The organism is Vibrio sp. M60_M70, assembly GCF_037162085.1.
GTDB classification, from domain to species: domain Bacteria; phylum Pseudomonadota; class Gammaproteobacteria; order Enterobacterales; family Vibrionaceae; genus Vibrio; species Vibrio diabolicus.
Genome location: NZ_JARLUL010000002.1, coordinates 1,672,473 through 1,730,143 on the forward strand (window position 1 = coordinate 1,672,473; position 57,671 = coordinate 1,730,143).

At 45.0% G+C, this 57,671-nt stretch carries 45 protein-coding genes and 3 pseudogenes (2 of these 48 cut by a window edge); 31 read left to right on the plus strand and 17 right to left on the minus strand.

What is annotated here, in order from left to right:
- Positions 1–1,263: the 5' portion of a maltose ABC transporter permease MalF gene (malF, locus tag P4S59_RS23155; RefSeq protein ID WP_031780258.1), read on the minus strand. 312 nt of this gene lie to the left of the window's left edge; 1,263 of the gene's 1,575 nt are visible here — the first part of the coding sequence; it begins with the start codon at positions 1,261–1,263; its stop codon lies off the left edge, out of view.
- Between the two features lie 79 nt (positions 1,264–1,342).
- A complete protein-coding gene (gene malE, locus P4S59_RS23160) occupies positions 1,343–2,521 on the minus strand; it encodes a maltose/maltodextrin ABC transporter substrate-binding protein MalE (protein ID WP_005375272.1) in 1,179 nt (392 codons plus the stop codon).
- Positions 2,522–3,193: 672 nt separating this feature from the next.
- Between malE and malK the strand changes: the two genes are divergently transcribed.
- The 17 genes and pseudogenes from malK (at position 3,194) to P4S59_RS23245 (ending at position 21,327) form a co-directional block, all read left to right on the plus strand.
- A complete protein-coding gene (malK, locus tag P4S59_RS23165; protein WP_005375271.1) occupies positions 3,194–4,312 on the plus strand; it encodes a maltose/maltodextrin ABC transporter ATP-binding protein MalK in 1,119 nt (372 codons plus the stop codon).
- Positions 4,313–4,735: 423 nt separating this feature from the next.
- Positions 4,736–6,135: pseudogene (locus tag P4S59_RS23170) on the plus strand (undecaprenyl-phosphate glucose phosphotransferase).
- 10 nt (positions 6,136–6,145) lie between these two features.
- Entirely contained in the window at positions 6,146–7,351 is a 1,206-nt protein-coding gene (locus P4S59_RS23175) for an outer membrane beta-barrel protein (protein WP_337169137.1), read from the plus strand.
- Between the two features lie 12 nt (positions 7,352–7,363).
- A complete protein-coding gene (locus P4S59_RS23180; protein WP_005392485.1) occupies positions 7,364–7,897 on the plus strand; it encodes a polysaccharide biosynthesis/export family protein in 534 nt (177 codons plus the stop codon).
- A gap of 15 nt (positions 7,898–7,912) precedes the next feature.
- Positions 7,913–10,093 (plus strand): GumC family protein, encoded by a 2,181-nt coding sequence (locus tag P4S59_RS23185; RefSeq protein WP_317341744.1) that lies wholly within the window; start codon positions 7,913–7,915, stop codon positions 10,091–10,093.
- Positions 10,071–10,879: pseudogene (locus P4S59_RS23190) on the plus strand (putative capsular polysaccharide synthesis family protein). The gene P4S59_RS23185 and the pseudogene P4S59_RS23190 overlap by 23 nt, the downstream one beginning before the upstream one ends.
- Before the next feature lie 2 nt (positions 10,880–10,881).
- Positions 10,882–11,933: pseudogene (locus P4S59_RS23195) on the plus strand (glycosyltransferase).
- The gene (locus P4S59_RS23200; RefSeq protein ID WP_237309034.1) at positions 11,899–13,152 is read left to right on the plus strand and encodes an O-antigen ligase family protein; all 1,254 of its coding nucleotides are present in this window, start codon (positions 11,899–11,901) and stop codon (positions 13,150–13,152) included. The pseudogene P4S59_RS23195 and the gene P4S59_RS23200 overlap by 35 nt, the downstream one beginning before the upstream one ends.
- A 15-nt stretch (positions 13,153–13,167) precedes the next feature.
- Positions 13,168–14,001: a putative capsular polysaccharide synthesis family protein gene (locus P4S59_RS23205; protein WP_337169138.1), complete on the plus strand. Its 834-nt coding sequence runs from the start codon at positions 13,168–13,170 to the stop codon at positions 13,999–14,001.
- Positions 13,998–15,029 carry a glycosyltransferase family 4 protein gene (locus P4S59_RS23210; RefSeq protein ID WP_337169139.1) on the plus strand — a complete coding sequence of 344 codons (1,032 nt, stop codon included), beginning with the start codon at positions 13,998–14,000 and terminating at the stop codon, positions 15,027–15,029. The genes P4S59_RS23205 and P4S59_RS23210 overlap by 4 nt, the downstream gene beginning before the upstream one ends.
- A gap of 8 nt (positions 15,030–15,037) precedes the next feature.
- The gene (locus tag P4S59_RS23215) at positions 15,038–16,345 is read left to right on the plus strand and encodes an oligosaccharide flippase family protein (protein WP_337169140.1); all 1,308 of its coding nucleotides are present in this window, start codon (positions 15,038–15,040) and stop codon (positions 16,343–16,345) included.
- Positions 16,346–16,347: 2 nt separating this feature from the next.
- Positions 16,348–16,746 carry a VanZ family protein gene (locus P4S59_RS23220; RefSeq protein ID WP_337169141.1) on the plus strand — a complete coding sequence of 133 codons (399 nt, stop codon included), beginning with the start codon at positions 16,348–16,350 and terminating at the stop codon, positions 16,744–16,746.
- 64 nt (positions 16,747–16,810) lie between these two features.
- Positions 16,811–17,131 (plus strand): N(4)-acetylcytidine aminohydrolase, encoded by a 321-nt coding sequence (gene yqfB, locus P4S59_RS23225; protein ID WP_005392475.1) that lies wholly within the window; start codon positions 16,811–16,813, stop codon positions 17,129–17,131.
- A gap of 50 nt (positions 17,132–17,181) precedes the next feature.
- On the plus strand, positions 17,182–17,781 hold the full coding sequence (locus P4S59_RS23230; RefSeq protein ID WP_046873784.1) for a TetR/AcrR family transcriptional regulator: 600 nt from the start codon (positions 17,182–17,184) through the stop codon (positions 17,779–17,781).
- Positions 17,782–17,930: 149 nt separating this feature from the next.
- The gene (locus P4S59_RS23235; RefSeq protein WP_065645713.1) at positions 17,931–18,965 is read left to right on the plus strand and encodes an NADP-dependent oxidoreductase; all 1,035 of its coding nucleotides are present in this window, start codon (positions 17,931–17,933) and stop codon (positions 18,963–18,965) included.
- 15 nt (positions 18,966–18,980) lie between these two features.
- Positions 18,981–19,598 carry a glutathione S-transferase family protein gene (locus P4S59_RS23240; RefSeq protein WP_006742223.1) on the plus strand — a complete coding sequence of 206 codons (618 nt, stop codon included), beginning with the start codon at positions 18,981–18,983 and terminating at the stop codon, positions 19,596–19,598.
- 289 nt (positions 19,599–19,887) lie between these two features.
- Positions 19,888–21,327, plus strand: a complete 1,440-nt coding sequence (locus P4S59_RS23245) for a catalase (RefSeq protein ID WP_337169142.1) — start codon at positions 19,888–19,890, stop codon at positions 21,325–21,327.
- A 166-nt stretch (positions 21,328–21,493) separates the two neighbouring features.
- On the opposite strand, the gene P4S59_RS23250 is transcribed toward P4S59_RS23245, so the two are convergent.
- Positions 21,494–22,372: an NAD(P)-dependent oxidoreductase gene (locus P4S59_RS23250; protein ID WP_085344112.1), complete on the minus strand. Its 879-nt coding sequence runs from the start codon at positions 22,370–22,372 to the stop codon at positions 21,494–21,496.
- Between the two features lie 180 nt (positions 22,373–22,552).
- A complete protein-coding gene (locus P4S59_RS23255; RefSeq protein WP_337169143.1) occupies positions 22,553–24,424 on the minus strand; it encodes a fructose-specific PTS transporter subunit EIIC in 1,872 nt (623 codons plus the stop codon).
- A gap of 267 nt (positions 24,425–24,691) precedes the next feature.
- Here P4S59_RS23255 and P4S59_RS23260 point away from each other — a divergent pair, with 267 nt between their 5' ends.
- Positions 24,692–24,994, plus strand: a complete 303-nt coding sequence (locus P4S59_RS23260) for a PTS fructose transporter subunit IIB (protein ID WP_005463048.1) — start codon at positions 24,692–24,694, stop codon at positions 24,992–24,994.
- 8 nt (positions 24,995–25,002) lie between these two features.
- Positions 25,003–25,779: a PTS sugar transporter subunit IIA gene (locus P4S59_RS23265; RefSeq protein ID WP_005392466.1), complete on the plus strand. Its 777-nt coding sequence runs from the start codon at positions 25,003–25,005 to the stop codon at positions 25,777–25,779.
- A gap of 34 nt (positions 25,780–25,813) precedes the next feature.
- On the opposite strand, the gene P4S59_RS23270 is transcribed toward P4S59_RS23265, so the two are convergent.
- Positions 25,814–26,656, minus strand: coding sequence for a helix-turn-helix transcriptional regulator (locus P4S59_RS23270; protein ID WP_337169144.1), 843 nt, complete (start codon positions 26,654–26,656; stop codon positions 25,814–25,816).
- 385 nt (positions 26,657–27,041) lie between these two features.
- Between P4S59_RS23270 and P4S59_RS23275 the strand changes: the two genes are divergently transcribed.
- A complete protein-coding gene (locus P4S59_RS23275; RefSeq protein WP_170903421.1) occupies positions 27,042–28,949 on the plus strand; it encodes a PTS fructose transporter subunit IIABC in 1,908 nt (635 codons plus the stop codon).
- A gap of 78 nt (positions 28,950–29,027) precedes the next feature.
- Positions 29,028–30,260 (plus strand): mannose-6-phosphate isomerase, class I, encoded by a 1,233-nt coding sequence (gene manA / locus P4S59_RS23280; RefSeq protein WP_170903422.1) that lies wholly within the window; start codon positions 29,028–29,030, stop codon positions 30,258–30,260.
- A 129-nt stretch (positions 30,261–30,389) separates the two neighbouring features.
- Here manA and P4S59_RS23285 read toward each other — a convergent pair whose 3' ends face one another.
- From P4S59_RS23285 to norV, 3 genes are read right to left on the minus strand one after another with little or no spacing between them, the layout of a single operon-like run.
- Entirely contained in the window at positions 30,390–30,728 is a 339-nt protein-coding gene (locus tag P4S59_RS23285; RefSeq protein WP_114322822.1) for a DUF1971 domain-containing protein, read from the minus strand.
- Between the two features lie 44 nt (positions 30,729–30,772).
- Positions 30,773–31,921, minus strand: a complete 1,149-nt coding sequence (gene norW, locus P4S59_RS23290) for an NADH:flavorubredoxin reductase NorW (RefSeq protein ID WP_337169145.1) — start codon at positions 31,919–31,921, stop codon at positions 30,773–30,775.
- 9 nt (positions 31,922–31,930) lie between these two features.
- Entirely contained in the window at positions 31,931–33,433 is a 1,503-nt protein-coding gene (gene norV, locus P4S59_RS23295; RefSeq protein WP_337169146.1) for an anaerobic nitric oxide reductase flavorubredoxin, read from the minus strand.
- A gap of 190 nt (positions 33,434–33,623) precedes the next feature.
- Here norV and norR point away from each other — a divergent pair, with 190 nt between their 5' ends.
- The 3 genes from norR to azu all read left to right on the plus strand — a co-directional run bounded on the left by norR (position 33,624) and on the right by azu (position 36,709).
- Positions 33,624–35,156, plus strand: a complete 1,533-nt coding sequence (gene norR, locus P4S59_RS23300; protein ID WP_139059215.1) for a nitric oxide reductase transcriptional regulator NorR — start codon at positions 33,624–33,626, stop codon at positions 35,154–35,156.
- 88 nt (positions 35,157–35,244) lie between these two features.
- Positions 35,245–35,895: an HAD family hydrolase gene (locus P4S59_RS23305; protein ID WP_054867498.1), complete on the plus strand. Its 651-nt coding sequence runs from the start codon at positions 35,245–35,247 to the stop codon at positions 35,893–35,895.
- 361 nt (positions 35,896–36,256) lie between these two features.
- Complete coding sequence (gene azu / locus P4S59_RS23310; RefSeq protein WP_005392455.1) at positions 36,257–36,709, plus strand: azurin; 453 nt, start codon at positions 36,257–36,259, stop codon at positions 36,707–36,709.
- Positions 36,710–36,776: 67 nt separating this feature from the next.
- Here azu and P4S59_RS23315 read toward each other — a convergent pair whose 3' ends face one another.
- The 6 genes from P4S59_RS23315 to P4S59_RS23345 all read right to left on the minus strand — a co-directional run bounded on the left by P4S59_RS23315 (position 36,777) and on the right by P4S59_RS23345 (position 45,102).
- Complete coding sequence (locus tag P4S59_RS23315) at positions 36,777–38,822, minus strand: EAL domain-containing protein (RefSeq protein ID WP_258666170.1); 2,046 nt, start codon at positions 38,820–38,822, stop codon at positions 36,777–36,779.
- Between the two features lie 402 nt (positions 38,823–39,224).
- A complete protein-coding gene (locus P4S59_RS23320; RefSeq protein WP_025768531.1) occupies positions 39,225–39,575 on the minus strand; it encodes an ethanolamine utilization protein EutQ in 351 nt (116 codons plus the stop codon).
- Entirely contained in the window at positions 39,572–40,888 is a 1,317-nt protein-coding gene (locus P4S59_RS23325) for an NAD(P)/FAD-dependent oxidoreductase (protein WP_104970221.1), read from the minus strand. The genes P4S59_RS23320 and P4S59_RS23325 overlap by 4 nt, the downstream gene beginning before the upstream one ends.
- 12 nt (positions 40,889–40,900) lie before the next feature.
- The gene (locus P4S59_RS23330) at positions 40,901–42,334 is read right to left on the minus strand and encodes an FAD-dependent oxidoreductase (RefSeq protein WP_443089050.1); all 1,434 of its coding nucleotides are present in this window, start codon (positions 42,332–42,334) and stop codon (positions 40,901–40,903) included.
- Positions 42,335–42,476: 142 nt separating this feature from the next.
- Complete coding sequence (locus P4S59_RS23340) at positions 42,477–43,913, minus strand: aldehyde dehydrogenase family protein (RefSeq protein WP_337169147.1); 1,437 nt, start codon at positions 43,911–43,913, stop codon at positions 42,477–42,479.
- A gap of 1 nt (position 43,914) precedes the next feature.
- On the minus strand, positions 43,915–45,102 hold the full coding sequence (locus P4S59_RS23345) for an aromatic ring-hydroxylating oxygenase subunit alpha (protein ID WP_005392447.1): 1,188 nt from the start codon (positions 45,100–45,102) through the stop codon (positions 43,915–43,917).
- A 319-nt stretch (positions 45,103–45,421) separates the two neighbouring features.
- Here P4S59_RS23345 and P4S59_RS23350 point away from each other — a divergent pair, with 319 nt between their 5' ends.
- Positions 45,422–47,158: a BCCT family transporter gene (locus P4S59_RS23350; RefSeq protein WP_337169148.1), complete on the plus strand. Its 1,737-nt coding sequence runs from the start codon at positions 45,422–45,424 to the stop codon at positions 47,156–47,158.
- Positions 47,159–47,250: 92 nt separating this feature from the next.
- Here the strand turns inward: P4S59_RS23350 and gcvA are convergent, their stop codons facing one another.
- Together gcvA and P4S59_RS23360 are read right to left on the minus strand one after the other, a co-directional pair.
- Positions 47,251–48,177, minus strand: a complete 927-nt coding sequence (gene gcvA, locus P4S59_RS23355) for a transcriptional regulator GcvA (protein WP_337169149.1) — start codon at positions 48,175–48,177, stop codon at positions 47,251–47,253.
- Positions 48,178–48,419: 242 nt separating this feature from the next.
- Positions 48,420–50,828 (minus strand): beta-mannosidase, encoded by a 2,409-nt coding sequence (locus tag P4S59_RS23360; RefSeq protein ID WP_337169150.1) that lies wholly within the window; start codon positions 50,826–50,828, stop codon positions 48,420–48,422.
- Between the two features lie 304 nt (positions 50,829–51,132).
- Between P4S59_RS23360 and P4S59_RS23365 the strand changes: the two genes are divergently transcribed.
- Complete coding sequence (locus P4S59_RS23365; RefSeq protein WP_005392697.1) at positions 51,133–52,719, plus strand: BCCT family transporter; 1,587 nt, start codon at positions 51,133–51,135, stop codon at positions 52,717–52,719.
- A 62-nt stretch (positions 52,720–52,781) separates the two neighbouring features.
- Here the strand turns inward: P4S59_RS23365 and P4S59_RS23370 are convergent, their stop codons facing one another.
- Positions 52,782–53,510 (minus strand): UTRA domain-containing protein, encoded by a 729-nt coding sequence (locus P4S59_RS23370; RefSeq protein WP_337169151.1) that lies wholly within the window; start codon positions 53,508–53,510, stop codon positions 52,782–52,784.
- 210 nt (positions 53,511–53,720) lie between these two features.
- Between P4S59_RS23370 and P4S59_RS23375 the strand changes: the two genes are divergently transcribed.
- The 5 genes in view from P4S59_RS23375 to P4S59_RS23395 are tightly spaced (at most 12 nt apart) and all read left to right on the plus strand, a layout consistent with a single transcriptional unit that may run on beyond the window.
- The gene (locus P4S59_RS23375; protein WP_074189835.1) at positions 53,721–54,788 is read left to right on the plus strand and encodes an ABC transporter substrate-binding protein; all 1,068 of its coding nucleotides are present in this window, start codon (positions 53,721–53,723) and stop codon (positions 54,786–54,788) included.
- 12 nt (positions 54,789–54,800) lie between these two features.
- Complete coding sequence (locus P4S59_RS23380) at positions 54,801–55,625, plus strand: alkaline phosphatase family protein (RefSeq protein WP_031817525.1); 825 nt, start codon at positions 54,801–54,803, stop codon at positions 55,623–55,625.
- Positions 55,622–56,512: an ABC transporter permease gene (locus P4S59_RS23385; protein ID WP_017633568.1), complete on the plus strand. Its 891-nt coding sequence runs from the start codon at positions 55,622–55,624 to the stop codon at positions 56,510–56,512. The genes P4S59_RS23380 and P4S59_RS23385 overlap by 4 nt, the downstream gene beginning before the upstream one ends.
- 2 nt (positions 56,513–56,514) lie before the next feature.
- Positions 56,515–57,303, plus strand: a complete 789-nt coding sequence (locus P4S59_RS23390) for an ABC transporter permease (protein WP_337169152.1) — start codon at positions 56,515–56,517, stop codon at positions 57,301–57,303.
- On the plus strand, positions 57,300–57,671 hold the 5' portion of the coding sequence (locus tag P4S59_RS23395; protein WP_337169153.1) for an ABC transporter ATP-binding protein. Its footprint extends 648 nt past the window's final position; 372 of the gene's 1,020 nt are visible here — the first part of the coding sequence; it begins with the start codon at positions 57,300–57,302; the stop codon falls past the right edge of the window. The genes P4S59_RS23390 and P4S59_RS23395 overlap by 4 nt, the downstream gene beginning before the upstream one ends.

Below are 57,671 nucleotides of genomic sequence, written 5' to 3' on the forward strand. Positions count from 1 at the left end.
AATAAAGTTCGCACCATCAATTGCTGACGCTTCATATAAATCATCAGGAATCGCTTTTAGTAGACCCATACATAGAATCATCATGTAAGGGAAACCAAGCCACGTGTTCACAATCAGGATCATGGTTTTCGCCATGAACGGGTCTGAGAACCAAGCAGGGCTAATACCGAACAAACCTTCCAGAAGCATGTTGATCTCACCAAAGCTTTGGTTAAACAAACCTTTAAAGATCAAGATAGAAATAAACGCCGGTACCGCATAAGGCAGAATCAGTAAGAGTCGGTAAACCGAACGGCCTTTTAATGCTTCCCACTGAACAACACTTGCTAGAACAAGACCAATTACAAGCGTAAATAGTACGGTGAGTGCTGAGAACACAATCGTCCAGATAAAGATACTGATAAACGGCTCTTTGATACCATCATCTTTCCACACACGCTCAAAGTTGTGTGTGCCAATGTTCACCACAAAGCCAGGAGACACTGTGCTACCAACAAACTGACCGTTTTCATCGACAGGTTGGTAGTAACCTACTTCCATATTTGGACGTAACGTCTCTTCAGTACGATTGTTGTAAAGCGTTTCGCCGTCTTCTTGCAGCGTGTACAAAGGCACAACTGCCGCAAACTTACGTAACCCGCTCATGCGGATGTCTTCGCCGCTCGGCAGATGCAAATCAACACTGCTCAACGTATTACGGCTCTTAACAATCGTCTTGATTGATTCTTTCTCGCCCGTAGCTTCTTCAATTGGCGATAGGTCAAGATCCGATGCTGAAAGGCTATCTAGCTGAAAAGTGGGCGTAGCAAGTAGCTCACCATCTTTTTCAACCACAAGCTGATGTCCTTGATCCGTTTTATATAAAGTGAACGGGTAGCTATCACCACTTTGATAAGTTCTGTCCAAAAGTACGCTCTGCGCACGATCAAAAGAGAGTTGGTTTTTCGCGCTGTAGTTGGTAAACGCCAAACCTATGGTGTACGCCAGAGGGAAAAGAATGAAAAGGATCATCCCTGCGATACCAGGGTAGATGTAACGGTGTGCGTACGTCTTTTTACTACCAAAGATGAACAACGCTAAAGCGGTAAGAATGATCGTAAGTAGTGCAAACGCAATCTCACCGCGTGAATACATAAGGATTGTTGCGTAGCCATTGATAATGCCGACTGTGCCTAAAAGTGACCATTTCATGAACACTTTTTTGCTGCTCGGAAGGCTGGCTTCTGGTGCTGTCATAGCATTTGTACCTTGAACTGACTGCATAGGGAACCTGCTAGCGAATATAGAATAAATATAGAAAAGTAAGGAGGAGTTGCCCCCTCCTTAAAAAGGTCTTACTTAATTATTTAGTCATTTGTTTTTCTGCGTCTGCCAATGCTGCATCGACAGTTTGACGACCATCAACTACGTTGATGATTGCGTTCTTAGCCGCGCCCCAGAATGCGTTCATTTGAGGAATGTTTGGCATAATTTCGCCATTCATCGCGTTGTCCATTGTCGCAGCGATACGAGTATCTGAATCTAGTTCACGTTGGAACGAGTTAAGCGCTACCGCACCTAGAGGCTTATCGTTGTTAACCATACGTAGGCCGTCGTTTGTTAGTAGGTAGTTCTCAATGAATTCAACCGCTAGGTCTTTGTTTGGAGACGCAGTGCTGATACCAGCCGTTAAAACACCAACGAATGGCTTAGAAGATTGACCTTGGAACTTAGGTAGCGTAGTCACGCCGTAGTTAACGCCAGACTTCTCGATGTTGCCCCAAGACCATGGACCGTTGATCGTCATCGCTGTTTTGCCTTGGTTGAATGCAGACTCAGATACTGAGTAGTCCATATCTGCAGAGATTACGCCTTTGTCTACCAAGCCTTTGACGAAGCTCATTGCGTCTTTAACGCCTTCTTTCGCGATACCAGCGTCTTTAACATCGTAACCTTCAGAAGTGTATTTGAACGCGTAGCCGCCATCAGCAGCCATTAGTGGCCAAGTGAAGTACGGTTCTTTTAGGTTCCACATGATTGCAGACTTGCCGTCTTTTTTAAGTTTTGCATCTAGCGCTGCAACTTCTTCCCAAGACTTTGGTGGGTTTGGAACTAGGTCTTTGTTGTAGATTAGAGATAGAGACTCAACCGCAACTGGGTAGCCGATCAATTTGCCGTCGTAACGTACTGCATCCCAAGCGAAATCAACAATACCTTCTTGAATGTTCTTAGAAGGTTTAATTTCTGCTAGCAGGCCAGCTTCTGCGTAACCACCGAAACGGTCGTGAGCCCAGAATACGATGTCAGGACCGTCACCAGTCGCTGCAGTTTGAGGGAATTTGTCTTGAAGGCCATCTGGGTGAGCCACTGTCACTTTAATGCCAGTGTCTTCTTCGAATTTTTTACCAACTTCAGCAAGGCCGTTGTAACCTTTGTCGCCGTTGATCCAGATAGTAAGTTGTCCTTCTTCGATGGCAGCATTAGCACCAAAAGAACCCAAAGCAACAAGAGTACCTAGTGCTACAGCGCTTAACTTTTTCATGTTCGTATCCTTTTTATATTTTTGATGTAGGGCTAGTCCATTGAGGTTCAGCCGTATTTCGACATATATCATCTGAAATAATCCAATATGTCTCATCCTCCTAATCCCTACGCCCTTACAATTATGACGTATTTTCGTGATCTAAATCGCCAAGGGTAAGAGACTCAAATCACAAAACGGATACTTCCTGTGATCGGTTTCAACTTTAGGTGGTGCAATAATGTGATTTCCGACCAACTGCTTTATTCCTCCTCCTTTTTTACTCCTCCCTACCTACTCCCCCTACAATTATTTCTATTAGGAGGATGTCGCACCTCGCACAATCTTACAAACTTCAGTCATCCAAGAGTGGATGGTAAGAACCCTTTCCCAGCAGTGCCTACGTATTAGGAAAAAGATTTGCTGGTTTTGCATTGCCAGACGAGTGGAATGTCATTATTGGTGTTGTTTGTGGTAATTATTTCACGGGGGAGACAACACGAATAATGTGGGGGAGAGAAACTCGTACTTGGCTATGATGGGTAGCACTTCTATTCAGGACATTTTATTGAAGTGCTACCCTACTTTTCTTACCAACCGCAATAACTTACCGATTCCTACTGTTACTGCTCGCTAGATAATTCATATAATGATGAGCGGTGAATAATAAAAAATTGATCGAGGACGAGCTACATGGCGAGTGTCACGTTAAAAAATGTTTGTAAAGCGTATGGCGACGTACTGATTTCTAAGAACGTAGACCTAACAATCAACGAAGGTGAATTTGTTGTTTTCGTAGGTCCATCAGGTTGTGGTAAATCTACCCTTTTACGTTGTATTGCCGGTCTTGAAGACATTACTTCAGGTGATTTGTATATTGGTGACCAGCGCATGAATGACGTCGAACCATCCAAACGTGGTGTTGGTATGGTATTCCAGTCTTACGCTCTTTACCCACACCTTAACTTATATGACAACATGTCATTTGGCTTAAAATTAGCAAAAGCAGACAAAGCAGAAATCGACAAACGTGTTGAACAGGCTGCAGAAATCCTACAACTAGGCCACTTACTTGAACGCCAACCAAAAGCGCTTTCAGGTGGTCAGCGTCAACGTGTGGCTATCGGTCGAACACTGGTATCGCAACCTAATGTATTCCTTCTGGATGAACCACTATCAAACTTGGATGCCGCACTGCGTGTAAACATGCGTGCGCAAATCACTAAGCTACAACGTCAACTTGGTTGTACCATGATCTACGTAACGCACGATCAGGTAGAAGCAATGACAATGGCAGATAAAATCGTTGTACTAGACGGCGGTTATGTATCGCAAGTTGGTAAGCCGCTTGAGCTTTACCATTACCCACAAAACCGCTTTGTAGCAGGCTTTATCGGCTCTCCGAAAATGAACTTCATGAGCGTATTCATTGATGAAGTAGAAGCAGAGCGCGTCAAAGTTCAACTATCTAATGGTGTATCTTTCTGGATTCCAGTGGATGGCACGACTGTTAACCGTGGCGACCGCATGTCTTTAGGCATTCGCCCTGAGCACCTATTATCCGCTTCTGAAGCTGATGCAAGCATTCACGGTGAAGTGATGATTGTTGAGAAGCTAGGTAACGAAACTCAAGTATACCTAAACCTAGAAGGTGCGGACGCGGACGTTATTTTCCGTCAGCCTGACACGCTCGCAGTCGATACCGGCGATAAAATCGAGATTGGTATTCCAGCACACCGTTGTCACCTGTTCCACAGTGATGGTCGTGCATGCCGCCGCCTATACAAAGAAAACGGCGTAGAAGTCGAATAATTCATTCGTCCTGATTCACAATAAATCCCTCTCACTTGAGAGGGATTTTTTTATCCTAATAAATATAAGTAATTCGATACTAAATCATTAATCGTTAACGAATAAGATCACCCGTTTCTTCTACCTTTACATAAACCATTGTCTTTGTACTGATACTTCATTTTTAATACTTTTCCTCATCCCTCATGAGTAAGTACCAGCTTTTTCCTAACCCGCCAAACTTAGCCAAAGGTCTAAATTTCATTCTTATTTCCACTTACCTCAACAACGCAAATTTTTACACTTATCAACGAAATTACACGTGACAAAAAACTCAGAAGCATTCAACAGAATGCTCTGTTCACCAACTACTAATAACGCTCACGACACGGCAATTGGGGGAGACACCCAAGGGCGGTAGCGTGTAAGAAGGGAAACTGAGTCATGAAACAAAAAGGACTTATCCGCTCTCACGAGATGGAGTTCGCTTTTTTATATCGCATCTCAGATCTTGCTGTCATCGTCTCTTTTATGCTGCTTTTAGTGTTCAAAGACATGAATACTGCGATGGGGAAAGATTACGTCATACTAGCTTTTGTTGGAGGCATCTCCTTTCTATTTATGGCAGAAAGCGGCAACCTGTACCGCTCCTGGCGAACCAGTTCGTTTAAAGAGCAGATGATTATTGTCTGTGTGGCCTGGGCAGTAACTTCCGCGCTTATCTTTATTGTTCTGTATTTTTCGGAAGTCTATGACTTATTTGATAACACTATTCTGGCATTGTGGTTTGCGATTACGCCCGCTCTACTTTTGGCATGGCGAGTGACATTCCGTACCGGATTAGCCTATTTAAGAAAAAAGGATTCAACACTCGTACTGCGATCATCATCGGCCAAACTCCTCACGGCATTACCCTTGCTAACGAAATTCAAAACCACACTGAACACGGTGTACTTTTTGATGGCTTTTACGATGAGCGTTCTTCCGACAGATTGCCAAATTCTGCTTACCCTATTAAAGGGGCAGTTGACCACGCTCTTGAGCGAGCCAAAAAAGGAGAAGTGGATTACGTCTATATCGCAATGCCAATGCACGCAAAAGAACGTATTGCATCGCTTCTTAACCAATTCTCAGACACCACCGCAAATACGTATCTGATTCCCGACTTCTTTACCTATAACCTTTTGCATTCTCGTTGGGCGCAAATCGGCCAAGTTCAAACGCTCAGCGTATTTGATACGCCATTTGCTGGAATTTCTTCCTGGGTAAAACGGTTTGAAGACATCTTGTTTTCGAGCATTATTTTAGCCTTGATTTCTCCAGTCCTGCTCACAATTGCGATTGGCATTAAGCTGACCTCTAAAGGTCCGGTCATTTTTAAACAGCATCGTTACGGCCTCGATGGACGCAAGATTGAAGTCTGGAAATTCCGTTCAATGACCACTATGGATCAAGGCCCTCACGTGAAACAGGCGACAAAGAACGACCCACGCATTACGCCTTTTGGTGGTTTTCTGCGTCGTACCTCTTTGGACGAACTGCCTCAATTTATCAATGTACTGCAAGGGACCATGTCTATTGTTGGTCCACGTCCTCATGCCGTGGCACACAATGAAGAGTATCGCCAGATTGTTGACCGCTACATGCTACGTCACAAAGTAAAACCAGGCATTACTGGCTGGGCGCAAATTAATGGCTATCGCGGCGAAACAGACACCTTAGAAAAAATGGAAAAGAGAGTCGAGTTTGATTTGGATTACATCCACCACTGGTCAGTTTGGATGGACATCAAAATCATCTTCATGACCGTATTCAAAGGGTTCACTGGTGCTAACGCTTACTAAGGTTGAGATTATGAAGAAACTGACAATGGCAATAGCATTGAGTCTGTTTTCAACTGGCTTACTCGCAGAACCGATGGCTTACCAAACCAAGTCTGGCATTGAGTTTATTCCCCTTGTAAGAACTTTCTACGAGGGCGATGACAACATCAACAAAGCGGAGGAATCCGGCAATGTAGAATCGGTCAATATTTGGGGTATAGAGCCAAGCTTATTAGCACGTATAGAAAGGAATCGCTATCGCGCAGATATTTTATACAAGTTGAAAACAGGTTTTTCATCCGATGACCGCAACGACTTCGACGATCATACCTTTCAGTTTTCCAACTTTTTTGAGTTCAATCATCGTCATCGTTTAGTGGTTGATTATCGCTTTCGCGCCCAGCATGAAATTAGAGGGGAAGACATTACCGAAGGTAATGGTAGCGCAATAGACTCACCAATTGAGTTCAACCGTAACGATATCAAAACCAATTATGTTTTTGGCTCTAACGGTGCAAAAGGCAGACTCGAATTTGGTTTAGGCTACAGTGATAAAACCTATCAAAACTATCGTGACGGCTTGCCTGGGCGCCCAAACGCTAAAACAAAATACAACGATTTTCGAGCTCCCAATGCACACTTGGAATTCTATTTAAGGGCGACGCCAAGAACCTATTGGTTGGTTGGGACAAAACAAATAGTAACCGACTATCAACACAGAAATTCTGCTCTTCCTTCCAAAGATAATAGCACCAGTTTCTATTACACCGGTGCCGAATGGGAAGTCACAGGAAAAACCAAAGGCATCGCTCGACTCGGTTATCAAATCAAAGATTTTGACAGCGCTCAACGAGAGACATTTAAAGGGTTCAGTTGGGATATCGGCTTTGAATGGTTGCCTCAAGAACAAACTCTAGTCAGCGTGAAAACCACTCAAGCGGCGGTTAACCCTGATCAAGATGGCGATTACAACCTACAAACTCGTTACCGACTGAACCTCAAGCACGATTGGAGTAGTTACCTTGCAACTCGCTTAGGTGCTATTTATCAACAAGATGATTACACGGGAATCACCAGAAACGACGATCGCTACACCCTATCTTTTGGTATCGATTATCAAATTAAACGCTGGATACAGCTGCAAGCCGACTGGCAATACCAAGATAAAACCTCTAACCGACCAGGTTATAGCTTCGAACAGAACATTTGGACTTTAAGCGCACAGTTTTCTCTGTAAAAAGGATTATTAATGAAGGCATTCATCACATTCATGAGTGTAGCGTTGTTGCTATTTAGCACCTTGGTCAACGCTGACTCAAACGAGGAAGATTACTTACTCGACACGGGCGATACCATTTCCGTGCAGGTCTACGGTGAAGAAGATCTTACGATTAAAAATATTCTAATAACGTCAGATGGCTATTTTGATTACCCCTACCTTGGCCGAATCAAAGCAATCAAAAAAACACCGAAACAACTCAAGTACGAAATAGAAACGGGCTTAAAAGGCGATTATCTCATCAACCCAAAAGTGATGGTCACCATCAATAACTTTCGTCTGTTTTATGTCAATGGCGAAGTCAGGAAACCAGGTGGATTTGAATATCGACCAGGATTAACTATCGAAAAGGCGATCGCTTTAGCTGGTGGCTTGACCGACCGAGCCTCACGCAAAGGCATTAACCTCACCAAACATAAAACGGGTCAAACGATAGAGGGTGTCAGTATGCACCGCAACGTTGAGCCTGGTGACATTGTATTTATCGACCAGAGCTTCTTTTAAGTGACAGGGAATCAAATGAACGGGACTCATCCAAATAATCTCCAGATGAACAAAGTAGAACTGATTCGTTTTGGTCATCACTTTAAAGCGATTAAAAAGAATTGGCTAAGCATCGCAGCTTTCACGCTTCTGTTTTCATTAACTTGTACTTGGTATATCTACTCTAAAGCCTCGATATACCAAGCTACAGCAACGCTACTCATCCAAGAAGAGCAAAAAAGCGCCCTTTCAATCGAGGAAGTATATGGCGTCGACACGACAAAAAAAGAGTACTTTCAAACGCAAATCGCTATTTTAAAATCGAATCATATCGCAGATAAGGTCATTAGAGAGCTGAACCTAACTCAACTACCGGAGTTCACACGCTCAGGTGGATTAAATCAAAAGATCGACCAAATAAAGTCGATCCCTTTTGTTCAAGACCTACTGAATGTGGCACCAAGCCCAAAAGAAACCGCCCAGTTTTCAGAGTCCTATTATCAAGCGCTTCAAGCTTTCAGAAGTAAACTCGATATTGAGCCGGTACGTAACACCCAATTAGTCAGAATTCGCTTTCGTTCTACCGATCCTAAGCTTGCGACAACAATCGCCAACGCGGTCGGCCAAGCCTACATTGACGCAAATTTTGAAGCCAAATTGGTCGTTACACAAAATGCGGCCACTTGGTTGACAAATAACTCACAAAAATTGGAGGAGCGATTACGTAACTCTGAGCAAGCGCTGCAAGAATTCTTGTTAAAAGAAGGATTGATCGATATAAACGGTATTGATGAAATTTACGCAAATGAGCTAGAAGAACTCACTCGCAAGCTAAATGTCGCTGTTAATAAGCGCATTGAAGCGCAGACGTTAATCCAACTGTTAAGACGTAAATCCTCACAAAGTTTAGACAGCTTGCTGTCAATTGATGAATTCGCTAATCAAGCGCAGATCCGCGACCTAAAATTATCGGAAGCTCAGGCAGCCAAAAATCTCTCTGAGCTGGCACAGCGCTACGGCCCCAAGCATGACCGAATGATTCAGGCGAAAGCGCAGCTTGCTGAAATTCAATCTAGAACCCAGCAACTCATTCGTGACATTTCCTTCAGTAAGCAACAAGACCTTCTTGCTGCAAAGGCTCAAGAGGACATGCTTCGAGCAGAACTCGATCACAAAAAGTCGGACTTCCAATCGTTAGGGTCACAAAAAGCGCGTTACGAACAGTTAAAACGCGAGGTTGAATCCAATAAGGCACTCTATGAAGCGTTCTTAAATCGTGAGAAAGAGACCAACGCCACCAGCGACTACAAAAATGTCACTGCACGTTTTACTGACAAAGCCATCATCCCTCTATTTCCGGTAGCACCGCAACGAATCAAACTGGTACTGATTGCCACATTTTTTGGCTTTGCCATTGCTTGTGCGCTGGTCATCATCTTAGAAACTCTGCGAGAAGTTATCCGAAGCACAGCCGATGTGCAGGAAAAACTTGGTGTTACGTGTTTAGGCGTGATTCCGATGGTCAAAAAACGCAATTTGCGTAAAAACGGCGTCAGTTATACCGCGTATTTAGATGATGAAGAAAAGCTATTTAGTGAAGCTTGTCGCTCCGTCAGAACCTCGCTTCTGCTCAGACTAACCAACACTAAGCAAAAGATATTGCCCTTTACTTCTGCCATTCCAGAAGAAGGAAAAACATCGACCAGTATCAATATGGCGGTGTCGTTTTCAAAAATGGAAAAGGTATTGATCATCGACTGCGATTTACGCCGACCTTCCATCGCAAAACGGTTTGGTATTGCTGAATCAAGCCCAGGCTTAACGCATATCCTGACTATGGATACGCCAATCAAAGATTGTGTTACGCATATAAAAGAAGCCAACTTAGATGTATTACCGGCAGGCCTAATTCCGCCAAACCCACAGGAACTGCTAGCTTCTGATCGCTTTAAAAAGTTGCTCGAACATTTTCAAAATAAGTATGACCGGATCATTATCGATACACCGCCCCTACTGTCAGTGAGTGATGCACTTATTCTTGGTCAGTATGCCAATGGTCTGATTACCGTCATTCGCTCTGAGTCGACAAAATCATCACTGGTTAACCTTGCGTTATCTAAACAAATACAACACTCAGTTCCATCTCTTGGCGTCTTAATCACACAAGCCAAGACTAAGGAAGGAGAAACGCTTTATGTCCAGAAATACGCCTACTAACTCAAACGCATCTTGGTACCAAACGTTGAAAAGCCAAGAACAACCAGTTTTGATCTATCAAATGGGCAAAGTAGGTTCGAGTGCATTAGAACATTCCATTCCTAACTCGATTCACTTGCACGATCTTATGACTGTCGATGCGCAAAAACAGATATCCCCTGTGAGAGCGCAATTGCATAAGCCTCAGATCAATGCGTTAAAGCGACGACTAAAGCGTATAACGATGAGCCATATGTTAAAGCGCAAGAAAAAGTTCGAATTATCTCGCTGGTGCGTGAACCGATCGGACGAAATGTCTCAATGTTCTTTCAAGCACTTCCTTTTTGGATGGCGGACAAATACCTAAAAGATGATAGCGCAATCCGTACCGAACGTCCGCAGTTACTCCAAGAGGCATTTGATAAGCACATGAATCATCAATATGCGCTGCAGTGGTTTGACAACGAAATCAAACAACTAACAGGGATTGATGTGTTTAACGAACCTTTTAATCACGAAGTGGGCTATCAAACATACCATAACAACAACTTCTCACTGTTGGTCATTCGAAGTGACAAGCTAGCGAAGGCTAACTCCGCAGTTGAAGACTTTTTAGGTTACCCCGTGGATGTCGTTTATGAAAATCAGTCAGACAACAAATGGTACTCGCCACTAATGAAAGAATTCAAAACGCAATTTCAACCTACACCCGAGTACGTTGAAGAAATGCTGAATTCTAAATTGACGAAGCACTTTTTCTCAAATGCAGAAATCACCGACCTTAAACAGCAATATCTGACCAATTAATCATGAAAACCAAGATTCTACATATTATTAATGATCTTTCTCAGAACGGCGGTGCTCAGAAGTTCTTAGTCGACCTTGTTTTGGAACATAAGCCTGAATACGAAATCAAAATTTTGGTCTTGTGTGATGAAAATGATTACTTACCAACGCTATCCGCCCAAGGGATAGAGTGTTTTAACTGGCGCACTTTGTCATTGAGTGAGAAATACTGTTTGCTACGTTGGCCGCATGTCGTTCACGGGCACCTCTACCCTTCCATTTATCTAGCGCTATTGGCGGTAGGTAAAAAACGAATCCAGACTGAGCACTGCTCTTACAACCGTCGACGTGACTATCCGTTGTTTAAGTTCATGGAATATGTCTTGTATTGGGGCCACGACTTGACGGTCAGTATTAGTGAAAAAGTACAAGATGAACTGGTGAAGTTCATGCCTCGCTACCAACATAAATATCACGTGGTGCACAATGGCGTTGATTTAAAAAGGTTTCCTATGATGCCGAAGTGCTCCAGCCACCTAATCGACAAACCAATCATCAAGATTGGCATGGTGGGCCGACTTCACCAACATAAAGATCATGAAACTCTTATCCAAGCACTTGTCCATTTACCGAGACGATACGAGCTCCATCTTGCTGGAGATGGCGAAAAAAATCGTCACTGCAAGCGTTGGCAACAAAGCTCAACGTCACGCAACGTGTTCACTTTCATGGGGTAGTTTCTGATGTTCCAGCGTTTTTGAACAACATGGACATTTACGTGCAATCATCGCATGTCGAAGGCTTTGGCTTGGCGGCGGTTGAGGCCATGGCAGCAGGCTTACCCGTATTATCATCGGACGTACCCGGTTTGGATGACGTCACCGGACGTGCCGAATATTTATTTCAGGTTGGTAACTCAAATGAGCTGAGCCAGAAAGTGCTCCAGCTGTGTGAAAGTGTTGAGCGGTATGACGCTGCAAGTCAATACTCAGTCAATAGGGCCTCTCTCTACACCATCGATAAATTTCGTGAAGGTTACTATGGAATCTACCAGCAGCTTTGCACCAACAAATAGCTCCGCGCCATCGAGCCATCGAGCCTCATTGCTTGCAGCATGCCTATTAGCATTGTTCTTTATTCCTATGAAGTTTCGTGCTGGAGGAATAGCACTAGCACCATCAGACATCGCAAGCCTTTTGTCCATTGGTTTTACTGCATTAGTGGTATTGGAAGGAAAAGCTGAAAAACTCATGCATCCCTGTATGGGGTTCCTTGTACTGTTCACTGGATATGTGTTCTTAAATGGCCTGCTAAATCGCGTCCCCTTAATGCCGCTAGTTATAGAAACCGTGCAATGGCTGGCGATTCTCTGCTTGCTTAGCCTAATGTACGCCTATGGCGTGTTTGATGATGAATGGGTAATGGTTTATTTCACTTATCTGCTGTTTTTCATCTGTACGCTCGTTGCCTTATGGCACTTTGCTCAAGGCTATCAAAGCGGGTTTAAGTTACTCGGGGTAAGTAAATACGGGTTCGGTGTACTTTGCTCACTACTCTACCTTTATCGGGATAAAATTCGCGCTTTCCACCTTTTGATGCTCGTTGCTTTGGTATTACTGGTGTTGTCGCAAGAAAGAAAAGCACTACTTGGTTTTTGTCTGCTTTTCTTCTTTGACCAGCTGCTCGTAAAAAACCTGATGAGAAAATCACTTAATGAAACGTATACGTGGACCATTTTATTGGCCTTAAGCTTTATGGTGTTCACTGCCGTCGCAACTACACTCTATGTTGGGTTTGAAACGTTAGCAGATACATTGGAAATAACCCAAGAAGACGTCTTATTTGCCAACCAAAGTGAAGCTCGCTGGGTGTCGAACCTTCATAGAAAACTCTTACTTGCCAATGGGCTAGATATTTTACTTCAACACCCGGTGTTAGGTGTCGGCGCGAAAATGTTACCCAACTTTATGATCAGTTACTTTAACTATGATGAGCTGGCGATCTACACCCACAACTTTGTGTTAGATACCGCAATTGAATACGGGTTGCTCGGTATCGCCCTATTATTTGGTGGTTATTTTCTTTTTATTCGCTTTTGCTTCCGTAGTCTCAATGACAACAGGAAAAGCCTCTTACTCGCGATATACGCCCTCATCATGGTGTTCTTCGTTGCGGTAAATACCACCATCATTTTAATACTCTTATTACCCGTCATGATAAGCATGAGCCGCGAGTCAAAGGTCAACACCATTGCTCATACTTTTCCGGTAAACCATCACCACGAATTTGAATAATCAAGGATAGGATAGATGAAGTATTCAATCTCTCGACAATTTGAAAAGAACCGAGAACTCCAAGCTGACAATTTTGTTTTAGTTTACCAAATGGGCAAAGTTGGCTCATCGTCAATTGAGCACACGCTGGGAGAAAGAAATATCCCAAGCTATCACATCCACACCTTTGATGATCACGAAGAATTTCACATGTATCACAATAAAAAAGACGTGAGTAAATTTTTCGATTTCAAAAACCGTGCGCTCTATCGCTTAGTGCTCAAGCAACGAAAACGTATCTTACAAAAACGCGAACAGATCAAAATCGTCACACTGGTCCGTGATCCAATCGCAACTGTCTTTTCTCGTTTCTTTCAAGACCTCCATTTGCAATTTATCGAAGGCAAAAAGAATGATGCAATTCACCGAGATATGGCAGTCACGTATCAGCACCTCGAACATTGTTTCGATAACTATATCAATCTCAACTATTTTGCGAACTGGTTCGACAACGAGTTAAAACGTAACTTCAATATCGATGTGATGCGTCAAGAATTGGACAACACTCAACCTTTCTTCACATTCAAGAACGAGCAAGCCAACGTCATGCTAATCAAATGCGAAAAGCTCAGCTCTCTCGATAAAGAAATTGGTGAGTTTCTCGGGCTGCAAGACTTCGTGCTGAAAAACAGCAACGAAGCGAAAAACAAGTGGTACTCCAATATCCACCAGCACTTTAAGCATCACTACGACTTTTCAAAGCTGTTCTATATGTACGATCTTCCCTTATATCGCCACGTTTATTCAGAACAAGAACGTGATGCTTTCAAGCATAAATGGATGCAGACATTAGGAACAGAATCATCATGAAAAAAGTGCTCCATATTACAGAAGCCTTCGGAGGTGGCGTTCAAACCGCCCTCTATAGTTATGCTCACTCCTCTCGAGACGAACCCTATCAACATTTCTTGCTAGCCAGAGCTCGAGAAAACGACTTAACCAATGAGAACAACCATCATATTTTCACACAGACCAAATGGGTGGAAGGCGGCTTACTTCAATTTGTTCGCGATGCAAACCACATGATTGCATCACTTGCGCCTGACGTTGTGCATTTGCACTCGAGTAAAGCGGGATTTCTCGGGCGATTTCTAAAACTTGGCAAGGCACGTTTGGTTTACACTCCGCACTGTTATGCTTTCGAACGTGAAGATATCTCAGAGCTTGCACGCCAGATCTATAGAGCGCTAGAGAAAGTAAAACTGAGCAAAATTGATGTGGTGGCAGGCTGTAGCCAACGAGAATGTGACCTAGCGATTAGCATTGGTGCGAAACGTGCCGAGCTGCTCAACAACTACGTCTCTTATCAAAGTGAAGAGCGTTTATTACGAAACAGACAAGAAGCGCTGCGACTTGTTGTGCTTGGTCGTGTCGCGCCCCAAAAGGATCCGCAATTTCTCATCGACACATTGCAACACCTTAATCGACATGCGCTTAACCGCCCATTAGATATCACATGGATAGGTGGCGGTGACCACACACTTGAACAAAAATTGCGTACAGAAAATGTGGATGTGACTGGCATGTTACCTCGTGATGAGGTGGTTAAAAAGCTCAAGGGTTCAGACCTTTACTTACATACTGCAGCATGGGAAGGGATGCCGTTAACTATTCTAGAAGCAGCCAAATTACATCTTCCTATGGTGATTCGAACTATCGGCGCGACCAAAGATCTCAACTACCCATTTTTAGCGCTAACACCTGAAGAAATGGCCAAGCAGATCGCGCACTGTGTCAATCATTATGATGAAATTGATTTTTGCCAATATACAACAGCGTTAAACGACGCCTTCAGTGAAGAAACACAGCGCCTCGCACTCAATAATATTTACGGTTAAATACCTCTATGTTTCACACTATTCAACAAAAATTACTGTTGATGCCCAGCGGTAAAAAAAGCTTGCTATCTACTGGATTGAAAACCGCAATCACGCGTGTGTTGAGTGCGCTATTTGCTTTTTTACTGACACTGATTGTATCGAAGGCCAGTGACGCTTCGACTTCCGGTCAATTTTTCTTTTTATTCAACCTAGTCTCACTACTCGCGATCGTTTCTCAGCTAGGTTTTGATGTCTCATTAGTTCGCTACAATGCGATCGCCTTTAACAACAAAGAGACACTTCAACAAAGCCATAACTATAAAACAGCACTTTATCGAAGTATGGCGTTTTGCTTGCTAGCCATTGCCGTTTTGTTGGTAGGATTTAATCTGTTTCCTGAACAGCTAAACCAGACCCAATCGCCAATGCATGCGATTACTTTAGGCTTGTTCTGCATACCGTTTTTGGTGCTTGCACAGACCAACAGTCGTGTGCTTCAAGCATGTAGAAAGGTCGTGTTATCACTGTTTGCTTTACAGCTTGGCGTGAGTATGTTGATGGTCTTTTTTGTCTTTGGCTTGGACTATATCGGTCAGCAAAATATCAACAATCTGATGACCGCACTGCTTCTGGCGAGTATGAGCGTCGCGGTAATATCCAGTGTTAATTGGCTAGGTTCAGGTCAGTATCAGACATCGGCTTTCGTACCAAACAAAAAAATGGTCGCTTCTGCCAAGCAAGTCTGGATTGGCAGTATCTTCACGAACGTTCTTCAATGGGGAAGCCTTGTCATTGCGGGCTTTTTTATCTCAACAGCGGAACTCGGTCTATTAGCTGCAGCTCAACGTACATCACTACTGATTGGCTTTGTGCTGATTACCATTAACTTTGTGGTCGCCCCTATGTTTGCCTCTCTCTACAAAGAACGCCAAATGATCAAACTGCAAAGCCTGAGCCGTTTAGCTTGCCGAGCCAACGTTGGTTTGGCCATTGTGCCCGTGATTATTTGCACTCTATTCCCAGAGTTTGTGATGCGGTTTTTTGGTGAAGAGTTTCTTGCTGCTGCGCCACTGTTAGTCGTCCTGTCTTTAGGGCAGTTAGTCAATGTTGCGACTGGCTCTGTAGGATTTTTATTACTCATGAGCGGTCACGAAAGAACCATGAAATACATTACAATTTCCTCCGGCACAATCTCTATCTGCTTGCTCATTGCGCTTTGCCAAGCGTTCGGTGTTATTGGTGCTGCATGGGCGATGGCAGTTGGCATGGCAATCCAGAATCTGGCAGCGCTGTACTTTGTAAAACGTTACTTAGGCTTCTTTCCAATAGGTTAATTATGGTTTCAATACTGACACGGATGAGTTTTGTTTTCGTTCTGGTGATTACGGCTTCACTCTCTTTATGGAAAAGCTCTGACTTACACCATGCCACTTACCTGCAAATGGAAACCTACTTAGGTGGATCGAGTACGCTTCACTTTACCTTCAGTTTATTGATCGGCTTTTTATCGGTCTTCACCTTCCCCTCTTTGATAAGTTCAAGTAAAGCCGACGTCTTTGGCATCCGCCTTTTGCTACTACTGTTGGCTATCGTTTCAATGGAAGAAATAAGTCAACTTTTTATTCCAAGTCGCTCGTTTAGTTTTGATGATCTCAGCACCAACTGGATAGGCATTATCTCGGGTTACTTTAGTGCCAAGTTGATTCGCGTCCTGCGCACTCGCTCGTTCTCTTGAAATAAGCACCTCAAGGTTATTTGGGTATATAATTACGCCAAACAATCAGACTAACGAGTACATCATGTCATCCCACCCAACCAAGATTACCTTTTTTGAATTCTTAACCCCGTTGATCACATCAGGCAAAAAAACGATTACGATTCGAGATGAATCAGAAAGTCACTACGTTCCAAATACAGAGGTCGAAGTTTTTACGCTAGAGACGGATCGTAAAGTCTGCAACATCAAAATACGCTCTGTAGAACCACTCAACTTTGAAGATATCAATGAGTTTCATGCTGAACAAGAAGCCATCGAACTACCAAAACTCAAGCAGTTAATTCGAGAAATCTACCCAAACACCGATACGCTATTTGTGATTGAGTACGAGCTAATCAAATAACCTACAACAAACACTAGACGACTGGTCTAATTCATTCTATAGTACGCTTCATGAACGCAAAGACGAACGACACACGCCAACATATTCTCGACGTCGGATACGAGTTAATCGTAAACCGAGGGTTTACGAGTGTTGGCCTTTCAGAGCTTTTAAAAAAGGCCGCGGTGCCGAAAGGCTCGTTTTATCATTACTTCAAATCCAAAGAACAATTTGGTGAAGCGATGATTCAAGACTACTTTACTAAGTATTTTGAGCGTTTAAACGCACGCTTTACCAATACCGATCTGAATGGCTACCAACGCCTAATGAGCTACTTTGAAGAAATGGTCAAAGTAGAAGACGACGTATGTAATGCGAACAAATGTTTGTTGGTCAAGTTAAGTGCGGAAGTCTCCGATCTCTCAGAGCCCATGCGTCTAGCGTTACGCCAAGGTGCAGACAAAACCATTCAAGCAATGGCGGATTGCATTGACGTAGGCATTCAAGATGGCTCTATCCCAAATGGTGACAGTGCTTTATTGGCAAGGCAGATATACTACCTTTGGAACGGCGCAAGCTTGCTGAACAAACTGTATCAAGATCAGGCAGCATTAACGCAAAGTCTGACCTATACTCAACATCTACTGCAAAACACGCGAACTTGCCCATAGTAGGTAGCGTAAAAGTAAGATGAACACCCTACATGTGTTTCACAGTTGGTAATAACTCCTGTGATAGCACAATACACTTTCCCGCTCTATGAGCGGGATATTTTGAAATCAAAACTAGACGACCGGTCTAATCAATAAGTGAGATAAATATGACTAACGCAACAAATCGCAGAATCGTACTCGCGTCACGTCCCCATGGTGCACCAACAAAAGAAAACTTTCGTCTAGAAGAAGTGGCGAAACCGACTCCTCAAGATGGTGAGATGCTACTGAGAACCGTTTATTTATCTCTCGACCCATACATGCGCGGTCGCATGAGCGATGCCGAGTCATACGCCGATCCTGTTGCGGTTGATGACGTAATGATCGCTGGCACAGTTTGTCAGGTAGAAGCATCAAACCACCCAGATTATGAAGCGGGTGAATGGGTTCTTGCATACACTGTTGGCTGGCAAGACTACGCGCTCTCAACTGGTGAGATGGTAATTAAACTAGGCAAAGAACCACAAAACCCATCATACGCTCTAGGTGTTGCTGGCATGCCAGGTTTTACCGCGTACATGGGCTTGCTCGATATCGGTCAGCCAAAACCAGGTGAAACCATTGTGGTAGCAGCCGCGACAGGCCCTGTGGGCGCGACCGTTGGTCAAATTGGCAAAATCAAAGGTTGTCGAGTTGTTGGTATTGCAGGCGGAGAAGAAAAGTGCCGTTACGCCAAAGAAGTCCTTGGCTTCGATGAATGTATTGATCACAAAGCTGACGACTTTGCAGAGCAGTTGAAAAACGCCTGTGACCAAGGTATCGATGTTTACTTCGAAAACGTAGGTGGCAAAGTATTCGAAGCTGTAATGCCACTTCTGAATACCAGCGCACGTATCCCACTTTGTGGTTTGATTTCTCAATACAACGCAACAGAACTGCCTGAAGGTACCGACCATCTTCCATTATTAATGGGTAAGCTGCTGACTAAACGAATCAAGGTGCAAGGCTTCATCATTTTTGATGATTACGGACATCGTTACGGTGAATTTGCGCAAGATATTAATCAATGGTTGGCTGAAGGAAAGATCCAATACCGTGAACATCTAGTACAAGGACTGGAGAATGCACCAGAAGCATTTATCGGTCTGTTGGAAGGTAAGAACTTCGGCAAGCTTGTAGTACAGATTAACGACCCATTATAAGGAAGGGATAAATAAATGATTAAACTTCACCATCTCAATCAGTCTCGCTCAAAGCGCATCATTTGGTTACTTGAAGAGCTAAATGTGGATTACGAAATAGTGCCTTATGTTCGTGACAAAGTGACTTTCATGGCACCGCCTGAGCTAAAGAGCGTTCATCCGCTTGGTAAATCGCCCCTGCTTGAAGATGATGGCGAGTTCATCATTGAATCTGGCGCGATGACCGAATATTTGATTGAGAAGTACAGTGATGGTGCGTTGGCTCCTGAGCGTGGGACGAAGGCGCACACTGAGTACCTACAATGGATGCACTTTGCTGAAAGTTCAGCAATCTTACCAATGTTGTTAAAAATCTTTATTAGCAAAGAGCCAAACGAAACTCAATTTCTATCAGGCTATGCTGACAAAGAAGCGATGAACGTTCTGGGTTACTTCGAGCAATCGCTAGAAGGCAAAACTTACCTAGTAGAAGAACGTTTAACTGGCGCAGACATCATGATGTCATTTATTGTCGAGCTCGTGCATAAGTTCGGTTTGGCTGGTCACTTCCCGAATATTGAACGTTATGGAAAACAACTTGCAACGCATCCAGCGTTTGAAAAAGCTGAGCAAATTGAAGTGAAGTACTCCTAATCACTCCGCCCCTTTGATGATCAATAAAGCGATATCAAAGGGGCGATTTCCGACATTAACCTTGTCAACAAAGCGCAATTCATGCAAATGCCAACGTGCTCTTTTTACCCTTTTCGCCAATACGTTAATAAACCAATCATAAAAATCAGCTAAGAATTTGATTCTAAATTACTTTTCATCATCGTTACCACCTATTGAATTGATAAGCAGTATCAGTTTTTGCTTCCAGCTTTTCCGTAATAATCTTCTCTTCAGTTGCTAAGGTATTGATCCCTGGAGGGGAAGAAAAATGACAAATAAGAAATTAACCACCGCCGCAGGCTGTCCTGTCGCCCATAATCAAAATGTGATGACTGCAGGTCCTCGTGGTCCCCAACTACTGCAAGACGTTTGGTTCCTTGAAAAACTGGCGCACTTTGACCGCGAAGTGATTCCTGAGCGTCGTATGCACGCCAAAGGCTCAGGCGCTTACGGCACCTTTACTGTGACTCATGACATCACAAAATACACTCGCGCGAAGATCTTCTCGGAGATTGGTAAAAAGACCGAACTATTTGCTCGCTTTACCACCGTTGCGGGGGAGCGCGGTGCCGCAGATGCAGAGCGCGACATCCGTGGTTTTGCGCTAAAGTTTTACACCGAAGAAGGCAACTGGGACTTGGTTGGTAACAACACGCCAGTGTTCTTCCTCCGTGATCCACTAAAATTTCCAGATCTAAACCACGCGGTGAAACGCGATCCACGCACCAACATGCGCTGCTCGACAAACAACTGGGATTTTTGGACATCACTACCAGAAGCATTCCACCAAGTTACGATCGTTATGAGTGATCGTGGTATTCCAGCGTCTTACCGTCATATGCACGGCTTCGGTAGCCACACATTCAGCTTTATCAACGCAGAAAACGAACGTTACTGGGTGAAATTCCACTTTAAAACTCAGCAAGGCATCAAAAACCTGACTGACCAAGAAGCAGAAGCGATCGTAGGTAAAGACCGCGAAAGCCATCACCGTGACCTTTACGAAGCGATTGAGCGTCAAGACTTCCCTAAATGGAAGATGTACGTCCAGATCATGCCTGAGTTAGAAGCGGATGAAGTGAACTTCAACCCGTTCGACCTAACAAAAGTATGGTCACAAAAAGATTATCCATTGATCCCAGTAGGCGAGTTTGAACTGAACCGTAACCCAGAAAATTTCTATGCGGAAGTTGAGCAATCCGCGTTTAACCCGGCAGCTATCGTTCCTGGAATTGGCTTCTCACCAGACAAAATGCTGCAAGGCCGTCTGTTTGCATACGGAGATGCACAGCGTTACCGCCTAGGTGTAAACCATCACCAAATTCCAGTTAACGCGCCTCGTTGTCCGGTACACAGCTACCACCGCGATGGCGCAATGCGCGTTGATGGCAACTTTGGTTCAACACTAGGTTACGAGCCAAACTACAAACAAGAATGGGCAGAGCAACCAGATTACTCTGAGCCACCTCTACGCATCAACGGCAATGCTGATCATTACGATCACCGTGTAGACGAAGACTACTTCAGCCAAGCGGGAGACCTATTCCGTCTGATGAGCGAAGAACAGCGTCAAACTCTATTCGACAACACCGCTCGTGCAATGGATGGTGTGCCAGACTTCATCAAAGAACGTCACGTTAACCACGCCTACCAAGCGGACGAAGCTTACGGCAAAGGCCTTGAGATTGCGCTAGGCTTAAACAAGTAAACGGACACTGCACCAGCAAATGCTGTGATAAGAAGACATAAAAAAGGAGGTGCCCCAAAGCACCTCCTCATTCAAGTTCGTTAATCACACACTAATGTTCAAGGGGAACTATTATGATCAACTTAAATTTCTTCAAGCTCTTTGATACCAAAGAACTGTTTATCTACTACTGATTCTTAGCGACGGCTTTAATCAGAACAGATGTATCCATGCGACCTAAACCATCGCGTTGAAGGTCTGCGTATTGCTCATCCACTTTCTTAGTCAGTGGGAGCTCCAGACCCACTCGCTCTGCTTCTTGCAGACAGAAGCCTAAGTCTTTGCGCATCCAATCAATCGCGAAGCCAAAATCAAACTTATCTTGCGCCATCGTCTTGGCGCGGTTTTCCATTTGCCATGACCCGGCAGCACCGTGCTTGAGTGTTTCAACTACTTGTTCAATATCCAAACCGGATTTCTGCGCGAGTAACAACGCTTCGCTCAAGCCTTGAAGCACACCACCAATACAGATTTGGTTTACCATTTTACAACGTTGACCTTGGCCATTTTCACCCAGAAGCGTCATTTGCTTTGCATATACGTCCATCGCTGGAGACACACGATCAAAAATGTTCTGCTCGCCACCACACATGATGGTTAGTACGCCATTTTCTGCGCCTGCTTGACCACCAGATACCGGAGCATCAATGAAGTGATTGCCATATTTGGTACAAGCATCGGCCAATTCAACGGCTAAATCAGCGGAGGTCGTGGTGTGATCAACCAGTACCGCGCCTGCTTTTAGACCGACTAGAATGCCTTCTTCACCGTATACAACGCTGCGCACGTCATCGTCATTACCGACACAAGTAAATACGATATCGCAACCTTCTGCCGCTTCTCGCGGTGTCTCACACGCAATGCCGTTGTATTCTGCAGCCCATTTATCAGCTTTGGCTTTGGTGCGGTTGTATACTTTGGTTTCATATCCCGCTTTGCTCAAATAGCCCGCCATTGGGTAACCCATAACACCCAAACCAATAAATGCTACTCGTTGTTTTTCCATTGCACGCTTCCCTTAGTTCACCTGACTGAAATGTTTTGTAACATGCTACTAAAGAATTGAAAACATTACTCGTAATTTATCCTTCACTCGCGGCACAAATAAAAGCGAACCGCGATGTTGGAGTAAATACCAAAAGCATTCATCAGGGTCATCGAGGAGACATTTCTCAGAAGTTAAATGTTAAGATACTCTACGAGCTTGCAACAAAGCCGTGGCGTTCAACATGGCATCCTTGGTACTGACATCCAAGACTTGGATTTTTCGAAAGCGTTCCGGTTCTTTGATCGCGACATCATGAGCAAAGATCACAAACTTCGCTTTCTCGATGTCTTTCTCGGTAATTCGGTTGATGACGCCATTCGCCCCTTGGGTTTCGACTTTAATCTTAATGCCGAGTGCACAAGCCGCTTTTTCCAATGACTTCGCCGCTAAGAACGTGTGTGCCACACCTGATGGACATGATGTGACCGCCAAAACATCCGCCTCACCCTCGCCTAGAACAGAACCATATACTTGAGAATGACCTGTGTAGCTATCATCTTCGGTGACGGTTTTCTTTAGTGCAATCACGATCAACGCCGTGGTAACAGAGCCCGCAATCGTACCGATGATGTAACCAATTTTTCCATCCACAACAGGAAGTACAATCCAACCGCCCCACGGTGCATGGTTCATTACGTGGAACATAAAGCCAATCACGTTACCGACGATGCCACCCGCCACAATAGCGGGTAACACTCGCGCAGGGTCGCCAGCGGCAAAAGGAATCGCACCTTCGCTGATGCCGATCATCCCCATAATACCTGCGGCTTTCCCAGCTTCGCGTTCATCTCGCTTGAATTTACTCGGCGCCAAAAACGTGGCTAGTGCCATACCCAATGGCGGCGTACAAATCGCAATACCGACCCCGCCCATCAACCATGGTTGCGTGTTCACTTGGGTTTGAGCAAACAACGTCGCCACTTTGTTAATTGGGCCGCCCATATCAAACGCGGTCATTGCCCCAAGCACGGTACCGAGCATCACCTTGCCTGAGCCCGCCATGCCCGTCAGCACTTCGTTCATGGTGGTCATTGCGCTGGCAATCGGAGCACCTATCACCCACATCACCGCGCCACAAGTAACAAACGTCCCCACTAGCGGATAAATAAAAATCGAGCCAAGCGAACTCATGCTGTCTGGTAGCTGAATTTTCTTTAATAGCCAAACGACAAAGCCAGCAAAAAAGCCGACCACAATTGCACCTAAAAAACCCGTATTGTAATGACTGACCGCAATCCAAGACCCTATCATACCCGGCGCAAGGCCCGGCTTGTCGGCAATGGAATAAGCAATGTAACCACCAAGCACGGCAGTAAACAATGTCAGGCCAGCAATCCCCATTTGGGCAATATCGGCCAAAATGCCTTCTTGTGGTACACCACCGTGACCAGAGATCATCACCGATAACGACAACAACACACCGCCCGCAACGATAAACGGGATCATGTGGGATGTGCCAAACAGCAAGTGCTCTTTAATACGGCCAAGTTTTTGCGCCCAAGGGCTCAGGGGTTCTGATGCAAATTCTAAAGAAGTTGGGAGAAATTCATTGGATTGGGTTTGAATATCAGTCAGCATCTCAAGCGCTTCTTCTCGCGATTGAGCCAACTTGAGCTTTTCAACAAAGCCGTCTTCGATAATTTTAGTGGAAATTTGTGCCAATACTTCAATGTGATGATGGTCATCACCATCTGGAGACGCCAGCATGAAAAACACATCGGACAGCTCGCCATCTTCGGCGCCATAATCAATCCCATTACGGCTGATCCCGACCGCGACAGCCGGTTTCGCTACAGCATCACTTTTGGCATGAGGGATCGCAATACCATCATCAAATCCTGTGTTACCGATCTCTTCTCGTTTCCAGATATCTGCCAAGAACTGGCTTTGACTATTGAGCTTGCCGGCGGCCTCTAGCATCTCGACCAGCTCTTTGAGCGCTTCATCTTTGGTTTGAGCTTTTAGATCTAAACATATCGTTTCCAGCTCAATTAGGTTTGTGATGTCCATTGTTTTACCTTCCAATATTCACGCTCGAATATATACCCAAGTGAGTTTGAGATACAGGGTCCCCTGGCTCGTATGCGTTCCTACTCATTTTATTTGGGCATAGATTAACCAGTGCCTACCCTTTGATATATAGGACTAAAAGTGCATTAACTGGATTAATGTAACATGAGATTCAAACTGTGATAGAGCTCTTGCGTTAATCCAGCTCAAATCAATTCAATCTGCGGTGGCTGTGCTAATATCCACAAAAAATAAAATGGATAGAACATGAAAATCGTAGCGGTGACAGCATGCCCTACAGGCATCGCTCATACTTATATGGCAGCAGATGCACTAATGAAAGCTGCGCCAAAACATAACGTGCAAATTAAAGTAGAAACGCAAGGTGCGATGGGGATAGAAAATCAGCTCACTCCTCACGATATCGCTCAAGCGGATCGGGTTTTGATCGTGTCGGATATTGAGATAGAACAACCAGGCCGATTCGAAGGGACGCGCAAAATTCAAATCCCCATTGAAGAGGTTTTGCTGAACGTCGACAAAGTATTCCTCGTCCACTGCCGCGACTAAATTTGCAGATGAACGAATACCAAATCACCTTTTTCGTCGATAATGCAAATGCCAGTGCGCACCTTGCTCAGCCACTCAATCGAGTGGCAAAGAAGTTCAAAAGTACCTTACATATCATTAATGTAACGCAAAATCGTGTTGCGGAACTCACCAAGTCCGTGGCGATTTTGCAAGCAGGTCTACAACAAGGTGATTTGTGTCAAATCACAGCGATTGGCATTGACGCAGAGCTGGCCTGCTTCGTCATAAAAGACATGATTGCTGAACACTTTACGGTGGTGGGATCTCATATCAACTATGAGTTTTCTAGCCAACTGGCCGAGCGTTTACCGCAAATTTGCCCACCTTGTGAAATCAAATGGCAGTACGCCAAAGCGCATACCGAGCTCACCAAGTTTGAATGCCTTAAAGGACTAGCTCAGCTCATCCACCCCATTCATCCCGACGAACTGATTCTTGCTTTTATTAAACGTGAAGAACGTTCATCAACTTGCGTGACCCCGGGGATCGCTCTACCACACGTGATGTTTTCAGGTGTTGACCATATTTCTATTGCTGTTATTGCGAATGAAAAGTCGATGGATTGGGCTTCGAAGATGGGTGATGTTCATCTGGCTATAGCACTGGTGATGCCAGAAAAGCCGACCCGAGAACAGATCATTGCGGCCACTAACCTCACAAGAAACCTGCTTACCGATCAAATGGCGGAACGCCTACTACTAACAAAAAGCAGCGTCGACTTACAAGCGCTGCTGATGTACGCCATGTCGAGGCTGCTCGCCTAAACTTTTCTATGATTTACGCACTCTGACTGAAGGCTTAAATCGAACCACGATATTCCGTCGGCGTTCTGCCTGTACGGTTCTTAAATACTCGGCAGAAATAGTTCACGTCTTTAAATCCGCAGCGCACTGACACGTCATTGAGTTTGAAGTTGTATTTCTTGAGCATAAACTTCGCACGATCCACGCGTACCCAAGTAATGTAGTCTGCCAAGGTCATGTGCCCCTGCTGACGGAACAAGCGCGACAAATGGTTCGAGGAAATACTGAATCTCGACGCAATGCTGTCACGCGTGATTGGGCGATGGAAGTTCTCTTGAATGTAGATGCAGATCCCTTGATAGAGATCTTGCACACGGCTATGTGACTGCTGCTCGACTGGTGCATCCAACATCGTCTTCGCGTATTGCAATAATGCTTGTAGTAAAAGCTCATCCATTGGTTTTTTAGTATTCTCACGAGCCAGTGAGCTCAACGCTTCTAAGATGTTATCTATCGCAAATCCTGAGCGCGTTTGAATGCTATGCTTTTGAATATCGTAAAAGTTTGCCTCACCTTTGCGTTTGCTCACCAAACTCAACCCAAGTTGTCGACGCCCAAACAAAATACTTAACACTGAACAATCGGTATCCCAGTCTGGTTTATTCCAACAGTTAGGTGGAATAAATATCGCATCGCCTTTTTTAGCAACGATGTGCGTTACTTTTCGATCATGACTTTCCATTTCATTAATATATTCCCCATCCAGAACTAACTCTAGGCGAGGGAAATTAACTTGATAGCTAAATTCAAGCGGCGTATGAAAATCTCCTGCAAACCAAATATTATGAAATGGCTCTCTTTCATTTAATACCGCTGAAATTAAATCATGAAAAATCATTGTCTCACACTCTATATATGCATCAATGATGCTATTTACTATAGATATACACCGGACTGAACTTTTGTGCTATTGAGCAAAATCACACTTCCATTTTAATGTTACAAAAATCCAGTTAACGCATCAAATTTCCAGTAACAAAAACTCTATCAACAACACTCAATCCCTTTTCAAATGGGAGCAAAGCCACATTTCACTTATCATTTAGCTTCTTATCCATCATGTCACAGATATGCAGCTAGATTTGTCCAGTGAACGATCTAAATCACACTATAGTTAGTCGGTTACAATCCTCCAGTAAATGCATTTTTTCTTCACTACAGTCTTTTTATCAGTAATTTAAAAATACCCCTGAAATAAAAATTATATTTATAGGGGTTCGACAATGATCACCAAACTAATAAATGAAGACTTAATTAATCTTGATCTTAAAGCGTCTTCAAAAGAAGACGTATTTAAAGAACTGGTTGCCGTTCTTCATGCCCAAGGTCGTATTTCTGACCAAACACAATTTCTTGCAGATATAAAAGCACGTGAAGAATTAGGAAATACTGGATTTGAAGATGGTGTGGCAATTCCACACGCGAAAAGCGCAGCTGTGATTGAACCAGCGGTTGTGATCGGCGTAAGCAAATCAGGTATCGAATACGGCGCGGAAGACGGCTTGCCTTCAAAACTGTTCTTCATGATAGCTTCTCCAGACGGTGGCGATAACCACCATATCGAAGTACTTGCAGAACTGTCTTCAAAACTGATTGAAGATGGTTTCATCGATGCGTTCTTAGGCGCAACAAACAGCCACGACGCACTGGCACTCCTTCTTGCTAAAGAAGAACCGCAACCAGTGACAGATGCTCCAGCAAACCAAGGTTTCATCATTGGTGTTACTGGTTGTCCTGCTGGCGTTGCCCACACTTACCTAGCAGCAGAAGCGCTAGAGAAAGGTGCAGCGGCGATGGGTTACGAAATCAAGGTTGAAACGAACGGTTCAATCGGTGTGAAAAACAGCCCAACCGCAGAAGAAATCGAGCGTGCAGATGCCATCATCGTCGCCTGTGACAAACAAGTCGACATGAACCGCTTCGCGGGCAAACGCGTGGTTAAAACCAACGTAAAAGCCCCAATCCGCGATGCTCAAGGACTGATTAATGAAGCGTTAAGTGCTCCGACATACCAAGCAGAAGCAAGCAGCAATGCGCAAACTTCTGTTGCAAACAAAGCCTCTCAGGCTCGCTCTGACCTTTACCGCTACTTGATGAACGGCGTATCACACATGATCCCCTTCGTCGTAACAGGGGGTCTGTTGATTGCACTTGCTCTTGCAATCGGCGGTCAGCCAAGTGAAGCGGGCATGGCCATCCCTGAAGGCAGCATGTGGAACCAAATCCTCAACGTCGGTGTGGTTGCCTTTACGCTGATGATCCCAATTCTAGCGGGTTACATTGCTTACGCGATTGCTGACCGCCCTGCTCTAACTCCTGGCTTGATCGGTGGTTGGATTGCAAACAACGGTTCTTTCTACGGCGCAGACGCAGGTACAGGCTTTATCGGTGCCATCATCGCAGGCCTGCTTGTGGGTTACTTCGTGAAGTGGATTACGTCGATTAACTACCACAAGTTTATTCAACCTTTGGTGCCAATCATGATTGCGCCAATCACAGGTTCGTTGTTCATCGCAGGTCTATTCATCTTCGTTATCGGCGCGCCAATCGCAAGCCTAATGGACGGCCTGACTGCGCTACTAACGAGCATGAGCACAGGTAACGTAGTTCTATTGGGTATCGTACTTGGTGGTATGGCTGGCTTCGATATGGGTGGCCCATTCAACAAGGTCGCATTCTTATTCTCTGTAGGCATGATTGCGAGCGGTCAAACTCAATTTATGGGTGCGATGGCGTGTGCAATTCCAGTTGCGCCTCTAGGTATGGCAATGGCAACGGCGCTTGGCCGTAAGTTCGACCTGTTCGAAGAATCAGAAACCGAAGCGGGCAAAGCCGCAGGCGCAATGGGTCTGGTGGGAATCTCTGAGGGTGCGATTCCATTCGCAGCACAAGATCCAATGTCAGTGATTCCTGCAAACGTACTTGGTTCAATGGTGGCGGCAGTAATGGCGTTCTCATTCGGCATCACCAACAGCGTTGCTCACGGTGGTCCAGTTGTCGCTCTACTTGGCGCAATGAACCACCCAGTCCTTGCTCTGATTAGTATGGCAGCTGGCGCAACGGTTACCGCAGTAACGTGTGTAACGTTGAAGAAAGTGCGTAAAGCAAAAATGATGCAAGCAGCCGCTTAATCATCCCCTTCCCCCAAATGGCTCCTATGGCTTGGGCAATGTCGCCTAAGCCATGATTTTCTCGCATGGTGACACTCTATGTCTGATTTAACGATGTCCGATACACAAACGATTCAAACTCAAGCTAAGCATACGATGTTTTTCCTGATGAACAACGTGATTCAAAACTACGCTTGGGGCAGTACTACTTCTGTTAACCAACTGTTTGGCATTGAAAACCCAACGGGCGAACCACAAGCAGAAGTATGGATGGGCGCGCATCCAAACGGTTGCTCAGTGGTGATGGTAAACGGCGAGGAGACCAAACTCTCTTTACTGATTGCTCAAGACATGAATGCTTTTCTGAGTGAAGAAGTCGCAAACCGTTTTGGTGAACTTCCATACCTGTTTAAAGTGCTTGCCGCCGAGAAAGCGCTGTCGATTCAGGTGCACCCAAACAAGCAACAAGCAGAACTAGGTTTTGCACTGGAAGAAAAACAAGGCATTCCCCTAACCGCTGCAAACCGTAACTACAAAGATCCAAACCACAAACCAGAATTGGTTTACGCGCTAACCGAATACCAAGCGATGAATGGCTTCCGCCCAACAAGTGAAATCATCAGCTTCTTCTCTGAGCTGGCGATTCCTGAGCTGCAAAGCTTGGTGGATGACCTTATCGACAATCAAACTTCCAAAGGATTGGCGAGCTTCTTCTCCGGTCTATTATCACTGGAAGGCGAACAGAAAGAGATGGCGTTGACGGTGCTATTGGCTCAAGCTCGCATCACCGACTTACCTCTGTTCAACCTGATCTTGGAGTTAGAAGCGCAATACCCGGGCGACATTGGTTTGTTTGCGCCCTTGCTACTCAACGTCATCACGCTGAAACCAGGCGAAGCGATGTTCTTGGATGCAGAAACGCCACACGCGTACTTGAAAGGTACGGGGCTTGAGATCATGGCGAACTCAGACAACGTGCTACGTGCCGGTTTAACGCCGAAGTATATGGATATAAAAGAACTCGTTGCTTGCACACGCTTCGAAGAAAAACCATTCGACACCCTACTGCTTGAACCAATCGAAAACGACGACATGTTGGAATACCCAATTCCCGTCGACGATTTCAAATTCGCGATTGTAAAACAAGCCAACCAACGAACGCTTGATGTAAGAACCGCAGAAATCCTGTTGCCGCTAGATTCCCCGCTCGTGATTACACACGCAAATGGTGAAACGTGTGTAGTAGATAAAGGCCAATCTGTTTTCATCCCAGCTTACGCCAAACAATACAGTTTGAATTGCGAAGGTCGTGTGGCGCGGGCTTACAGTTAATATCGCTGATTAAGTTTGCATGTCGTTACTGCCAATAAGCAAAAAAGAGCAGAGAAACGTCTCTGCTCTTTTACTTAATATGCGCTTTTCCCGATAAATTCACGCAATAATCAAATTGTCTAGAAAGGTTTACTGCTTAGCGTGGAACATCGCTTGTCCACTTTTATCTTTATTCGACCAAAAGTTAATATTGAACTGTGCATCATCGCTCATTTCAATACGATGCCAATACTGTGGCGGGCTTGTCGCGAACTGACCTGCGTTGATCACGACGACCATTTCAGGCTCTGTCGTGAATTCATCAGCAAAACCATAGTAGGTGACTTGCCCCTCCATTACGCATAACTGCCCAAACACGCCTTCGGCTGTGTTGTGATGAGTTAGAAGAGCTGGAGGCACACTGCCTTTGGTAAAAAATGGCGTCGAACGTTGAACCGTCCAGTCTTTCGGAATACGAAGATGTGACATGGTTATACCCTCTTTGAATATAAAATTGTGCTGCTTGAAGCGAGTTACGATTGCGCGACTTGAGACAGTTCACGCAGTAACGGAAAAGCCTGAGCCACTTGCTCGCCCGTCACAACAAACCCAGTCAATATGCTTTGTTCATTTTCAGCTTTTGCCACGATGCCAGATTGAGAAATCTGCACATTCCAATTCGCGACAGCACTGAAGTCCCCGGCAAGCTGAATTGGGTAACTCGGCGTTTTGACTTTTACCATCATTGGCGGCAACTTCAATTGCGCTTCCTGCCCAAGCAACTGCTTACCTAAAACATTAGCGCTCAACACGATTGGCTGAAGGTATGGAAGCATGCGCCCTTGTATCTCGGCGCAATCGCCCAGAGCGAATACATTGTTCGCAGAAGTCTGCAGCTTAGCGTCGACAGCAATGCCTTTCCCAACCTCTAGTCCACAAGCATTCGCTAATTGAGTGTTTGAACGCAAGCCAGCGGCAGAAATCACTACATCAATCTCGCTCACTTCACCGCTGTTCAAAGTCGCTACCAACGAATCGGCGGTACGATTCACCTCAACAACCCCATTTCCCAACGCCAGTTGAATGCCTTGCTGCTTAAGTTGGCTTTCCAGAGGCAACGCCACAAACTCAGGAATAAGATTGGCAAGCAAGCGTTGGTTTGATTCAACCACCGTAACGGCTTTACCGCTGCTCGCAATATCCATTGCAATCTCAACGCCAATCAAACCACCGCCGATAACCATTACGCGCTTTGCTTGACTGATTCTCTCTTCTGCGAGCTGATACTCTTGTAACGAATTGAGCGTTAGGATATCGCCAGAAGCATCACCTCGCATTGGAGGAACAAAAGCTTTCGCACCCGTTGCAAAAACCAGTTTGGAGTACGCATAAACTTGTCCATCTGCTACCACTTGTTGGGCTTGCGTATCCACACTCTCAATTTTAGTGTGGGTTAATAACTCGATATGGTGCTCTTGGGCAAACGCTTCTCCCGTTTTTACCACCAGATCCCCCGCGGTCTGTTTTCTACTGAACACATGGCTCAAATCGGGCTTGTTATACTCCGCACCGTCATCAGCGGTGAATACTTGAATTGACACCTGTGCATCCATTCGACGCACAGTTTTAACCAGTTGATAGGCAGCAAAGCCACTGCCTATGATTACAATTGGTGCTTGCATCACAGCTCCTTACCCCTTGAACTCAACAAATACATCTTTACCTAAGTGACACTCAGGGCAAAGGAAGTAGTCCGGAACGTCTGACCACACGGTACCTGATTCAATTCCTTGATTAGGCTCACCCTGAGCAGGGTCATACACCCAGTTACAAACGGTGCAAATCATGCATTGGCAATCTGCGGGATGCGCCTCGGTACTAGGGTTACTAGCAACAACTTCTTCTACCGCTTGTGTTGCTACTTGTACAGCAGGCTGTGGTTGAACTTGTGGTGCAGACGAAGAAATCGCCGGAGCAAGAACTGGGCTCGTCAGGTCATGCTTTGCCCACAGTTTCGCGATGCTCTTACCATGTTCACGACACTCACGCATCGCTTTACCATCTGGTCGCCATTTGGTTTTCAGGCTGACTGCAGTTTCAAAACCCGCGTCGGTCAATCGTGCGTGGATACGGTCTACCGCACCACCATTCCAACCATAACTACCAAAGGCAGCAGCTTTCTTGGCTTTAAAACGAAGACCTGTGATCTCCTCCAGCATGCCAGCAATCTTCGGCATCATGACGTTATTCATGGTAGACGAACCAACCAAGATGCCTTTAGAGCGGAACACATTGGCGAGAATTTCATTCTTATCGTGCTTAGACACATTGAAGACTTTAACTGCGACACCCGGGTCGACATCGTGAATGCCCTGTGCAATCGCGTCCGCCATCATTCGGGTATTGTTAGACATAGAATCGTAGAAGATGGTAATACGATCTTCTTGGTAGTTATCCGCCCATTCCAAATATTGCTCGATGATTTGAACTGGGTTATCGCGCCATACAATACCGTGTGAAGTTGCAATCATGTCGACAGGTAAATTAAAGCTCAACACTTCTTTGATTTTAGCGGTTACCAAACTGCTGAACGGCGTTAAGATGTTGGAGTAGTAACGCAGACACTGTTCCATCAACTCATTTTGATCCACTTCGTCGTTGAACAAACGCTCATCGCAATAATGTTGTCCAAAGGCGTCATTACTAAACAGCACCGCATCACCCGTTAAGTAAGTCATCATACTGTCTGGCCAGTGCAACATCGGCGCTTCTACAAATACCAATTGTTTACCGTTACCAATATCGATGCTGTCACCCGTTTTTACCGTTTTAAAGTTCCATTCGGGATGGTGGTGATGACCCACAATCGAATCAATCGCCGCTTCTGTACAGTAAATTGGCGTGTTCGGAATCTTCTCCATCAATGCCGACAATGCGCCTGAGTGATCTTCTTCAGCATGATTTACTACGATAAAGTCGATAGACTTAAGGTCGATTTCCATTTCTAAATTTTGGATGAATTGTTGACTGAATCGATGATCGACCGTATCAATCAATACGGTTTTCTCTTCACGAATTAGATAACTGTTGTAGCTGGTACCTTTTGTCATTTTGTATTCTGTACCGTGGAAGTCTTGAACTTCCCAATCGCGTTGACCTACCCAGTGGATGTTGTTTTTTACGTGAATTGTCATGATTACTACCTTGAATGACGGGATAAACAAAAATAATTTCTTCTTGTAATGCACTGGGCATGCCAACTTTTAATTTCTATATATTTCAATAATTTAATTAAAATACAACTTTAACAACTGTCATTTAGACACAGTTGAAAATTGTCATTAAGACACTACAATAGTCATATTGACACAATTGGTATTGGCTATGACTTCTTTAATCGCGCAATGGCTACACATCACGCAAGACCTAAATTCAGCGCTCACTCGGCAAGCTCGATTTGATACCTTATTAACAACGATTCGCGAGATATTAAAATGTGATGCTTCTGCTCTTCTTTTGTATGAAGATCAGCACTTTAAGCCGCTGGCTATCAATGGCTTAGCAAAGGAAGTATTGGGACGCCGTTTTTCTATAAACCAACACCCGAGATTGGAAGCCATTGCACGCGCTGGCGATATCGTACGGTTTCCATCGAATAGCGACTTACCCGATCCCTATGACGGGTTAATTCCGAACCACGACGACAATCTGCACGTTCATTCATGTATTGGTCTCCCTTTGTTGATCGACGATCAATTGATTGGCGCGATCACTATTGATGCCTTCGACCCGAATCAGTTCGATGGTTTACTCAATCAAGAACTACGCTTTGTAAGTGCGTTAGCCGCGGGGGGCTTGCACACTGCTCTACTACTGGAGCAGTTAGAAACACAAGCAAGCTTGCCACGTGAGTCTTACACTGAGAAACGCACCTTGAGCAACGAAATCATTGGCAAATCGGCTGGGATGAAAGCACTTCAAGAGCAAATCGATGCAGTGGCAGATACCGAGCTATCAGTGTTGATAATGGGTGAAACAGGGGTTGGTAAAGAGCTCGTCGCAAACGCAATTCATCATCGCTCTCACCGAGCCAATAATACCTTGGTGTACTTAAACTGTGCCGCATTACCTGAGTCTGTCGCAGAGAGTGAGCTTTTTGGTCATATCAAAGGTGCTTTTACTGGTGCTATCAGTAATCGCAAGGGTAAGTTCGAACAAGCAGATGGTGGCACACTGTTTTTGGATGAAGTTGGCGAACTGTCGTTAGAACTGCAAGCTAAGTTACTTCGAGCTCTCCAATACGGCGACATCCAACGTGTGGGTGATGACCGCCATATTCGAGTCAATACACGCATTGTGGCGGCAACGAACCGTGTTCTGCATGAAGAAGTAAAAGCTGGCCGTTTCAGAGCAGATTTGTACCACCGTTTGAGTGTATTCCCTCTTCATGTCCCTCCACTTCGTGAACGTGAAGACGATGTCGTGCTACTGGCTGGTTTCTTTGCAGAGCAACTACGCAGCAAGTTGGGGCTGAACAGTGTTCGACTCTCTCCCACTCTAGTTCAAGCACTCAAAGATTACTCTTGGCCGGGCAACGTGCGTGAACTGGAACACGTCATCAAACGAGCGGGTGTGCTTGCCAAAGCTAGAACTCAATCGCTGGATATCGAATTGGTGGAACAAGATTTCGATATCAAAGCATCGAACAATCAGCCCATCACTGAAGAGCCAGGTATACCTAGCTCTTCATTTGAACTGTCAGACGCTGGTTTAAAGCAAGCCACTGACACCTTCCAAAAAGCCATGATTCTAAAAGCACTAGAGCAGAATCAAGGAAACTGGGCTGCAACAGCACGTCAGTTAGAACTCGATAATGGTAATTTACACCGCTTAGCCAAACGGCTAGGTATAAAGTAAAAAAGGATACGGACGGTTTGAATTCCACAAGAAAATCTATCTCGCTTATGTCAAAATGCCCCATCACAATCGAAAAGTCTGTAATGTAATGAACTACCAAGCTGCTATTTTTGATATGGATGGTTTGCTCCTTGATACTGAGCGCGTCTGTATGCGTATTTTCCAAGAAGCATGTGAAGTCCAAAAACTTCCGTTTTATGAAGATGTTTACCTGTCGATCATTGGTCGCAATGCGGCAGGTATTGAAGCAATTTTCCGCAAAGCCTACGGTGAGAACCTAGACCGCCTGCATCATGAATGGCGTACTCGTTACAATGCTGTCGTCAAACACCAAGCCATCCCAGTGAAAAATGGTGTTGTTGAGCTGCTAGAATGGCTGAAAGCACAAGGCTTACCAATCGCAGTAGCGACTTCTACGGCAAAAGAGGTGGCGAAAATCAAACTGGAATTAGCGGGTTTGAGTAAGTACTTCGACAACCTCACCACAGGCTGCGAGGTAAACCACGGCAAACCCGATCCAGAAATCTATTTGCTGGCAGCGAATCGTCTGGATGTAGAACCAAGCCAATGTTTGGCCTTTGAAGATTCCAATAACGGTGTTCGCGCAGCCGTGGCAGCGAATATGGTTACTTATCAGATTCCGGATTTAGTTGAACCTTGCGAAGAGGTAAAACAATTTGGTCATTCCATCGTGCCGTCATTACATGAAGCGTTAGATGCGTTGAAGCAAAATCGCTAAACGTAAACTGCCGCTCTAACTGTTAAAGCTCAGCAATTTGGCTGAGCTTTTTTATGCTTGAGCCTCTCCTCTCACCTTCTCTAATCTACTTCTAATAAATGCCAAGATACTGCTCCAAAGCTTAATAAGATAGACCTTATCTCTGTACGGGGCGTGTTCCTTTCTTTTTTGATTTACCTCACGCCATCGCATGAAATAGGGCCTATGAGTGATCAAATAGTGGAACTAACCAGTACAACTTTGCAACAAAACGTCAATATACCGCTTGAAGCACGTTTTTCGAGTGAAAATTGGCTGATAATGAGAACTATTGGATGAGATTAATCCAAGTCAGCCCAAAATATAAAATGGAGAGTGTTATATGTCTTTACGTTTATTAGCAGCAACCTTCGCATTAGTAGGAATGAGCTTTGGTGCCCAAGCCAGTGCCGAGTGTGAAGTGTCCCTAGATGCTAACGATATGATGCAGTTTTCTACTAAAACACTGAGCGTTCCAGCCACTTGTAAAGAAGTAAAACTGACGCTAAACCACACAGGTAAAATGCCTGCACAATCAATGGGTCACAACGTCGTTATCGCAGATACCGCTAATCTACAAGCAGTAGGTACGGACGGCATGGCAGCAGGTGCAGAAAACAATTACGTGAAGCCAAATGACGACCGTGTATACGCTCACACAAAAGTGATTGGCGGCGGTGAAAGCACCAGCATTACTTTCAGCACTGAAAAAATGAAAGCTGGCGGCGACTACTCATTCTTCTGCTCGTTCCCTGGTCACTGGGCGATCATGCAGGGTAAATTTGAGTTCAAGTAAGAGCTAACTAAGTCGAAATAAGACTCACTATAGGGAAGCCATCACTTCCCTTTTTATCGCACCTTAGTTAAGCACGTCGATGGATAATCTCATCCAAAGGTACAGGCCTTGCTAAGTAAAACCCTTGAACTTTATCAACCCCACTTGACCTCACAAAGTCATAGTCAGACTGCGTTTCCACCCCTTCCGCTACGACCTCGCAATTTGCAATATGTCCTAACTTAGCAACCAATCGATACAGTTGCCGTCCACGATGATCGTTAGCGTCCAATAGCAGCGATCTGTCTAGCTTAATCTTGTTAAATGGATACTTGAACAAATGAGGAAACGATGCGTAGCCCGTACCAAAATCATCCATTGTGATACGAACTCCCATACTCTGTAGAGCTTTCATGGTGTTAGTTAAAGAAACTTCATTGTCTAATACGGCTTCTTCAGTAATTTCAATTTCAAGCCATTCAGCCAGGATTCCAAAATAGACCAACCGGCCTTGTAAATGCTGAACAAAATCCACTTGTTGAATGGTAGCAACAGAAACATTAATGGCCACTCTTCGCTGCTCAGATAATCCCATTTCCTTCATATCCGACAACACCTTTTCGAGGACTAATTTATCGAGCAGTGGCATGGCATCTAACCGGTGAAAATCTTCAATAAACGTTGGTGAAAGTAAGTTTCCATCTTCATCTTTATATCGAATAAGCGCTTCGTAAGAATACTGTTCCGCATCCTTTGTTGAGTGCTGCTTTTGATAAAACATCACCAACTCGCCTTCACGAAGAATGGAAGTTAAACGCTTCTGCGCGGATGACTTGCTGATACTCGATGTGTTCGCATCTTTCACACTACTGAGTAGTGATTTAAATAGGGATTGTTCTAAACCATTGTAAGTATTACTTACACCAAGCTGCCCCACATATTTGCCTGCATAGGCTAGATAAAAAGGTCGATAAATTAGTACACCAATCGCAATCACCACCAGTTGAAGTATCGCCCCCTGTGCATGATGCCCCATTGCAACATAACCACTCAACAGAGGCGGTGTCATCCAGTTCACAATATTTTCAACAGGCGCAATTAAGCCGGAAGCAATCGCACAGTAGGTGATGATAAAACTTACCAGCGGTACTAATACAAATGGGACGACCAGAATAGGGTTAAAGATGATAGGCAAGCCAAATAGCAGCACTTCATTGATGTTGAACATCACCAATGGTGCTGCCGCTAACGCCAGTAAAATATGATTGCGCTCTTTAGCGAACAATAACAGACACAGGAGTAAACTGATGCTATTCCCTGACCCGCCCATGGATAAAAATGCGTCGTAAAAACCTTGGCTAATGACGTTAAGCGACGCTTCGCCTGTTTGCCAAGCAGCCATGTTGGCTTCGGTCGCAGCGTATATTTGCTGTTTGATGGCAAACAACATGTTGTGACCATTAATGCCCGCCGCTCCTAATAAGCTCAAGATGGATTGATAAAATAATCCTCCTGTGAACGTCAGCGGATCAAAGTTAAGTCCAGCCACTGTTGTAGTAAAAGCATCCATCACCGCTGCGGTGACATGAGATAAGCTAACCGCAAATAAAACGAATACGAAAAAATGTAAGACATCTTTAAAAAGACGAGAAGAGAAGTCCATTGCTTGAGGATCAAGCAGCTCAATTCGGAAACTTTTACAATAAACGTATGACACCGTTGCACTGAAGAGTGCTAATAAAGGGTTATTCGGCAACATGTAATTACTAGAAAGGCTGTCATTCTCTATTGAAATTAAATAGAACATGACCAACGAATAAATGATGATAATCGCGCTCGACACATTCACTTTATGCGATAAATAGTAACCAGCCACAATGCAAAACGCTGTGGGATATAAGTTGATTAAAATATCAGAAAGATGGAACAATAACTGAGAAACCTCTGACACCCCTAGGATTCTAGAAGCGTGACCAAGAAAGATAGCAAGTGCGTTAGATAGCGTCAGCGGTAACAGCAATAAGGCAATAGATGCGAGATCAGTAAGATAAGATTTAGATCCAAGTCGCCATTTATCTGTAAATACCGTTAGACGATGAAAGGGATCAAATACGCGTTCACGACGAGTGTGCATGGTGAGTTCTTATATTAAGTAATAATCATCGGCTGCGAAATAGGCAGCCGTAAATGCAACGGCCAGACTCAGTAACGTATTATTTGGTGGATAATTTTTAGTGTTTCTATTGGCTAAAACAATAGTTTGAATTGCCAGTCACAGCGCAAAGATGTCGCAAGTGCAATTTAACGATTATATACCCCTTGATCCAATGAGATTATTATCCTTAACGATAAAAGCCATACCAAGCATCTCGATATGGCTATCGTTAAAACTGATGTATATACCCTAATGACTTCAAGAAGGAGGCTTCGGTGACACGCCCTTAACGGGCGAGTTGATTTGGCTCACATACACTGTGAACGATTTTTGATTTAGCACGAGTAGAACTTCAAGTCGTTGTCTCGTCTGTAAAAAAAATCATTCAATCCCGTGTAGCTCTTTCCAGTTTCCTGGATGAACCACGTAGCCGAACAGGGCATGCCCACCATAAACCAGCTCGGTTCCTTCCGGGATCCACAGCATCTGACCTGGGTGCACAAAATGTGTCTCACCGTTTGCGGTCAGCTCGAAACAGCCTTCAATCACAAAAATAACCTCATCATAAAGCACCGTCCAAGCCACTTGAGCGCCTTCCCATTTAGCAAAGCCTACGCCAATGTTTGGTGAAATTTCCGGGCTTAACGCTCGGGCTACGTACGCCATTCCCGGCGTATCACCACGAACATTAAAATCTAGGTTTTTACTATCAACGAGTTTGACTTGCTTCATAATTCACTCCGGCTTTGCCATTTTGCTAATTGGATACGCGTTTTTACTCCCATGCCTAAAAAAGGCTCTGGCGGATTCAAACAAGGCATTCCTGTCACTTGCTGTATGTCATCCAATGATTTAGATGTCGCACCAACAACATAGTCAGCTAACAGCGTTCCAGAAATGGTTCCCCACGCAGCACCAACACCATTGTCACAAGCGCTGGCATAAACACCTTCATCTAATTGACCAAAAAAGTTAGTAAAGTTACGAGAGATGGCATATACCCCACCCCATGTGTGAGTAAATGGTACGTCGGCCAGCTCTGGGTAACGCGCCAAAAAGACTTGACGATGATCGTCTCGGATTTGCTCTCTGACTTTATCGTTCATGCTTGAGCCATACTTCGGCACGTGTTTGTAAGTATTGCGGATCAAAATACGTCGATCAGCGGTCATACGTAACGTCGTTCCCGCATGATCAGCTGGGGTTAGGCCCCAATTCAGCTCACCTCCGTATCGTTGCATTTCTGCGTCGGTCAATGGACGCGTCCAGCTTGCAAACGTCATCACTGGCAGTAATCTGTTTTTAAGATAACCAAACTCCCGAGTAAAAATGCTGGTGCCAAGTAACAGTTCAGTGGTTTCAACAGAACCACTATCTCCATGTAATACCCAGTAACCGTTTTCTTTACTGAGTTTGCGGATTGGCGAGTTTTCTAACACCTCGACATTCTCTGGAAGGCTTTCCCCTAGCCCACGCACCAGAGCAGCAGGTTGCATTAAATAACCACCTGGCGTGTAAATTGCGCGGCTGTAGTAATTTGTCCCTAAGACTTTCGCCAGCTCACTGCCATTAACATGGAAGTATGGTTCGCCAAGGTCTTTCATTAGGTGCTCAAAGTGATCGAGATACGCTTCACCGCGCGCCCCTACGGCTCCTTGATATTTGCCCTTTGCTGACCACTGACAAGAAATACTGTGCTTCGACACTAAAGTGTCTAGCTGAGCAATCGCAGAACGGTTGAGCGATAATAACTTTTGTTTGTGCTCAGGATCGGGATGCTCAAGTGAAAACTTATGAGGCAAATCGATCACAAAGCCCGAATTTCTCCCTGACGCCCCTTGGCCGATACGTTGCGCATCAATCAGTATAATTCGTGCGTTAGGCTGAAGCTCAGCTAAACGTCTTGCCATAGCTAGTCCAGCGAAACCGGCACCTAGCACGGCATAGTCAGCAGTTTTTTTACCTTTTAACGCTGGTTTTTCTGCAATACTTGGCAACGCATGGTACCAACCACATGTTGCATCATCATTGGGTAAATGAATCATCTTCTTTCTCCGTTACGCTGCTGAAAGTTTCAATGACAATTGATCTAACCAAGGACCACGTAATGACTGTACTTTTCTTCCTAGCAACGCAAAGCCAAGCATCGTTCCCTCAGGAGAATAAAACGCAGCGGTCAATTCATTTGCTTGGTTCTCGATGTACCATTGTCCCTGCTCTTCAGCGGCTGCCGGGAAAATAGTGAGTGGAAGAATCGGCGTTTTCACAATCACTGGTGTTGGCGTTAAAGAGATAGGCGTAATATCACCTAGCAAGCTTTTCGCCACGGAAGGAATCATTTGATTAATTGGCGCAATATACGGTTGCCAACCTTGCTCCGTTTCAACACAGTCGCCTAGCGAGTAAATATTCTCATCACTCGTCTGGCCGAATTGATTCACTTTAATGCCGCGGCCCACTTCTAGCCCTGCTTGCTCAGCCAGCGATACATTTGGCTTGAGTCCAACCGCGCTTAGCACTAGGTCTGCTTCAATTTTCTTGCCACTGTTTAGATGCAAAACCGCGCTTGATTCGGACCTTGGCTCGATTCTGGCGATACTGTCTTGTAGAGCCCATTGCACGCCTCGATCTGCAAGTGCACTTTGTAATGATTCACCCAACTGTTGCGGGATCAAACGCTCCATTGGCCATTGACCTAACCCGATAACTGTTACTTCATAACCGCTTTCGATCAGGTCATTCGCGAACTCACAGCCAATTAAGCCATCGCCGAGGATTGCGATGCGCTTTTTGTCTTGCAGCTCCGCTCTGAAACGGCGGTAATCAACTAAGTCGTTCACACTCATAACACAAGAGCGATCGCCCTCAATTGGGATTTCAATCGGTGATGCACCTGTTGCCAGTACCAAGCGGCTGTAGGCGTATTTACCGATGGAGGTATGTAGCGTTGAATTGGCACGATCGATATGTTCAACGCGGGTATGCGGGTAAACGCGGATATTGAGACGGCTTTCCCACTCCAACGCGCTTTCACTTTGTAGCGCGTCGCCGTCTTTATTCATGACCAGTGCATTAGACAAGGCAGGCTTGCTGTACAGTGCGCCATCATCAGCGGTAAAGACAGTGATCGGAACCGTTTCAGATTGCGCTCTAAGTACCGCTGCCAACTGGTAACCACTGTGGCCACTACCGATGATAACGATAGGGTCAGCTGAAAATATAGGCTGAGTGACTTCAGATGGAAGTGGCTGAGCAGCATTGGGCTGAACAGACGATCCTACCGACACCGAAGACACTGCCGCGACCTCTTCTACTGGCGCATCATCGGTAATTTCGATCATTTCAAAATCGGACTTACCCACTAAACAGTCAGGACATAACCAGTCATCCGGTACATCTTCCCATGCTGTTCCTGGTGCAATGCCATCGGATGGCCAACCTTGTGCTTCATCATAGATTAAGCCGCAAATAATACAGAGCCACTTTCTCATCACTTATACTCCAACTACCTTGTTCAGAATTTCCGTGTTTACAAACCGCTGTCAGGTTTGTTGTGATTCCATCAACCTCGCCCTAGCTTGTGGTCTGAAATCCAAGCCGGTACGAGGTGATGAAAATACAGTTACACGGTAGCTATACGTTGCTGTCTTGCTGCAAACGAATGGCAATATTGCGTGTCTGGACGTAGCTATATATCGCTTCTTGCCCTTTTTCTCGCCCAAACCCGGACAAGCCCACGCCACCGAATGGTGTTTCGATGCCACCAGCAAACCATTCATTGATGAACACTTGTCCACCACGCAGTTGCTGTGCCACACGCAATGTTTGGTTTAGGCTTTCACCAAAGACACCAGCAACCAGGCCAAAATCAGTCCCATTCGCGATATCGATCGCTTCGTGTTCAGTTTCAAACGGTGTAATTACCAGTACAGGGCCAAACACTTCTTCTTGAGCAATACGCATATCTGGTGAGGCTTCAATCACCGTTGGTGCCACAAAGTAACCCGATAAATCAGGTGCGTAGCCACCCGTTAGGATATTCGCGCCGTCGGCTTTTGCTTGTTCTATCATTTCAAGCACGCGTGCTTGTTGATCAGCCGATACCAACGGTGTGATGTCCGGCTGGCTTTCGCCTTGACCAATGGTTAGGCTTTTGGCCATTTCCACAACCGCCGCTTTTACTTCTTCATAACGCTCTTTTTGAATCAGCAAACGAGACATTGCCGAACAAACTTGACCAGCGTTAAAGAAAATACCGACCTGAACGCTTTTCAAAAGTGTTTCGAGGCTCGCGTCTTTCAGCGCGATAGCAGCCGATTTACCACCCAGCTCCATCACCGATGGAGTAGCGCGTTGCGCTGAATCTTGCAGGATGCGTTGGCCGGTTGGAACAGAACCCGTAAAGACAATTTGATCGACCTCTTGGTGCTGCACCAAATGACTGCCAACGACTGAGCCTTTGCCACATAGCAAGTTAATCGTGCCTTTTGGGAAGCCCGCTTTTTCAATCGCTTTAATCAACAACGTCATGGCAAGTGGGGAAATCTCTGGCGATTTGATCACCACTGCGTTACCTGCGGCTAATGCAGGTGCCAATGAGCGTGCACAAATAGAGACAGGGAAATTCCACGGCACAATCTGCACTGACACGCCAAACGGCACATATTGAGTGAAGTCGACATAGTCTTTACCCAACGGAATTGACGTGCCTTCCAGCTTGTCGGCCATGCCAGCGTAGTATTCGAAGTAACGTGCCGACTCTAAAAACTCATCTTTGGCATCTTGCAAAGATTTCCCATTTTCACGACAGGCAACTAACCCACCTTCATCAACCATTTCACGAATAGCTGCGGCTGCTTTTAACATCCACTCGGTTCTGACGGCTGGACGAACGTCCGAAAGAAGACCTTGATTGACTACTCGACGTGCCGCTTCCATTGCGCGATCGGCATCGGTGATAGTGGCTTCTGCAATCGTCGCATACGCTTCGGCTGTGCCAGGGTTCATGACGGTCAGCGCTTGCTCTGAATCGCACCACTCACCATCAATATAATTAAGGTAATGCATCATCTTACTGCTCCAGTGCCGCTTTCACTTGCTTTGCCAACCAGGTTTGGAAGAAATGCGTCGGAACATCCATTTCTGGTGAGAACACGCCACCACTAAAGCCAGGGGAGTAACGACCTTCCTGCATACCTTCGACCGCTCCAATATCTTCGCCGAACACGACTCGCCACGACTCAACGGTAGCGGTACGACACGCAGCAAACTCATCTTTCGTTGCTTCATCACCCACATAGAAAACACGTAGGTGCTCAACACTCTTATTCGCAGTGATTGGTTCAATCATCATTGCAAAGGCATGATCGGCTTGAATACCAAGCAACACGTTTGGAAAGAGTGCAACGTATTCTGCATGACGCAGTTTATCTTCTGGCCAGCTTGGAAATTTAGGTAAGTGTGTTCCTGCTGTATCAGAAAGGTTGTACGCGAGACTACCTTGACCAGCAAAGCGCTCTGCAAACATGATGTTGTAGTGATCCTCTAGGCGAGAATAACTGTTCAAACTCGGATGCACCCAAGGTAAGTGGTAAGCCTCGCAGTAGTTTTCTACGGCAAGCTTCCAGTTACTTTTCACTTCGATCTCTAAGTTGCCACCCATGTTCACGCGGCGAAGAAGCCCTAACCCATCTTCACCTAAGAATTGCTGCCAACGTTGCTCTAGTGGCGCGATATGATCTTCAAAGCTTTCTGCATTGCCCGATAAGTTAACGAATACCATGTCCATCCAAACGGCTGAACGAAGTGGCTTAAGGCCGTGTTTTTCACACTTAAATCGATCATCTTTGTGTTTTGCGATACCACCGATGTGTGGTGTGCCTTTTAGATTGCCGTCAAGATCGTACGTCCATGAATGGTAAGGACAGCGAATCATGCCTTGAACTTCGCCTGCCTCATGAACCAGCTTCATACCTCGGTGGCTACATACGTTGTGGAAGACTTGGACTTCACCTTGACGATTTCTCATCATGAGTAGTGGAAGATTCATGAAATCAAGTGGCATCACATAGCCATTTTTAAGCAGGTCTGATGCAAAACCAATGCATACCCAAGTGTTACCAAACACCTGATCACGCTCAAAAGTAAAATACTCTTCGCTGGTGTAGGCCTGATTCGGCATCCCTGTTGCTTCACTGATTGGGTTCAGTACATTATCAACTAGTTCAACAGGAATAATGGTTTGGTTGACATTGCTCATATTCTTATCTCCGAGAGTCGAGTTGCATCCAGTGCGTACAACATCGTGTTGTGTTAGTGGAGATGATTTTGATTAACGACCCAGTAACAAACAAACGACTTTTTCGCCGGGTTTGGATGAGTTTTTGTCATTCATGCATTGATCTCAAACAACAAAATAACCTTTTAATTAACAAGGTTCTTCTTGTCATGATTAATACTCATTAACCGATGAGTATTAATCAGTTGAAACACAAAAGCCCTCTCTCTACTCTCTTTCAAAAATTAACAATAACGCAACAAACAATAACGCTAAAACAAAAGCACTGTGAGGGATGCCTATGAGAGCAACATCTGGGATATTGAAAGGACTCAATCCGACTGTGACTATCGCATCAAAGATCGTCGTTATCGGTTTTGTACTTTTCTGCGCCATTCTCGCCAACCAAGCGGGCCAATACTTCGAAACGATTTCCGGCATTTTGCTGCAGAATATGAAGTGGTTTTACATCGGACTTGTTTCACTCGTTGTCGGTTTTCTTCTTTACCTTATGGTTAGTCGATATGGACATATTCGTTTGAGTAAAGATGACGAAAAACCAGAGTTTAGTTATTTGTCTTGGGTATCCATGCTTTTTTCCGGAGGCATGGGGATAGGCTTAATTTTCTGGTCGGTCGCCGAACCGATGTGGCATTACGCTGACAACCCATTTACTCAAGGCCTGACCAATGAAGCCGCAACAACATCAATGAAACTGACATTCTTTCACTGGGGTCTACATCCTTGGTCTGTCTTTATTATTGTTGCACTCGCATTAGCCTACTTTTCCTACCGTAAAGATCTGCCTTTTACCCTACGCTCTATCTTATACCCTTTGATTGGCGATCGTATTTATGGGCCTATCGGGCACACGGTTGATATCCTAACAGTCGCGGTGACTGCTTTCGGTATCTCTCAAACCTTGGGGATGGGAGTTATCCAAATAAACTCTGGTTTGAATCAAGCCTTTGGTCTAGACATTAGTTTGGGGATTCAACTCTTTATTATCGTTTCCCTTTGTACTTGTGCGGTTGCATCGGTGCTATCTGGTGTAGGGAAAGGTATTCGCCGTTTATCAGAATGGAACATGCTGCTTTCACTCGCACTCGTGCTGGTCGTACTTTACATTGGCCCAACTCGCTATATCTTAAATACGCTACTTGAAAGCACGGGGCTTTATGCACAAAACATTGTCGGTATGAGCTTATGGAGCGATGCACAGAATGACTCTGGCTGGCAAAACTGGTGGACGGCTTATTACTGGCCTTGGTGGATGACTTGGGCACCTTTCGTTGGCATGTTTGTAGCTCGTATCTCTAAAGGACGCACAATACGTGAACTTATCGGTGGTGCATTAATTGTACCTACGCTAATCACGTTTTTATGGATTTCAGTATTTGGTGGTGCAGCGTTGAAGGTAGAGCAAGACGCTCGTGTTGCTCATCAAGAGCAAGTCACTACGGCACAAGAAGCTAAACAAACACCACCTGCGGATTTTTCTGGCGGCCCGATTCTTGAAGCGACTAAAGCCGATACGACACGCGCTTTGTTTACGCTATTCGACAATCTAGATACAGGTATGTTTGGTAAACTACTTAGCGTGCTTGCGTGTCTATTACTCGGTACTTATTTCATTACCTCCGCGGACTCGGGTACCTTGGTTCTATGTACCCTCGATGCCGCTGGGCACAGTGAGCCTCCCACGTCTATACGCGTATTATGGGGGATTATGATCGCCGCCATTGCGGGAGTGCTTCTATACGCCGGAGGGTTAAAAGCAATGCAAACGGCCTCCATTATTGCCGGTTTCCCTATCGCGATTTTTATCGCGGTGATGAGCTTAACGCTGTTCCATAGTATTCGACGCGAACCTAAGCCATGGGCAATGCTGCCTGAGCATGTTCACCCAGAGCAAGAGAAACTTGATGGTCCTGTTGAACCGCTTGTTGAGAGCAAAACAGTGGTTTCCGAGCCTATCGCTTCAACATCCTCACTAAAAGATGATTCCACACTTAATCAGGGACCAGTACTAAGTTAGTGCGTCGTTTCATCAATCAATTAAAAAAGCGGGAACTGATATTCCCGCTTTTTTAACATTACCAAACTCTGTTCTTTTCTCTGCTTATTGATTTAGGCTAAGCCTCGATCACCCACCTCATCTGGCAACTGATGCAAAAGCCATTCTCTAAAACGTTTGACGCTGGCTGGGATTAAACCTCTATTTTTAGGTTCAAGCATAGAAAAATTGGAAGGTGTTGAAAGCACGTGTTCGACTGGCCTAACCAAAGCACCGCTTTGTAAATAGTCGTCCACTAATGAGCCCCAAGCTAACGCGATGCCCTGACCATTAATTGCCGCTTGTAACAGCATTGGATAGTTGTTGATGTTCATGCGATTACGAGGCGAAATATTTGGCAACCCTACACTCGCAAACCACTGCTCCCAATTCACCCAGTCTCTTTGAGACTCTTCCAGATAGAGTAACGTTTTATTGAAGATTTCTTCTGGCTCACTAAGCTGGCCGATTTTCTCTAAATAAAGCGGGCTACACACAGGGAATACTTCTTCTGAAAATAGCGTTGTCACATCCATTTCCGCAGGTGGAGTGCGACAATAAAACAAGGCGATATCGCAATCTAATCGGCGTAAGTCCAACACATTATCTGAGGCCAATATCCTTATATCGATGTCATCATGTTCATTTTGAAATTGAGCAACCTTAGGCAACAACCACAAGGCTGCCATTGCATTTGTCGTCGCAACCGTGATCTTTTGTTCGCCCTGCCACTTCTTCACTTCACCCGTGATTTGAGCAATATCGAGCAAAGATTGGCTAACAGCTTGATAATATTGAAGACCTGTAGGCGTTAAATTAATACTTCGATTGGCTCGCGTGAACATAGCCTTGCCTAAGTATTCTTCTAATTGTCTAATTTGGCGACTGATAGCACCTTGGGTCACGTTTAGCTCGTCAGCGGCTAACGTAAAACTCAAGTGCCGCGCCGACGCTTCAAACGCAACGAGGCTATTTAAAGGTGGGAGGGGTTTGATTTTCATGTATCTTCCAGTAAGGCAGTATTGTAATTATTTTTATTCCCGGCAATCTTATGTTGCACGTGGATAATGCCATTCTGGACAACACCTCAAAAACGACAATTTATAAATGATAAAAAATAGAGATGAATCATAAATTGTTGTGAGAGAGACTGCCGTATACAGTTTCGTGGCTACAACGAGCACAAAAAGAGGAGCAAAGGCCTCCTTCCCAGATATCAGCATATAGATGTTCTATGCCCGTTTTAATCATTAAGGTGGTATACCCTCAACGACTGTTGCATGCCGAAAACATCATCACCTAAATACTCAACCGTCACTGGAACGTTGGTCAGCAGAGTAAAACTGGAGTCACTGAACCTGCCATCAACATCACTTTCCAAATGAACAAAAAACGTAGGCTTGTCAGCAATCAATGTAATTTGGCTTCCTTCAATAGAGACATCAATATTGGCTTTTGCCATAGGCAAAGTTTTCAGCTCATGAGTGCAAAACCATGTGTTGCTTATTCTGTCTTCACCGATTTGCGCTTCAACATAGAAGAAGCCTGACGTAAGTTCATCCTTCTCAACCGATTCATCCAATTGCCACAAAATCGTATTGCTGTCTGCTATGACCGTTTGTTCTAAGCTCCAACATTGCTTTTCTTCCCCTTGCCAATCTACCCACTTGAGCAGTGCGTTGACGCTTGCGGGCTCTTTGGCATCATTGAGCAAATGCAGGCTCAACTTGCCTGTATGCTCGGAAAATACCAAATACTGCGGCGCAAAAAAGCGTTTTGCATGGTAGTGCAACTGCTTCCAACGACCACTGTATTCCAAGCTAGACCAAGAACTGACAGGCCAGTTGTCGTTGAGTTGCCAATACAGCATACCGCGACAAACTGGAGAAATGGCGCGCCAATGATCGCACGCAGTTTTGATCGCGATTGCCTGCTGAACTTGGCTTAAATACAGCATGCTCTCGAATCCAGAAGGAAAACGAAAATAACGCGTGAACATCTCTGTGATGATACTGTTACCACGAGGATTCTTCTGATGTTGTTCAAAGGTTAGGGACGTGATATTCCAATCTTGCTCCGGGACAAACTGCTTAACTTCTGCAAAAGACGGCCAAGATTGAAAACCAAACTCAGAGCAAAAACGAGGATTCACGTCAAGGTAGGCATTGAATGATTTTCCTGAGTGCCAAACGTCCCAAAAGTGCATATCGCCTTTACTATCATCATGCCACGCGTCACCGAAATCCAGTTCACCATTACACGGGGAACTTGGCCAGAAACGACGAGCGCTATCGTGCTCAGTAGTCACCTGCTCAATCATGCGGTTGAGGCGATCGTAGTTAACCGTGTATTTGACTTTGTTGTGCTTGGATTCTTCATACCAACCAATGGCACCAATCACTTCATTGTCACCACACCAAAGTGCTATTGATGGATGCTCTTTAAGCCTAGGGATTTGGTATCGAAGCTCATCTTCGACCTCTTTTAAGAAGTCATTATCAGATGGGTACAGTGAACATGCGAACATCATGTCTTGCCACACCAACAAGCCAAGTTCATCACAAAGGTTATAAAAGGTTTCACTCTCATACTGACCACCGCCCCACACACGTATCATATTCATGTTGGCGTCAACCGCACTTTGCAAAAGGTTGCGATAACGTGTTTCGCACTCTCGCCCCGGCATTGCGTCAATAGGGATCCAGTTGGCGCCTTTGGCATTAATTGGTACGCCATTGACGATAAATTCCATCGCAGAGCCATGTTCATCAGCTTGGTTATTTAGGGTTAACTGACGCAAACCAACGTTGCGCGTTAACTTTTGCTCTCTGCAAGAAATGGTAATGGGGTAAAGATAAGCTTCGCCATAACCCGATGGCCACCAGCGTTGAGGGTCCGAAATGTGGAACTGGCAATGATAGTGACCACTTCCTTTTGTTTGAATGCATTGACGCTCACCATTAAATTCAACAATCAGTTCATGGCGTTGACTGTCCGTTTCCACTTCAACTAATACATCAAGAAACACACTCTCATCGGCTTGCCATTGCTGCTCTGTCGAAAAGCCTTTGAGCCAAAGCTCATTCACAATGTCGATTTGAATGGGGTCGTAAATACCCGATACCATCAAGCAAATGCCCCAATCCCATCCGGAATGACATTGCGTTTTTCGGATCAAATTCATATGCGGAATTTGATTATTTCCCATTGCGGAAGGGATTGGGAAAGGCAATTTTTTGGCGCGTTCCACACCTTCTATATCGACTCTGGCGAATTGAACAAGAACAGTATTTATGCCCTGTTTTAAATAAGGTTTGATATCAACTCGTTGTTGATTAAACATGCTGCTGCAAGTTAGTGCTAACTCACCATTAATATAGAAAGTTGCCAAGGTATCGACACGAGTTAGCGTCATCCAAACTTGCTTGGCAGACAACGTAAACGCGTCGACTTCAAACTCACGCGAGATATGCCACTCACACTCTTCAATCCAACGAACTTTGTTTTCATTATCGGCAAAATAAGGATCCGGAATGCGCTCTGCTTGTAAAAGCGCCGAAATATTATCGCCCGGAATAGACATTGGAATTTCAATATCGGGACGCTGTGGCGAGGTAAGTAACCACTGTCCATTAAGTTCGAAGTGAGCCATTGAGTAAACCTCAGTTTGGAGAAGAAACATGTTTACTCAATGTAATCCTGAGTAATCCATGCAAAAACAAGGGAAATGTTATTTACATACGAAATGCGGTGCACTTCACGTAAAAACACTTTCCTTTGATCTCTACCCAAAAATCAGCAACTTGGCTAACCTGTTAAAAATTAATCGAAATCTAAGGTTATATTTGCAACTTCGACATGTTAACATCATCGGCTTTTTGAACATCCTCACACTTTTCGTCGAAACGATGTGAGGGGAAATGCACGGCTTCATAGCCCTAAAAAGCGAAGTAATTATGTCAAATATGACGAATGCCGCCTCCCACACAGCGCCTATTCAGGATGCTGACTATTCTGCTATTCATCCCCCATCTCTGCTCAAGCGCCTCGAACTCACCAATCCTGTCTTTTGGTTAAGTGGTAGCTTCCTCACTCTATTCGTTTTACTTGCCCTAACGAATACCGACTCTCTAACCGCAATGGTTAACACCGGCTTCGGCTTTGCTACTAAATATTTCGGAGCTTACTGGCAAGTACTGCTTCTTCTGAATTTCCTTATTGGTTTGGCTCTTGCGTTTGGTCGCACTGGTTATGTGCGTCTAGGTGGTCTAGCGAAACCTGATATTGATAACTTTAAGTGGTTGTCAATTGTACTCTGTACCCTACTTGCAGGTGGTGGTGTGTTCTGGGCCGCTGCTGAGCCTATCGCGCACTTTGTGACTGCCCCACCTTTATACGGTGAAGCTTCACCGAAAACTGCCGCAATCAATGCTCTATCTCAGTCTTTTATGCACTGGGGCTTCTTAGCTTGGGCGATCCTTGGTGGTCTATCTTCCATTGTCTTAATGCACTTGCATTACGATAAAGGCCTGCCTCTTAAGCCGCGTACTCTGCTTTACCCTGTGTTTGGCGATAAAGCCATTAAAGGCTGGATTGGTGATGTTGCTGACGCATGTAGCATTATTGCCGTAGCAGCAGGAACAATCGGCCCTATAGGCTTCTTAGGTTTACAAATTAGCTACGCGCTAAACTCATTGTTTGGCCTGCCAGATACGTTCGTAACGCAAAGCATGGTTATCATGGCAGCGATCCTGATGTATACCCTTTCCGCACTAAGCGGTTTGAGCAAAGGTATTCAAATCGTCAGTCGTTACAATATTATTTTGTCTGTGCTGTTAATTGGTTACATCCTGTTCTTTGGACCGACAAGCTTTATTGTTGATGGCTACGTACAAGGCGTTGGTCGCATGGTAGATAACTTCTTCCCAATGGCGCTTTACCGTGGTGATACGGGCTGGCTAAGCTGGTGGACAGTATTCTTCTGGGGTTGGTTTATCGGTTATGGCCCAATGATGGCGATCTTTATTGCTCGTATCTCTCGTGGTCGTACAATTCGCCAATTAATCATGTCTATTAGCATCGCGGCACCGCTGATTACTTGCTTCTGGTTTAGTATCGTTGGTGGCAGTGGCCTTGCGTTTGAACTTGATAACCCTGGTTTGATTTCATCTGCGTTTGAGGGCTTTAACTTGCCTGCAGCACTGCTAGCGATTACCGGTGAATTACCTTACCCAATGATCATTTCGGTTCTGTTCCTGATCTTAACGACAACATTTATCGTGACGACGGGTGACTCAATGACTTACACAATCAGTGTAGTGATGACGGGCTCAACAGAACCAAACGCAGTGATTCGCTCATTCTGGGGCTTGATGATGGGTATTGTCGCTATTGCGCTTATCTCAATGGGCTCTGGTGGTATTTCTGCATTGCAGTCTTTCATTGTAATTACCGCCGTACCTGTGTCTTTCATTTTGCTGCCAAGCATTTGGAAAGCGCCTGGCATAGCAAGTAAAATGGCAAAAGAGCAAGGACTAGTTTAAACCGCCTCTCTAACCAATATGCGAAAAAGAGCCCTTCATTGGGCTCTTTTTAATTCTGCACTCTATCCTACGCTATCAATGCGAATCATCACTGCATCTGGACGCCAATACTCGAATTCGCAGTCCATTAATTTGCCATCTTGTTTGTAGTTTACTCGACGAATTTTCAGAACTGGCTGTCCTTCAGCCAAGTTCAACGCTTTAGCGACATGAGTAGGTGCTGACGTTGGAATCACATCAAAACGAGAGCGCTTTGTCTCGTAGCCATACTTCTCACGATAAATACCCGTCAGTGACATGATGAGGTTCTCGGACAATATACCTTCAAACAGTGCTGATTTGAGTATATTTTCAACAAACAATACCGCTCGCCCATCAATAAAACGTAACCGTTCAATCACATAAATTGGGGTAATTCTCTCAACCTCTAACGATTTTGCATACTCACCTGCGGCCATTTCACTTCGCACGTTGAGTAACTTGGTTTCTGCAATACGATGCTGCTCTCGAATCATCTGATGGAAGTGAGAACGAGACAACGGGTTGTAACAGATCCGCTCTGGAGATACGTACCAGCCACGACGCTCTTCTCGGTAGATCAGGCCTTCTGTTTCTAAAGACACCAATGCATCTTTGATAGTGATTCGAGTCGTAGAAAATAGCTCACTGAGCTCCCTTTCTGATGGCAGCTTTTGCCCTTCCGACATGATGCCGGAAAGAATCTGCTGCTTTAAGCTGCTTCTAATTTTTCCTAATTGGGTACCAAATTGGCTGGTGCCTGTCGCTCTCATTCTGATCTAGTCCAACGATAATTTGATGAACAACATAAGGCGTGTGCGTAACAAAAATATGACATTAATCAACAGAACACATACCGAGCGTATGAAATATAAGTGCCATAGAAATTAATAAAAACTGTCAAATTACTTGCTCTAAATCGTCACATTCCATCCATAGCATACAAAGCGAACTTACTGACCTAGTCCAGAAGGATGGAGACAATGAAAACTTTGCTAAGTCGTTCAATTACTGCACCAGCGGCAATCATCGCGGTAACGCTCGCAGCACCAACAGTAGCGAAAGAAGCCGATATTGAGTCATTGGTTACCGCAGCACAAAAAGAAGGGGCGGTTTACAGTGTAGGTATGCCTGACAGTTGGGCGAACTGGAAAGACACTTGGGCTGATTTAAAGTCAAACTACAACCTTAAGCACCAAGACACAGATATGAGCTCGGCTCAAGAAATCGCAAAATTCGAAGCTGAGAAGAACAACGCGACCGCAGACATTGGTGACGTAGGCTTTGCCTTCGCACGTGTAGCGGTTAAAAAAGGCGTCACTCAGCCATATAAACCAACAACTTGGAATGACATTCCAGATTGGGCAAAAGACGAAGATGGTCATTGGGCACTTGCTTACACTGGCACTATTTCTTTTATCTCCAACAATAACCTCGTAAAAGACGCGCCAAAAACGTGGGATGACCTATTAAAAGGCGACTACAAAGTGACCGTAGGTGACGTCGGCGTAGCAGCACAGGCAAACAACGCAGTTCTCGCCGCAGCGTTCGCCAACGGTGGGGACGAATCCAACCTCAAGCCTGCGCTCAAATTCTTTTCTGAACTCGCGAAGCAAGGTCGTCTTTCATTTACCGATCCGAACATCGCCAACTTAGAAAAAGGCGAAGTTGAAGTGGCGATCATGTGGGACTTCAATGCGTTGAACTATCGCGACAAAATTGACCGCGACCGCTTTACAGTGAGCATTCCTCAAGATGGCTCTGTGATTTCTGGTTATACAACCATAATCAATAAATATGCGAAGAACCCTAATGCAGCAAAGCTTGCTCGTGAGTACATCTTCAGCGATCAAGGGCAAATCAACTTAGCAGAAGGTTATGCGCGTCCAATCCGCACCAACATCACACTGCCTCAAGCAGTGCAAGACAAGCTAATTGCTAACGACCAATACAGCAATGTTCACCCAGTGACTGACTTCTCAGCTTGGGAAAAGTCCGCGCGTAAGCTGCCACGTCAATGGCAAGAAAGTGTCTTAATCCACCAGCAATAAGAGTAAGTCGTTATGAGCAATAAGGTCATCCTTGTTGTTCTAGATGGACTGAACTATCAGGTAGCCCGTGATTGCATGGGCTACCTCAATGGTCTTCTAGAACAAAGTCGTTCCCAACAAGAAACTCGCGCAACGCTTTATCCTGTGCAATGTGAGCTGCCCTCTATGTCTCGCCCACTTTATGAGTGCATTTTAACGGGCGTTCGCCCTGTAGAAAGCGGCATCGTAAACAACAATATCGTTCGTCTATCCAAACACGATTCCATTTTCAGTTTGGCAAAAGCCCAAGGCAAAGTGACCGCTGCGGCTGCCTACCACTGGGTAAGTGAGCTTTATAATCGCGCGCCATTTGAACCTGTTCGCGATCGTTTCACGCATGATGAAACTCTGAATATCCAACACGGCTGCTTTTACCATTGGGATCATTATCCTGATGAAGCCTTGTTCCTGGATGCAGAGTATTTACGTCGCAACTATAAACCTGATTTCTTACTGATCCATCCGATGAATATCGACGATACAGGACATAAGTTTGGCCTAGACTCTCGCCAATACCGCAATTGTGCGCGAGGTGCAGACATTATTCTTTCCAACTACATCGAACAATGGCTTGCTGATGGGTATCAAATCATTGTGACCAGCGATCATGGCATGAACAACGATCTTTCTCACGGTGGGATTTTACCTGAAGAGCGAGAAGTTCCCCTGTTTGTCATTGGTGATAAGTTTACCCATCAAGATTGTCATATTAAGCAAACTGATATTTGTGGCACCGTTTGTCAATTGCTAAACCTTGACCACACGAAGCCATACACTCAGGAATTGTTAGCACTATGAGCAGTTCTGTCCTCTCCCCAAGCTCCAGCGAATCACGCTCAAATTTGGCAAGTACTTGGTTAAAGCGCTTTAAGCCTGCCATTTGGTTGGCGCCTTTCGCGCTGTTTTTCTACCTATTTCAACTCGCACCGATGATTTGGGTACTGTTAAACAGCTTTATCTACGATGGCGAGTTTGCCTTCGATAACTACATTGAAGTGCTCGACTCCGCCTTTATGATGCAGGCGTTTGGCAACAGTTTGTGGTTAGCTGTGTGGTCGAGCATTTTTGGCTTAGCCATTGCGACTCTGTTGGTCTCTTCTCTACGCAGAGTCGATTCTAAAGTCCGCGACGGTGTGATTGCGTTTACGAACATGAGCAGCAACTTTGCAGGCGTACCTCTGTCATTCGCTTTTATTATTATTTTGGGCACCAATGGGGCGATTACCCTTTTGCTCAAGCAGTATGGCTTACTCGGTGATTTCGACCTTTATGGTAAATGGGGCCTGCTGGCCATTTACATCTACTTCCAAATCCCGCTGGCGGTGTTGTTGCTCTACCCTGCGTTCGACGCGTTGAGTGATGATTGGCAAGCAGCCGCTGCGCTACTAGGTGCCAAAACATCGCAATATTGGGCAAAAATCGCTCTGCCAGTGCTCTCACCAGCCTTGTTCGGTACCTTTATTATCTTAATAGCCAACGCGATTGGCGCATATGCGAGTGTTTATGCGTTGACCTCCGGTAACTATAACGTCATCACAATTCGAATCGCGAGTCTGGTATCAGGAGATCTGTTCCTTGAACCTAATCTTGCCGCTGCGATTTCAGTGATTCTAATGGCCTTACTTGCCTTTATCACAGTGATTAACCAATGGCTCATTTCGAAAAGCTATGCAGGTAGGAAGTAGTCATGCACAACGTTAATACTCGATTCCATAAAACGGTGGTTTATTCCATTGTTGGGATCATGCTCATCCCGATTTTAGCGACCTTTGTCTATTCGCTTTCATCACGCTGGGGCGCCACGGTGCTTCCGGAGGGTTTCACTTTTGCTTGGTACGTTAAATTGCTGACCGACCCACGTTTTTTGCAAGCGTTTGGGCGTTCGTTGTTTATTTGTATTGCTTCGCTAACCCTCAGTGTGCTTCTGGTTCTGCCAGCGATATTCGTGGTGTTTTACTACTTCCCGAAGCTCGATAAGCTCATGAACGTACTAATTTTGCTACCATTCGCTGTACCACCAGTGGTGTCATCCGTCGGCTTGCTTCAACTTTATGCTGACAGTGAAATATCTCTTATCGGTACCCCTTGGATTTTAATAGGCACTTATTTCACCATCGCGTTACCGTTCATGTATCGTGCGATTTCTAATAGCTTCGAAGCAATTAACCTTAATGATTTAATGGACGCGGCACACTTGCTAGGGGCAAGCACAACCAAAGCGTTTTTGATGGTCATTTTACCTAACCTCAAAAAAGGGCTGATGGCATCGCTTTTCCTTTCATTTTCATTTCTATTGGGAGAGTTTGTGTTCGCCAATATTTTAGTCGGCACACGTTATGAAACCCTGCAAATCTACTTGTATAACATGCGTCAGACGAGCGGCCACTTTACGTCTGCCTTAGTGATCACCTACTTCCTATTTATTTTTTTACTGACTTGGTTGGCAAGTCGTTTCAGCCGAGGAGTCAAACAATGAGCTACGTAGCAGCGAAAAATCTGACTAAACGTTTTGGTGATAACACCGTATTTGAGGACATTCACTTTAACATCGAGCAAGGTGAATTCGTTACGCTTTTGGGCCCTAGCGGTTGTGGTAAATCGACGCTACTTCGCAGCCTTGCAGGGCTTAACCCTGTCGATGGAGGCGAGATTTGGGTAAACGGAGAAGATATCACGCATCAAGTCCCGCAAGAGCGTGGTATTGGGATGGTCTTTCAATCGTATGCACTGTTTCCCAATATGACCGTTGAAGGCAACATTGCATTTGGCTTAAAAATGAAAAAGCTTGCGAATGATGATATTCGACGTGAAGTAGCTAAAGTCATCAAACTGGTGGATCTGGCA

Excerpts from the sequence above, each read along its gene's own strand:
- P4S59_RS23245 (WP_337169142.1), top strand. The coding sequence starts at position 19,888 with ATGACAAATAAGAAATTAACCACCGCCGCAGGCTGTCCTGTCGCCCAT.
- azu (WP_005392455.1), top strand. The coding sequence starts at position 36,257 with ATGTCTTTACGTTTATTAGCAGCAACCTTCGCATTAGTAGGAATGAGC.
- P4S59_RS23215 (WP_337169140.1), top strand. The coding sequence starts at position 15,038 with ATGTTTCACACTATTCAACAAAAATTACTGTTGATGCCCAGCGGTAAA.
- P4S59_RS23330 (WP_443089050.1), bottom strand. The coding sequence starts at position 42,334 with ATGAGAAAGTGGCTCTGTATTATTTGCGGCTTAATCTATGATGAAGCA.
- P4S59_RS23250 (WP_085344112.1), bottom strand. The coding sequence starts at position 22,372 with ATGGAAAAACAACGAGTAGCATTTATTGGTTTGGGTGTTATGGGTTAC.
- P4S59_RS23185 (WP_317341744.1), top strand. The coding sequence starts at position 7,913 with ATGAACGGGACTCATCCAAATAATCTCCAGATGAACAAAGTAGAACTG.
- P4S59_RS23305 (WP_054867498.1), top strand. The coding sequence starts at position 35,245 with ATGAACTACCAAGCTGCTATTTTTGATATGGATGGTTTGCTCCTTGAT.
- norR (WP_139059215.1), top strand. The coding sequence starts at position 33,624 with ATGACTTCTTTAATCGCGCAATGGCTACACATCACGCAAGACCTAAAT.
- P4S59_RS23360 (WP_337169150.1), bottom strand. The coding sequence starts at position 50,828 with ATGGCTCACTTCGAACTTAATGGACAGTGGTTACTTACCTCGCCACAG.
- P4S59_RS23340 (WP_337169147.1), bottom strand. The coding sequence starts at position 43,913 with ATGATGCATTACCTTAATTATATTGATGGTGAGTGGTGCGATTCAGAG.
- P4S59_RS23275 (WP_170903421.1), top strand. The coding sequence starts at position 27,042 with ATGATCACCAAACTAATAAATGAAGACTTAATTAATCTTGATCTTAAA.
- P4S59_RS23380 (WP_031817525.1), top strand. The coding sequence starts at position 54,801 with ATGAGCAATAAGGTCATCCTTGTTGTTCTAGATGGACTGAACTATCAG.
- P4S59_RS23255 (WP_337169143.1), bottom strand. The coding sequence starts at position 24,424 with ATGGACATCACAAACCTAATTGAGCTGGAAACGATATGTTTAGATCTA.
- gcvA (WP_337169149.1), bottom strand. The coding sequence starts at position 48,177 with ATGAAAATCAAACCCCTCCCACCTTTAAATAGCCTCGTTGCGTTTGAA.
- P4S59_RS23365 (WP_005392697.1), top strand. The coding sequence starts at position 51,133 with ATGTCAAATATGACGAATGCCGCCTCCCACACAGCGCCTATTCAGGAT.
- P4S59_RS23270 (WP_337169144.1), bottom strand. The coding sequence starts at position 26,656 with ATGATTTTTCATGATTTAATTTCAGCGGTATTAAATGAAAGAGAGCCA.
- P4S59_RS23230 (WP_046873784.1), top strand. The coding sequence starts at position 17,182 with ATGAACGCAAAGACGAACGACACACGCCAACATATTCTCGACGTCGGA.
- P4S59_RS23200 (WP_237309034.1), top strand. The coding sequence starts at position 11,899 with ATGGAATCTACCAGCAGCTTTGCACCAACAAATAGCTCCGCGCCATCG.
- malK (WP_005375271.1), top strand. The coding sequence starts at position 3,194 with ATGGCGAGTGTCACGTTAAAAAATGTTTGTAAAGCGTATGGCGACGTA.
- P4S59_RS23370 (WP_337169151.1), bottom strand. The coding sequence starts at position 53,510 with ATGAGAGCGACAGGCACCAGCCAATTTGGTACCCAATTAGGAAAAATT.
- P4S59_RS23315 (WP_258666170.1), bottom strand. The coding sequence starts at position 38,822 with ATGCACACTCGTCGTGAACGCGTATTTGATCCCTTTCATCGTCTAACG.
- P4S59_RS23350 (WP_337169148.1), top strand. The coding sequence starts at position 45,422 with ATGAGAGCAACATCTGGGATATTGAAAGGACTCAATCCGACTGTGACT.
- malE (WP_005375272.1), bottom strand. The coding sequence starts at position 2,521 with ATGAAAAAGTTAAGCGCTGTAGCACTAGGTACTCTTGTTGCTTTGGGT.
- P4S59_RS23320 (WP_025768531.1), bottom strand. The coding sequence starts at position 39,575 with ATGAAGCAAGTCAAACTCGTTGATAGTAAAAACCTAGATTTTAATGTT.
- P4S59_RS23390 (WP_337169152.1), top strand. The coding sequence starts at position 56,515 with ATGCACAACGTTAATACTCGATTCCATAAAACGGTGGTTTATTCCATT.
- P4S59_RS23180 (WP_005392485.1), top strand. The coding sequence starts at position 7,364 with ATGAAGGCATTCATCACATTCATGAGTGTAGCGTTGTTGCTATTTAGC.
- P4S59_RS23385 (WP_017633568.1), top strand. The coding sequence starts at position 55,622 with ATGAGCAGTTCTGTCCTCTCCCCAAGCTCCAGCGAATCACGCTCAAAT.
- P4S59_RS23260 (WP_005463048.1), top strand. The coding sequence starts at position 24,692 with ATGAAAATCGTAGCGGTGACAGCATGCCCTACAGGCATCGCTCATACT.
- P4S59_RS23235 (WP_065645713.1), top strand. The coding sequence starts at position 17,931 with ATGACTAACGCAACAAATCGCAGAATCGTACTCGCGTCACGTCCCCAT.
- P4S59_RS23285 (WP_114322822.1), bottom strand. The coding sequence starts at position 30,728 with ATGTCACATCTTCGTATTCCGAAAGACTGGACGGTTCAACGTTCGACG.
- norV (WP_337169146.1), bottom strand. The coding sequence starts at position 33,433 with ATGACAATTCACGTAAAAAACAACATCCACTGGGTAGGTCAACGCGAT.
- P4S59_RS23205 (WP_337169138.1), top strand. The coding sequence starts at position 13,168 with ATGAAGTATTCAATCTCTCGACAATTTGAAAAGAACCGAGAACTCCAA.
- P4S59_RS23345 (WP_005392447.1), bottom strand. The coding sequence starts at position 45,102 with ATGAGCAATGTCAACCAAACCATTATTCCTGTTGAACTAGTTGATAAT.
- P4S59_RS23375 (WP_074189835.1), top strand. The coding sequence starts at position 53,721 with ATGAAAACTTTGCTAAGTCGTTCAATTACTGCACCAGCGGCAATCATC.
- norW (WP_337169145.1), bottom strand. The coding sequence starts at position 31,921 with ATGCAAGCACCAATTGTAATCATAGGCAGTGGCTTTGCTGCCTATCAA.
- manA (WP_170903422.1), top strand. The coding sequence starts at position 29,028 with ATGTCTGATTTAACGATGTCCGATACACAAACGATTCAAACTCAAGCT.
- P4S59_RS23240 (WP_006742223.1), top strand. The coding sequence starts at position 18,981 with ATGATTAAACTTCACCATCTCAATCAGTCTCGCTCAAAGCGCATCATT.
- P4S59_RS23265 (WP_005392466.1), top strand. The coding sequence starts at position 25,003 with ATGAACGAATACCAAATCACCTTTTTCGTCGATAATGCAAATGCCAGT.
- P4S59_RS23325 (WP_104970221.1), bottom strand. The coding sequence starts at position 40,888 with ATGATTCATTTACCCAATGATGATGCAACATGTGGTTGGTACCATGCG.
- yqfB (WP_005392475.1), top strand. The coding sequence starts at position 16,811 with ATGTCATCCCACCCAACCAAGATTACCTTTTTTGAATTCTTAACCCCG.
- P4S59_RS23220 (WP_337169141.1), top strand. The coding sequence starts at position 16,348 with ATGGTTTCAATACTGACACGGATGAGTTTTGTTTTCGTTCTGGTGATT.
- P4S59_RS23175 (WP_337169137.1), top strand. The coding sequence starts at position 6,146 with ATGAAGAAACTGACAATGGCAATAGCATTGAGTCTGTTTTCAACTGGC.
- P4S59_RS23210 (WP_337169139.1), top strand. The coding sequence starts at position 13,998 with ATGAAAAAAGTGCTCCATATTACAGAAGCCTTCGGAGGTGGCGTTCAA.